Origin of the sequence: Limnospira indica PCC 8005, assembly GCF_000973065.1 — a bacterium.
In the GTDB taxonomy this organism is placed as follows: Bacteria; Cyanobacteriota; Cyanobacteriia; order Cyanobacteriales; family Microcoleaceae; genus Limnospira; species Limnospira fusiformis.
On the sequence record NZ_FO818640.1, the window covers coordinates 1380281 to 1437951 of the forward strand.

Annotated in this window: 38 protein-coding genes, 2 tRNA genes and 13 pseudogenes (2 of these 53 running past the window's edge); 25 read left to right on the forward strand and 28 right to left on the reverse strand. The window is 44.0% G+C overall.

Annotated elements, in window-relative coordinates:
* Positions 1-175, reverse strand: a pseudogene (gene psbD, locus XZ46_RS06190) (photosystem II D2 protein (photosystem q(a) protein)) (it extends 891 nt beyond the left edge of the window).
* 341 nt (positions 176-516) lie between these two features.
* On the opposite strand from psbD, the gene XZ46_RS06195 reads away from it, so the two are divergent.
* The 4 genes and pseudogenes from XZ46_RS06195 (at position 517) to XZ46_RS06210 (ending at position 2283) form a co-directional block, all read left to right on the forward strand.
* Positions 517-783, forward strand: a complete 267-nt coding sequence (locus tag XZ46_RS06195; RefSeq protein ID WP_006620992.1) for a UPF0367 protein family — start codon at positions 517-519, stop codon at positions 781-783.
* Positions 780-1480, forward strand: a pseudogene (locus XZ46_RS06200) (ABC transporter ATP-binding protein). Before XZ46_RS06195 ends, XZ46_RS06200 begins: the two are co-directional and overlap by 4 nt.
* 104 nt (positions 1481-1584) lie before the next feature.
* Positions 1585-2133 carry an NYN domain-containing protein gene (locus tag XZ46_RS06205; RefSeq protein ID WP_006620990.1) on the forward strand — a complete coding sequence of 183 codons (549 nt, stop codon included), beginning with the start codon at positions 1585-1587 and terminating at the stop codon, positions 2131-2133.
* Between the two features lie 78 nt (positions 2134-2211).
* Positions 2212-2283, forward strand: a tRNA-Asn gene (locus tag XZ46_RS06210).
* A gap of 20 nt (positions 2284-2303) precedes the next feature.
* Here the strand turns inward: XZ46_RS06210 and XZ46_RS35255 are convergent.
* Positions 2304-2459 carry a hypothetical protein gene (locus XZ46_RS35255; RefSeq protein WP_006620989.1) on the reverse strand — a complete coding sequence of 52 codons (156 nt, stop codon included), beginning with the start codon at positions 2457-2459 and terminating at the stop codon, positions 2304-2306.
* A gap of 16 nt (positions 2460-2475) precedes the next feature.
* Here XZ46_RS35255 and ffh point away from each other — a divergent pair, with 16 nt between their 5' ends.
* The 3 genes from ffh (at position 2476) to XZ46_RS37770 (ending at position 4464) form a co-directional block, all read left to right on the forward strand.
* A complete protein-coding gene (gene ffh / locus XZ46_RS06215) occupies positions 2476-3891 on the forward strand; it encodes a signal recognition particle protein (RefSeq protein ID WP_006620988.1) in 1416 nt (471 codons plus the stop codon).
* A gap of 137 nt (positions 3892-4028) precedes the next feature.
* Positions 4029-4322: a 30S ribosomal protein S16 gene (gene rpsP, locus XZ46_RS06220; RefSeq protein WP_008055729.1), complete on the forward strand. Its 294-nt coding sequence runs from the start codon at positions 4029-4031 to the stop codon at positions 4320-4322.
* 10 nt (positions 4323-4332) lie between these two features.
* Positions 4333-4464: a KH domain-containing protein gene (locus XZ46_RS37770; RefSeq protein ID WP_322786893.1), complete on the forward strand. Its 132-nt coding sequence runs from the start codon at positions 4333-4335 to the stop codon at positions 4462-4464.
* Between the two features lie 526 nt (positions 4465-4990).
* On the opposite strand, the pseudogene XZ46_RS36320 reads toward XZ46_RS37770, so the two are convergent.
* Positions 4991-5172, reverse strand: a pseudogene (locus XZ46_RS36320) (hypothetical protein).
* Here XZ46_RS36320 and XZ46_RS06225 point away from each other — a divergent pair.
* Together XZ46_RS06225 and XZ46_RS06230 are read left to right on the forward strand one after the other, a co-directional pair.
* Positions 5149-6102: a PhoH family protein gene (locus XZ46_RS06225; protein WP_006620985.1), complete on the forward strand. Its 954-nt coding sequence runs from the start codon at positions 5149-5151 to the stop codon at positions 6100-6102. The pseudogene XZ46_RS36320 and the gene XZ46_RS06225 overlap by 24 nt on opposite strands.
* Positions 6103-6139: 37 nt before the next feature.
* Positions 6140-6526, forward strand: a complete 387-nt coding sequence (locus XZ46_RS06230; protein WP_008055723.1) for a ChuX/HutX family heme-like substrate-binding protein — start codon at positions 6140-6142, stop codon at positions 6524-6526.
* A gap of 124 nt (positions 6527-6650) precedes the next feature.
* Here XZ46_RS06230 and XZ46_RS06235 read toward each other — a convergent pair whose 3' ends face one another.
* A complete protein-coding gene (locus XZ46_RS06235; RefSeq protein WP_008055722.1) occupies positions 6651-7181 on the reverse strand; it encodes a hypothetical protein in 531 nt (176 codons plus the stop codon).
* 70 nt (positions 7182-7251) lie between these two features.
* Positions 7252-8214 (reverse strand): GDP-mannose 4,6-dehydratase, encoded by a 963-nt coding sequence (locus XZ46_RS06240; RefSeq protein WP_008055721.1) that lies wholly within the window; start codon positions 8212-8214, stop codon positions 7252-7254.
* Positions 8215-10092: 1878 nt separating this feature from the next.
* Between XZ46_RS06240 and XZ46_RS31850 the strand changes: the two are divergent.
* A pseudogene (locus XZ46_RS31850) lies at positions 10093-10972 on the forward strand (IS630 family transposase).
* A 427-nt stretch (positions 10973-11399) separates the two neighbouring features.
* Here XZ46_RS31850 and hmpF read toward each other — a convergent pair.
* The 4 genes and pseudogenes from hmpF to XZ46_RS06275 all read right to left on the reverse strand — a co-directional run bounded on the left by hmpF (position 11400) and on the right by XZ46_RS06275 (position 17588).
* Positions 11400-13151 (reverse strand): pilus motility taxis protein HmpF, encoded by a 1752-nt coding sequence (gene hmpF, locus XZ46_RS06250; RefSeq protein WP_006620975.1) that lies wholly within the window; start codon positions 13149-13151, stop codon positions 11400-11402.
* 516 nt (positions 13152-13667) lie between these two features.
* Positions 13668-14867: pseudogene (locus XZ46_RS37775) on the reverse strand (group II intron reverse transcriptase); the annotation flags it as partial.
* 931 nt (positions 14868-15798) lie between these two features.
* Positions 15799-16675, reverse strand: a protein-coding gene (locus tag XZ46_RS31860; protein WP_157883426.1) for an IS630-like element ISAtsp1 family transposase whose coding sequence is annotated in 2 segments (ribosomal slippage) — positions 15799-16344 and positions 16346-16675 — 876 coding nt in all. Because the reading frame shifts where the segments join, the coding sequence is not laid out codon by codon here.
* 225 nt (positions 16676-16900) lie between these two features.
* Positions 16901-17588: pseudogene (locus XZ46_RS06275) on the reverse strand (IS1 family transposase).
* Between XZ46_RS06275 and XZ46_RS34985 the strand changes: the two are divergent.
* Entirely contained in the window at positions 17490-17705 is a 216-nt protein-coding gene (locus XZ46_RS34985) for a hypothetical protein (protein WP_162198534.1), read from the forward strand. The pseudogene XZ46_RS06275 and the gene XZ46_RS34985 sit on opposite strands and share 99 nt — an antisense overlap.
* Here the strand turns inward: XZ46_RS34985 and XZ46_RS37780 are convergent.
* From XZ46_RS37780 to XZ46_RS31875, 3 genes and pseudogenes are all read right to left on the reverse strand, one after another.
* A pseudogene (locus XZ46_RS37780) lies at positions 17623-17802 on the reverse strand (HNH endonuclease); the annotation flags it as partial. The gene XZ46_RS34985 and the pseudogene XZ46_RS37780 sit on opposite strands and share 83 nt — an antisense overlap.
* A 907-nt stretch (positions 17803-18709) precedes the next feature.
* On the reverse strand, positions 18710-18955 hold the full coding sequence (locus XZ46_RS06285; RefSeq protein WP_048894957.1) for a reverse transcriptase N-terminal domain-containing protein: 246 nt from the start codon (positions 18953-18955) through the stop codon (positions 18710-18712).
* A gap of 23 nt (positions 18956-18978) precedes the next feature.
* A pseudogene (locus tag XZ46_RS31875) lies at positions 18979-19864 on the reverse strand (IS630 family transposase).
* Positions 19865-19922: 58 nt separating this feature from the next.
* Between XZ46_RS31875 and XZ46_RS38225 the strand changes: the two are divergent.
* From XZ46_RS38225 to XZ46_RS06315, 5 genes and pseudogenes are all read left to right on the forward strand, one after another.
* Positions 19923-20102: pseudogene (locus tag XZ46_RS38225) on the forward strand (hypothetical protein); the annotation flags it as partial.
* An 873-nt stretch (positions 20103-20975) separates the two neighbouring features.
* Positions 20976-21543: pseudogene (locus XZ46_RS06300) on the forward strand (reverse transcriptase N-terminal domain-containing protein); the annotation flags it as partial.
* A gap of 888 nt (positions 21544-22431) precedes the next feature.
* A pseudogene (locus XZ46_RS36335) lies at positions 22432-23679 on the forward strand (group II intron reverse transcriptase); the annotation flags it as partial.
* Between the two features lie 88 nt (positions 23680-23767).
* The gene (locus tag XZ46_RS06310) at positions 23768-24754 is read left to right on the forward strand and encodes a transaldolase (RefSeq protein ID WP_006670669.1); all 987 of its coding nucleotides are present in this window, start codon (positions 23768-23770) and stop codon (positions 24752-24754) included.
* Positions 24755-24994: 240 nt separating this feature from the next.
* The gene (locus XZ46_RS06315) at positions 24995-25363 is read left to right on the forward strand and encodes a cyclic nucleotide-binding domain-containing protein (protein WP_006616710.1); all 369 of its coding nucleotides are present in this window, start codon (positions 24995-24997) and stop codon (positions 25361-25363) included.
* Between the two features lie 11 nt (positions 25364-25374).
* On the opposite strand, the gene XZ46_RS06320 is transcribed toward XZ46_RS06315, so the two are convergent.
* Positions 25375-26529, reverse strand: a complete 1155-nt coding sequence (locus XZ46_RS06320; protein ID WP_006620963.1) for an ATP-dependent 6-phosphofructokinase — start codon at positions 26527-26529, stop codon at positions 25375-25377.
* A 727-nt stretch (positions 26530-27256) separates the two neighbouring features.
* Here XZ46_RS06320 and gap point away from each other — a divergent pair.
* The 3 genes from gap to hypB all read left to right on the forward strand — a co-directional run bounded on the left by gap (position 27257) and on the right by hypB (position 29618).
* Positions 27257-28279, forward strand: a complete 1023-nt coding sequence (gap, locus tag XZ46_RS06325) for a type I glyceraldehyde-3-phosphate dehydrogenase (protein ID WP_006620962.1) — start codon at positions 27257-27259, stop codon at positions 28277-28279.
* Between the two features lie 122 nt (positions 28280-28401).
* Positions 28402-28743 carry a hydrogenase maturation nickel metallochaperone HypA gene (gene hypA / locus XZ46_RS06330; RefSeq protein WP_006620961.1) on the forward strand — a complete coding sequence of 114 codons (342 nt, stop codon included), beginning with the start codon at positions 28402-28404 and terminating at the stop codon, positions 28741-28743.
* Between the two features lie 218 nt (positions 28744-28961).
* Entirely contained in the window at positions 28962-29618 is a 657-nt protein-coding gene (gene hypB / locus XZ46_RS06335) for a hydrogenase nickel incorporation protein HypB (RefSeq protein ID WP_488193806.1), read from the forward strand.
* Here the strand turns inward: hypB and XZ46_RS33940 are convergent.
* Complete coding sequence (locus XZ46_RS33940; RefSeq protein WP_006670668.1) at positions 29598-29744, reverse strand: hypothetical protein; 147 nt, start codon at positions 29742-29744, stop codon at positions 29598-29600. The two genes, hypB and XZ46_RS33940, sit on opposite strands and share 21 nt — an antisense overlap.
* Positions 29745-29821: 77 nt before the next feature.
* Here XZ46_RS33940 and XZ46_RS37785 point away from each other — a divergent pair.
* Both XZ46_RS37785 and XZ46_RS31905 read left to right on the forward strand, forming a co-directional pair.
* Positions 29822-31075, forward strand: a pseudogene (locus XZ46_RS37785) (site-specific integrase); the annotation flags it as partial.
* A gap of 47 nt (positions 31076-31122) precedes the next feature.
* Positions 31123-31999, forward strand: a protein-coding gene (locus tag XZ46_RS31905; protein WP_157883427.1) for an IS630 family transposase whose coding sequence is annotated in 2 segments (ribosomal slippage) — positions 31123-31452 and positions 31454-31999 — 876 coding nt in all. Because the reading frame shifts where the segments join, the coding sequence is not laid out codon by codon here.
* A 19-nt stretch (positions 32000-32018) separates the two neighbouring features.
* Here XZ46_RS31905 and XZ46_RS06360 read toward each other — a convergent pair.
* The 3 genes and pseudogenes from XZ46_RS06360 to XZ46_RS06370 form a co-directional block, all read right to left on the reverse strand.
* A pseudogene (locus tag XZ46_RS06360) lies at positions 32019-32726 on the reverse strand (ISNCY-like element ISAtsp9 family transposase); the annotation flags it as partial.
* A 314-nt stretch (positions 32727-33040) separates the two neighbouring features.
* Positions 33041-33113 (reverse strand) — tRNA-His (locus tag XZ46_RS06365).
* Between the two features lie 173 nt (positions 33114-33286).
* Positions 33287-34162 (reverse strand): IS630 family transposase, encoded by an 876-nt coding sequence (locus tag XZ46_RS06370; protein ID WP_048894961.1) that lies wholly within the window; start codon positions 34160-34162, stop codon positions 33287-33289.
* Positions 34163-34462: 300 nt separating this feature from the next.
* Between XZ46_RS06370 and XZ46_RS06380 the strand changes: the two genes are divergently transcribed.
* Positions 34463-34684, forward strand: coding sequence for a hypothetical protein (locus tag XZ46_RS06380; RefSeq protein WP_006668133.1), 222 nt, complete (start codon positions 34463-34465; stop codon positions 34682-34684).
* A 40-nt stretch (positions 34685-34724) separates the two neighbouring features.
* Here XZ46_RS06380 and XZ46_RS06385 read toward each other — a convergent pair whose 3' ends face one another.
* Together XZ46_RS06385 and purB are read right to left on the reverse strand one after the other, a co-directional pair.
* Positions 34725-35423 (reverse strand): M15 family metallopeptidase, encoded by a 699-nt coding sequence (locus tag XZ46_RS06385; RefSeq protein ID WP_006668132.1) that lies wholly within the window; start codon positions 35421-35423, stop codon positions 34725-34727.
* Between the two features lie 118 nt (positions 35424-35541).
* Positions 35542-36837 (reverse strand): adenylosuccinate lyase, encoded by a 1296-nt coding sequence (purB, locus tag XZ46_RS06390; RefSeq protein WP_006620952.1) that lies wholly within the window; start codon positions 36835-36837, stop codon positions 35542-35544.
* Between the two features lie 394 nt (positions 36838-37231).
* Here purB and XZ46_RS06395 point away from each other — a divergent pair, with 394 nt between their 5' ends.
* Positions 37232-39049 (forward strand): mechanosensitive ion channel family protein, encoded by a 1818-nt coding sequence (locus XZ46_RS06395; protein ID WP_008049188.1) that lies wholly within the window; start codon positions 37232-37234, stop codon positions 39047-39049.
* A gap of 224 nt (positions 39050-39273) precedes the next feature.
* Positions 39274-40110: a RusA family crossover junction endodeoxyribonuclease gene (locus XZ46_RS06400; protein WP_008049189.1), complete on the forward strand. Its 837-nt coding sequence runs from the start codon at positions 39274-39276 to the stop codon at positions 40108-40110.
* A gap of 37 nt (positions 40111-40147) precedes the next feature.
* On the opposite strand, the gene XZ46_RS06405 is transcribed toward XZ46_RS06400, so the two are convergent.
* The 9 genes from XZ46_RS06405 to XZ46_RS06445 all read right to left on the reverse strand — a co-directional run bounded on the left by XZ46_RS06405 (position 40148) and on the right by XZ46_RS06445 (position 56598).
* A complete protein-coding gene (locus XZ46_RS06405) occupies positions 40148-41380 on the reverse strand; it encodes a glycosyltransferase family 4 protein (RefSeq protein WP_006668130.1) in 1233 nt (410 codons plus the stop codon).
* 91 nt (positions 41381-41471) lie between these two features.
* Positions 41472-43577, reverse strand: a complete 2106-nt coding sequence (locus XZ46_RS06410) for a hypothetical protein (protein ID WP_006668129.1) — start codon at positions 43575-43577, stop codon at positions 41472-41474.
* 62 nt (positions 43578-43639) lie between these two features.
* Positions 43640-45784: a tetratricopeptide repeat-containing sulfotransferase family protein gene (locus tag XZ46_RS06415; RefSeq protein ID WP_048894962.1), complete on the reverse strand. Its 2145-nt coding sequence runs from the start codon at positions 45782-45784 to the stop codon at positions 43640-43642.
* A gap of 107 nt (positions 45785-45891) precedes the next feature.
* Positions 45892-47718, reverse strand: a complete 1827-nt coding sequence (locus tag XZ46_RS06420) for a tetratricopeptide repeat-containing sulfotransferase family protein (RefSeq protein ID WP_008049192.1) — start codon at positions 47716-47718, stop codon at positions 45892-45894.
* A gap of 16 nt (positions 47719-47734) precedes the next feature.
* A complete protein-coding gene (locus XZ46_RS06425) occupies positions 47735-49765 on the reverse strand; it encodes a tetratricopeptide repeat protein (protein WP_008049193.1) in 2031 nt (676 codons plus the stop codon).
* 96 nt (positions 49766-49861) lie between these two features.
* Positions 49862-51676, reverse strand: a complete 1815-nt coding sequence (locus XZ46_RS06430) for a tetratricopeptide repeat protein (protein ID WP_162198555.1) — start codon at positions 51674-51676, stop codon at positions 49862-49864.
* A gap of 39 nt (positions 51677-51715) precedes the next feature.
* Positions 51716-54367: a tetratricopeptide repeat protein gene (locus XZ46_RS06435; RefSeq protein ID WP_008049195.1), complete on the reverse strand. Its 2652-nt coding sequence runs from the start codon at positions 54365-54367 to the stop codon at positions 51716-51718.
* Between the two features lie 77 nt (positions 54368-54444).
* Positions 54445-56241, reverse strand: coding sequence for a tetratricopeptide repeat-containing sulfotransferase family protein (locus XZ46_RS06440; protein ID WP_008049196.1), 1797 nt, complete (start codon positions 56239-56241; stop codon positions 54445-54447).
* A gap of 117 nt (positions 56242-56358) precedes the next feature.
* Positions 56359-56598, reverse strand: a complete 240-nt coding sequence (locus XZ46_RS06445) for a hypothetical protein (RefSeq protein WP_008049197.1) — start codon at positions 56596-56598, stop codon at positions 56359-56361.
* A 110-nt stretch (positions 56599-56708) separates the two neighbouring features.
* Here XZ46_RS06445 and XZ46_RS06450 point away from each other — a divergent pair, with 110 nt between their 5' ends.
* Positions 56709-57671, forward strand: the 5' end (the start) of a protein-coding gene (locus tag XZ46_RS06450; RefSeq protein ID WP_008049198.1) for a glycosyltransferase. The gene runs 2511 nt beyond the window's last position; only the first 963 of its 3474 coding nucleotides appear in the window; it begins with the start codon at positions 56709-56711; its stop codon lies off the right edge, out of view.

The window sequence follows — 57671 nt, forward strand, 5'->3', positions numbered from 1 at the left end:
ACCAAGAGGTAACAAAGGTAGTTCCGGTGAGCCATCCGCCGATAGATAGATAGGCACAGGGGAAAAGCAGGATACCAGACCATCCTACGAATACAAAGCGATCACGCTTCAGCCAGTCATCGAGGACATCAAACCATCCTCTGGTGACTTGAGGGCGTTCGACTGCTATTGTCATAAACCCAAATCTCCGAATAAATTATGATTTCCAGTAAATCAGCCAACTGCACTCTATTTTAAAATCTAGCTTCCCGTTCTTAACAGAAAGTTAGGGATATGATCGATGCCGTTAACTTTTCTTTACCTATCTTAACAGTATAAACATAAATTCTCAGATTGGCAAGTCTCAGAATAAAATTAATCGCGAGGGTCCTAGTGGGGGTCAGCCGGAAGCCCCAGAAGTGATGCGATCGCCTCAGAGATTGGGATTTAAGGGCTGCGATGTTAACCAGACAGTGCCGATATCTGACATACTGGTGAGAGTCGGTGTTAAACTTAACCTTTTTTTAAGACTTTTCTATGTTCACCATTGACATCATCGTGAAATATGTCCCGGTTCCCCTATCGGTACAAAGAAAGACCCAAGAGGACGCTATGGGGGTCTATAACCAGGTACTAGACATGATGCGTTCGGACCATGGGCAACTGTTGGAGTTAACCTGCGAGAAAATGACCGATAAAAAAGTAGCTGTCCTCAGCAGCGAAATTTCGGCTGTGCAGATTTCCGAAAAATCGGGGACCACAGCTACAGGTAGATCTCCGGGATTTGTAGCCTTAACAGAATGAGCCAATCTGCCCAACCCCAAACACCCCTACCGGCTATTGAAGTCAAAAACCTGAACTTTCAATGGTCGGGAGGTGCTAGACTAGAGTCCTGACTTCTTGTTCCCTAGCCGTCCCCGCCGGGGAATTTTGGATGTTACTTGGTACGAATGGCAGCGGGAAATCAACTCTGTTGCGGCTACTAACTGGACTGCTGGAGTCCCAGTCCGGTGAGATTAACATTAAGGGACGGGTGGGGTTTGTCTTCCAAAATCCTGATCACCAATTGGTTATGCCTACTGTGGGGGCAGATGTGGCCTTTGGTTTGGTGGAAGATCGCCTCCCCCTAGTGGAAGTTAGGCGACGGGTTGAGGATGCTTTGGCGGCGGTGAAATTGCTGGAATTGCAGCGCCGCCCTATTTATGCCCTCAGCGGAGGACAAAAACAACGGATTGCGATCGCCGGTGCGATCGCTAGACATTGTGAAGTCCTACTTTTCGATGAACCCACCGCCCTACTAGACCCAGACAGTCAGCGAGACCTGGTTATTCAAGTTCGCCATTTAGTCAAAAATCGCGGCATTACCGCCCTCTGGGTGACACACCGCCTCGATGAACTTGACTACAGCGATGGTGCTTTTTTGTTGGAAAACGGCCGTGTGGTGGCTCAGGGAAACCCTGAACCCCTGAAACGGCGATTGATGCAAAATCATCAAACCTAGATTTTGGACCTTGATTTTTTCATCCTACCTAACGAAAAAAATGCCATTATTGAAACTAAGCAAAAATTGTCCACTGTTCAATATGAGCTTTGCAGTAATAAATCATGTCACGCCCTTTAACCAATGCCGTCCTGTTTGTAGACGGTTATAACATCATCGGAATCTGGCCCCGTTTACAACAAAAGCGCGACGGGGAAAGCATGGAGTCAGCCCGGCGACATCTGATCGAAACTCTGATTAACTACAGTGCTTTTGAAGGTCTCGATGCTCGCATTGTCTTCGATGCTCACTATCAGAATACTCCCGGTGTCAGTGAAAAGATCAGTCGTAATCTGTTGATTCACTATACAGGTTATGGTCAAACTGCTGACACTTATATAGAAAAAATGTGTGCCTCCCTGTGTCATAAGTTGCGACTATCACGGCGACGGTTGCTGGTGGCTACCTCAGACCGCGCACAACAGTTAACTGTGATGGGCTACGGTGCAGAATGGATGTCTGCAATGCAGTTATCCGAAGCGGTTGAGGCTTCTAATCGACAGCGCCAACGTCGCCACCAAACTCCTAAGCGATCGAGGAGTCGCTTTCTTGACAGTTCCCTAGATCCTGAGTCTCAAAGGCGTTTGGATCAGTTGCGGATGGGGCTAAAATAAATTTGAGCAAAATGCTTGACAAAATTTTACCACTGGGTTACTATAGTTAACTGTGGCTAAGACAACCACAACCCACTTTCCTCGGTAGCTCAGTGGTAGAGCGGTCGGCTGTTAACCGATTGGTCGTAGGTTCGAATCCTACCCGGGGAGTTTTTGCCAAAAATACGGCATTAAATGCGATCGCCCGCCATAGCCTTAACCGGATATCCTGCCCAATTACTCGCCTGATTGGAGGTGCGTTCGGGGAGGGAGACATTTTTCGTTAGGTTGCTGTGGTAAAATGCGATCGCCCCATGGCCAAAATTATAGCAGCCAGAACCTTTCACTAAAGCATTATTATTTATGTTCGATGCCCTTTCTGAACGTTTAGAGTCCGCCTGGAAAAAACTCCGGGGTCAGGACAAAATTACAGAATCCAATATCCAGGAAGCTCTGAAAGAAGTTCGTCGCGCCCTATTGGAAGCCGACGTTAACCTGATGGTAGTTAAAGATTTTATCAAAGAGGTTGGCGTTCAAGCCCAGGGTTCGCAAGTAGTATCCGGCGTGAAACCCGGTCAACAGTTTATCAAAATTGTTCACGATGAGTTAGTGAAAGTCATGGGGGAAAGCAATGTTCCCCTGGCTGAAGCCCAACAACCACCAACCATCGTGTTAATGGCAGGTTTGCAGGGTACAGGTAAAACTACAGCTTCCGCTAAGTTAGCCTTGCACCTACAAAAAGAGAATCGCAGCAGCCTGTTAGTAGCTACGGACGTTTACCGACCAGCAGCTATTGACCAGTTAATGACTCTGGGGAAACAGATAAATGTTCCCGTATTCGAGTTAGGGAAAGATGCCGACCCGGTAGAAATTGCTCGCCAGGGTATTGAGTACGGCAAAGCCCAGGGTATTGATACAATTATCATTGATACGGCTGGTCGGTTACAAATTGACCAGAATATGATGGCGGAACTGGCTCAAATAAAGGAGACGGTTCAACCTCACGAGACCTTGTTAGTAGTTGATGCCATGACGGGTCAGGAAGCAGCTACCCTGACTCAGACCTTTAATGACCGAATTGGCATTACTGGTGCTATCCTCACTAAAATGGACGGGGATAGTCGCGGCGGCGCGGCTCTGTCAATTCGGCGAGTTTCCGGCGCTCCGATTAAGTTTGTCGGGGTCGGGGAAAAGGTAGAAGCCCTACAACCTTTTTACCCGGAACGTATGGCATCCAGAATTTTGGGTATGGGTGACATCCTCACATTGGTGGAAAAGGCTCAGGAAGAGTTTGATATCGCCGATGCTGAGAAGATGCAGGAGAAGATTTTAGAGGCTAAGTTTGACTTCACGGATTTTCTCAAGCAGACCCGGTTGATGAAAAATATGGGGTCTTTGGGGGGGTTGGTTAAACTCATTCCGGGGATGAATAAAATCTCTCAGGAGCAGTTGGACGCGGGGGAAAGCCAGCTTAAACGCTCGGAGGCTATGATTAATTCTATGACTATTGAGGAGCGGAAGAATCCTGAGTTGCTGTCAAATTCGCCCTCAAGACGTAAGCGGGTGGCTAAAGGGGCTGGATATGCGGAAAAGGATGTGATGCGTTTGGTGAGCGATTTTCAGCGGATGCGGAGCTTGATGCAACAAATGGGTAAGGGTCAGTTTCCGGGTATGGGAATGCCGGGTATGGGAATGCCGGGTATGGGAATGCCGGGTATGGCTGGCGGCAAGAAGAAGAAAAAGAAAGCCAAAAAGAAAAAGGGTTTCGGTCAGCTTTAACTGTGGGAGTTGACTTTTGTCGGGTTCTGGGAATGCTATAATACTAAGTTACCCCATTGAGAGGCGGATTTGCTGGTCAGTCTGTCCTAGACTGCTACAATAGCTTAAAATTCATAAGGAGAGTTGATTAAAACCAAATGATCAAACTGAGATTGAAACGTTACGGTAAGAAACGAGAAGCTAGTTATCGGATTGTGGCGATGGATAGTCTGTCGCGTCGTGAAGGTCGTCCTCTGGAAGAGTTGGGTTTTTATAACCCCAGAACGGATGAAACTAGATTGGATACCCCGGCTATTATTCGACGGCTGAAACAAGGGGCTCAACCTACTAGAACTGTGCGTAACATCCTGCAAAAAGCCAATGTATTTGAACAACTCAAGTCCGGAGTCATCGCTGAACCCAGTATCCCAGAACCTGTCAGCCAATCCTAATTATGGGGAGTTGGTACGATTCTTAATTAGCCCGTTTTTGGGGTCGCCAGAGGCGCTGCGGGTTGATTGTGAGCGATCGCCAGCTCACCGCAAAATTTGGGTGAGATTGGCTTTTGAGGCGGAAGATAAGGGCCGTGTTTAGTTTATGGTCGTTCGGGACATAATATCCAGGCGATTCGTAATGTTCTATCTGCGATCGCTAGAGTGGCGGGGGAATCGGTGTATTTAGATATTTACGAAGACAGTCCTACCCCAGGTCGTCCGCCTCGGGCTTCAGCAAACCGTCCGTCTCCGAAACGTACCAGCCGCCCAACTCGTCCATCTACCCCTAGGGGACCAATTCATAGAGACGGATAGTTTTCTGTTGCTAAGGAAAGCGACGCAAGGAACGCCTGTCTGTCGCTTTCCTGATTGATTGTCCTGTATTTGTCTGGTGTATAGATGATGTTTGGTCAGCACCCCCGGCTGAAGCACAGGGGCTTCGTGCCCCCCTTTCAGGTAGCTGACCAGCTATAGCCTTAACTGGCTACGTTCAGAGCAAGAGTTAAAGTTCCTACCCTGGAATGCGTGCTAGTTCCAGGCCCTAGAACCGAATCGTTAAACATCTCTAAGGGGTTAAGGACGTGCGATTTGGATAGTACCGACTCTGAACATTGGCGAAGCAAACATTACCCCGCAAGGGAGTCGGAGCCAACCATAGCTCCATGGAGGGGCAACCATACCCCTCCACCCCGCAAGGGGGTGCTGGCGGCTAAAGCTGCTTGAGTCGGTTTTCCTCTCCGCGATAAATCACGGAGCTTCCAACCCTCCCAGGAGTTTTACGTGAATGACTGAGCGACTGACGATTCAGTTACCTACTATCGAAAGTGCGATCGCTTTAGGGGGTTATCAAGAAGATAATCTCAAAACCCTGTCTAAACAAACTGGAACTCAGATAGTTTTGCGGGGTCAAGATTTGCTGATTAGTGGTACGACTAAACAGGTGGAATTGTGCCGAGTTTTGATAGAATCCCTCAAACCTTTTTGGGAAAATGGTAAAACTATCACAGACCCCGATATTCTAACCGCACGTCATGCTATTAATACCCACCAAGAAGCTAATCTGCGGGAACTTCAGCAGGATGTTTTAGCGAGAACTCGCCGAGGTCAGGATATACGCGCTAAAACTTTCCGTCAGCGACAATATATCCAAGCTATCCGCACCCATGATTTAACTTTTTGCATTGGACCAGCGGGAACTGGTAAAACTTATCTAGCAGCAATTATCGCGCTTCAGGCGTTACTTTCTGACCAATACGAAAGGTTAATTCTTACCCGTCCAGCGGTGGAAGCGGGGGAACGTCTAGGCTTCCTTCCGGGAGATTTGCAGCAAAAGGTTAATCCCTATTTGCGACCTCTTTATGATGCGATTTATGAGTTGGTAGACCCAGAAAAAGCAGCTAATTTGATGGAAAGGGGAGTGATTGAAGTTGCGCCTATTGCTTATATGCGGGGACGCACTCTCAATAATTCCTTTATCATCCTTGATGAGGCGCAAAATACGACTCCCGGACAAATGAAAATGGTGCTGACTCGTTTAGGGTCGCGATCGCGCATGGTGGTAACGGGTGATATTACCCAGACGGATCTACCACTAAATCAATCTTCGGGGTTGACAGTTGCCCTCAAGATTCTGCAAAATATTGAAGGGATAGCTTTCTGTGAGTTTTCTCAGGCGGATGTGGTGCGGAATCCTCTGGTTCAGCGCATTGTCGCCGCCTATGAACGACATGAAAAATAAATGACTATTACTGGATAGGTAATAGCTGAGAATAACTATGGCTGATTTAAAAGAGTTGTTAGAGTCTTGCGAAAGTTTGGGAACTTTGCGCTTAATTGTGACCAGTAGTGCTGCTGTTCTGGAAGTTAAGGGGAAAATTCAAAAGCTATTTTATGCAGAACTTCCGAAAGGAATGTATGCTAATATGCACAGCGATTTGTTTGAATTCCACCTAAATATTGACCAAATTAAAGCGGTTAAATTTGAGACGGGAGAAGCGAAGCGCGGGAATTTTACTACCTATGCGATTCGGTTTTTAGATGCTGAAAATCAACCAGCTTTAAGTGCTTTTTTACAATGGGGAAAACCCGGAGAATATGAACCAGGACAGGTAGAAGCCTGGGAGGGTTTGCGCGCCCAATATGGCGACCACATACAATTATAATTCTCCTGGGTTGGTGGGTTGAAAGGAAGTGGAACCCAACATAGGTTGATGTGGGTGGGGTTAATCAACCAACTGTCCGGGTTCCTAGGGGTTTCCCAGCGGCGGGATGACCATATAGCTGCGGTTATGGGTTAACTTCGTATTTGGCTAAGTCGGCTTTTACCTGTTCCAAAAATTGACGCGATCGCTCTAAATCCGCCCTAGCACGTTCCAGCTTTTCAGATGATATCACAGTTGGGGATTGGGAAACTTGAGCCGATTCAGGAGTTTGGAATCGCACCTGTCCGATAGTAACAATACTATCATCCCGCAAAATAGCCTGTACAGTGAGTTCATTTTCCCCAGAAAATTCCCCCAAATCAATAATTTCTTTAAAGCCACTAATACTGGCGCTTGGTGCGTCAGGGTAAACCCTGGCGACATCAGGACGAGAATCACTGACGGAAATAGTTTTAACAATCTTTTCCCCCTGTAGGATTTCCACAGCAATAGCGGGTAAAGTTTTACCCAATACCCAACCGGAAAATTCAATTTCCGCAGAGTTAAGTTTAGCTTCGGCTTGGGGTCTATCAATCATAAAACCCAGCAGGGACTCACATTCCTCTTTAGGGACTAAGACAACTTCCAGAATGTGAACTTCTTTGTTTTTAGCCATTAGTAAATAATTAATCAAAAATCAGAGTTGTCAGCATAGACTATGATATTATATCATATCTATGTAGGTATTATGGCGATCGCTCCTGTTGCGCTTGCACCATCATTTTGACTATATCAGGCATTTTAACCTGAGCCTCCCATCCTAACTTATGTTTAGCCTTAGCGGGGGAGGCGCGACCGACAGCGATATCTGTAGGACGGTAGAGGCTTTGGTCAGTTTCGACAAAATCTTCCCAGTTTAGACCGACACAATCAAAAGCAGTTTTGACAAAATCCTCAAGAGAGTAAGTTTCCCCGGTAGCGATCGCATAATCATCAGCTTGTGGCTGCTGAAGCATCAAATACATGGCCTCGACATACTCAGGAGCCCAACCCCAATCTCGCTGCACGGAGATTCTACCCAAATATAGTTTATCCTGATTTCCAGAGGCGATCGCACAGGCTCCATGAATAATTTTCTGAGTCACAAACCGGGAGGGTCTCAGGGGGGACTCATGGTTAAATAGTATTCCAGAACAAGCAAATAAACCATAGGCTTCGCGATAGTTAGCGACTTCCCAAAAGGCGGCGGACTTAGCGACCGCGTAGGGACTGCGAGGACGAAAGGGGGTATTTTCATCAGCAGGTTCGCCGTAGGTATCACCAAAACACTCACTAGACCCAGCATTATAGAGTTTAATAGGTGCGCCAGTAAATCGGATCGCTTCTAAGAGGTTGAGGGTTCCCCCAGCGATACTATCGAGGGTTTCCACAGGTTGGTCAAAGGATAGACCCACGGAACTCTGACCCGCCAAGTTATAGACTTCCTGTGGTTCAACCTGGGTCAAAACTTGAAGAACACTACGAAAGTCGGTGAGAGACATGGAATATAATTTCACTCGGTCATAAATTCCCAACCTTTTCAAGTTCCGAAATGATGACATCTGTGCATCACGGGAAGTACCATATACGGCATAGCCTTTATCTAACAGCAGTGAGGCTAAATAGGCTCCATCTTGTCCAGATATTCCACAAATTAGCGCTTTTTTCATATAGCAGGGTGGGTCAGACTACCAAATATAGATAATAACCGAATCATCATTATTCTAGTGCGTAGGGTGCGTCAGAGGGATAACATATCGGGTTAACGGCCAATTTGGTTCATCTGACGCACCACGGCACCACCCCCATATCGTGGTCAAGAAACCGGGTTTCTCAGGGGAAACGGTGGGGCGGGTTTACCACAACCTGGGTGGGGAATTGAGAATTGACGGCCGAGGCGCGCCCCTACAATTAATAATTAATAATTATCACCCTCGTAGGGTGCGTCAGAGGGATAACCTATCGGGTCAACGGCCAATTTGGTTCATCTGACGCACCACCCATATCGTGGTCAAGAAACCCGGTTTCTCAAAGAAACCGGGTTTCTCAGGGGAAACGGTGGGGCGGGTTTACCACAACCTGGGTGGGGAATTGAGAATTGACGGCCGAGGCGCGCCCCTACAATTAATAATTAATAATTATCACCCTCGTAGGGTGCGTCAGAGGGATAACCTATCGGGTCAACGGCCAATTTGGTTCATCTGACGCACCACCCATATCGTGGTCAAGAAACCCGGTTTCTCAAAGAAACCGGGTTTCTCAGGGGAAACGGTGGGGCGGGTTTACCAAAACCTGGGTGGGGAATTGATAATTGACGGCCGAGGCGCGCCCCTACAATTAATAATTAATAATTATCACCCTCGTAGGGTGCGTCAGAGGGATAACCTATCGGGTCAACGGCCAATTTGGTTCATCTGACGCACCACCCATATCGTGGTCAAGAAACCCGGTTTCTCAAAGAAACCGGGTTTCTCAGGGGAAACGGTGGGGCGGGTTTACCACAACCTGGGTGGGGAATTGAGAATTGACGGCCGAGGCGCGCCCCTACAATTAATAATTAATAATTAATAATTATCACCCTCGTAGGGTGCGTCAGAGGGATAACCTATCGGGTCAACGGCCAATTTGGTTCATCTGACGCACCACCCATATCGTGGTCAAGAAACCCGGTTTCTCAAAGAAACCGGGTTTCTCAGGGGAAACGGTGGGGCGGGTTTACCACAACCTGGGTGGGGAATTGAGAATTGACGGCCGAGGCGCGCCCCTACAATTAATAATTAATAATTATCACCCTCGTAGGGTGCGTCAGAGGGATAACCTATCGGGTCAACGGCCAATTTGGTTCATCTGACGCACCACCCATATCGTGGTCAAGAAACCCGGTTTCTTTGAGAAACCGGGTTTCTCAGGGGAAACGGTGGGGCGGGTTTACCACAACCTGGGTGGGGAATTGAGAATTGACGGCCGAGGCGCGCCCCTACAATTAATAATTAATAATTATCACCCTCGTAGGGTGCGTCAGAGGGATAACCTATCGGGTCAACGGCCAATTTGGTTCATCTGACGCACCACCCCCATATCGTGGTCAAGAAACCCGGTTTCTTTGAGAAACCGGGTTTCTCAGGGGAAACGGTGGGGCGGGTTTACCACAACCTGGGTGGGGAATTGAGAATTGACGGCCGAGGCGCGCCCCTACAATTAATAATTAATAATTATCACCCTCGTAGGGTGCGTCAGAGGGATAACCTATCGGGTCAACGGCCAATTTGGTTCATCTGACGCACCACCCATATCGTGGTCAAGAAACCCGGTTTCTTTGAGAAACCGGGTTTCTCAGGGGAAACGGTGGGGCGGGTTTACCAAAACCTGGGTGGGGAATTGATAATTGACGGCTGAGGCGCGCCCCTACAATGAATAATTAATAATTAATAATTATAGCACAAGACAGAAAAGTTAGGACGTATAATGGCAAGGATATCTACATATAGCACAAGACAGAACACTTAGGACGTATAATGGAGAGGACGAGATGACTAAGAAGACCCAAAATGCCAGCCCCCTATAGTTACGACCTCAGACAAAAAGTTATTGATGCCATTGAACTAGACGGTATGCCCAAAACAGAAGCCAGTCAAGTTTTCCATGTCAGCCGGAACACCATTAATCTCTGGCTGCAAAGAAAAGCACAGACCGGAGACTTCCTCCCTAAACCTCATCACCGACCTGGCAATAACCACAAAATTACCGACTGGCAAAAATTCAAGGCTTTTGCCCAAGAGCATGGCGACAAAACAGCAGCTCAAATGGCTGAACTTTGGGATGACGACATCTCTCCTCGCACCATATCCAGAGCCTTGAAGAAAATTGGCTGCACCAGAAAAAAACTTACGGCTACCAAGAACGTTGGAAGCAACAGCGAGAGGAGTTTATGGCTCAGATTGAACAGATGGAGCCACAAGAAGTGGTCTACCTCGATGAAGCCGGCATGAATAGTCAGGACTCGGATTACCCTTATGGTTACTGCGAGGAAGGAAAACGCTTCCATGCACTCAAATCAGGGAAGAGGCAGGGCAGGGTAAGTATGATAGCCGCATGGTGTCATCAACAACTCTTAGCTCCCTTTAGCTTTGAGGGTTGTTGTAATCGGACAGTGTTTGTTTGAGTTGTGGTTGGAGTTCATCTTAATTCCAACATTGAAGCCAGGTCAGACTCTAGTATTGGACAATGCAACGTTTCATAAAGGGGGACGGATTGCTGAACTGGTGGAGGCAGCTCAATGCCGTTTACTCTATCTTTCGCCTTATTCGCCAGACCTCAACAAGATAGAGAAATGTTGGTCGTGGCTGAAAGCCCGTATTCGCCACTGCACGTGAGCAGTTTGATTCTCTCCATGATGCCATGGATTCCGTTCTCCAAGCTGCGTCCTAACCACCTTGACTAATGCTATACGTCCTAACTTTTCTGTCTTGTGCTATAGCTCTGAACAAAGAAGGACAAAGCAGCGGTTGGTATCGCTGTGCCACTGACAATGTGGGCATCCACACCAGGAGCCGTGTGAGGTGAAAATCTCAAGCACGGTTTTGAATGGGAGGGGATGGAGGTGACTCCATTCTCGACCCCTACCCGATTTGTTACAGAGCGTGTTGACCTTGGGTTCCCTGCCTAATTTTGGTATCTTGGGATACAAAACTTAGGGACATATAAACAGTTATGGGGTCGGTCAGGAGTGCGTTCCTTGTATTCCGCCTAGGGGATGAAACCCCCACCAGGCGGCTATTTCAGGTATTTCAACCCTATTTCATGCCTGAAGGTTTCGCACTTATGACTTGACTTGTTTCTGGGTTTCATCCTCAGTTTAGGAAATCAGACCAGATATTAGTTGACTAAGTTCTCCTTGTGTTTGAGTTTGCTGTTGGCTGAGTTCCTGAATTTGATTAAATTGTGTTAACAACGATTCGATCTGCTCTTGTAAATTATTCCAGTTTTCCTCAAGGGATGGTAGTAATTCTTCATAGAGATTAGCGCGACCTTGAATTTCAGCTAACGTTTGTTTTTGTTTAATCCAACTCTGTTCTTGGGCTTCTAGTTGCTGACGTTTCTGTTCCTGTTCAGTTTCTTGTTGGGACAATTGCGCGTCCGTGTTAGAAATTTCAGTTTTTAATTGTTCCGTGCGATCGCGCAACTGCTCAAGTTCACTTCGGCTGGCTTGCTGCTGTTTTTCAATAGCAGCCAGAATTGACGGAAAGCCAAGAGCAACCCCCATATCAACAGTTCCGGCGCTACCTTGTCGTTGTAGCAAAACCGCTTGATACTGGTTCATGTGGTCTTCCCTTTCCCCCAAAGTCCGACGCTGTCCTTCTAGGGTTTTATTCAGCATTTGATAGGCATCTTGTTCATCGGCTAGATCCGATTCTTTCTGAGCGCGAACGCTCCCAGAAGCCCGATTAATTTCCTGTTGAAGTTCCTCAATTTCCTCTTGTTTGTATTTGAGTTCCTCTTCTTGTTCTTTAACCATGCGGAACCATCGATCCCATTCTTCCTGCAAGCGTTGAACTTCCGCCTGTAGTTGTTCAATGGGCATTTTCTGCAAGGGTGCCGTATCTACCTTAACTCCAGAAGTGGAACGACTAGCAACCGACTCAGAAAGACGTTGCAGTTGCTCTAACAGGGCCTGTCGGTATTCAATATTTTGTTCTAATCGCTGAATTTGTTGTTCATTGAATTCCAACAGATTTTGGCGGGAGTTCAGTTGTGCCCGATCATTTAACAACGTGATGTGGGACTGATGCCATTCTGACCACTGATGGCGCAGTGTAGTCACTTGGTCTACCTCCTGCTGCAACTCAGAAGCACGGTTGCGGTGTTCTTCCATTTGCTGACGGTAGGTTTGTCCTACAGAGATGCCATCATTGATCTGGTTTTGGGCTCGCTCTATCAATTCTCTGAGAGACTCGATAGAGTTACCACCTGAGAGTAGCTCCAGAAGTGCTTGCATTTCTTGGGCTTTTTCTGGGCTTAATCCTTTATGGGTTTCCAGTTCTGCCCGCTGTTCCTCAAGCGATCGCTTTTCTTCTTCAAGTTGCGATCGGCTACTCTCAACTTCGTGGCGAGCCTTGTCTATTTCAGCTCGCAGTTTCTCCTCTTGTTGTTTGCTCCTTTCCAGGCTCTGTCGTTGTTGTTCGAGCTTATCGAGTTCAGCTTCCAGATGATCCATCTGTTCTCGCCGAGATTCCATTTCCATTTCTCGGCGATTTAGTTCTTGTTCTCGGCGATTTAGTTCTTGAGTTTGGTAGGTGAGGGATTCTTTCCACTGTTCGATTTCTTCTTGTTGATTTTTGAATCTGTCTTGCAATCGGGAAAAATCTTCAAGAATTCTGACCAGTTTTTTGCCGTCCTCGATGCGCTGAACTTGTTTGCTGGCATTGAGTTCGACTAACACTAGAGCGCCATCCTTATAGCTGTTGGCATCCTCCGCCGGAACCAGATCGTCCCCCGGTACGGCGCTCCAATTGTTCTCGCCCCGCTGACAAACCAGCAACTTGAGTTCAGCCCGACCGCCACCTATAAAACCACTTTTCTGCTTTTGTACTTCCGCTAAATAAAGCACGGTGATTATCCTCTGATGCTGTTTAAGCTTTATTCCTAGGTTTAATCATATTCTGGTTTTCGATGTTAACAGTGGGTTGTTGACTGACCTTTAGTGAGGTACTCCCGACACTGATGCCAGATTATGGTGCGGGCTTCTCCCACAAGCTCGTGTATTACCACCGCTTATCGGGTTCGAGCCTTTTATAGTGAGTATTCCGCCTAGCCCCACTATCCAATATTTTCTCCAAATGTGACGATAGCAGTCCCCGCTGGTTATAATTACGCTTGAACATGGTAGCACACACCGCACCAATTCATCTGACCCGATCACAATGGAATGGGCTATCTGGAGCGCTGGAGTATCACAATATTTAAGTTTACCCTACTTTTGACCAAAGCTAATGGGATACAAGCCCCGCAGCAATTCTCATTTTGGCGAAAACCTGTTCAAGTCCCCGATTAGGGGTCGAGAATGGAGTCGCCTCCATCCCCTCCCATTCAGAACCGTGCGTGAAAGTTTCCCTTCACACGGCTCCTAGTTTGACTGCTCCATTGTTAAGGACACAGCGTTGGCCTTGTCAAGTGCCGTCTTATCGTCGCGGGTGTGGCGGTGTAATAGCTGAAGATTTTTGTATTCATCCTTTCCACCGAGGCTTCGAGGTACAATGTGGTCTACTTCAATTAGGTCTGATGGGGTAAAGTATTGCCCACACCAGGTACACTTGCCTTTTTGCTTTTTGAGTAGTTTTGCTACCCTAATTGGCGTGTCGATTGCTTGTCCTTTTCTGGTTGCCCAGTAAGTCCAGTTTCCGTCGTATGGTGTTGCATCAGGGCGTATTGTGGTATGTCTGACAATCGGAGTCCAATTATGTTTCCATAGTTGAAATCCATCTTTAGTCTTGAATAACCAAGATTCATGTCTTTCTTTCCCATTGCTAAGTTTAACCGTTCCTTGTTGGAAGTAGTTTCCTAGCTTCTCGTAGTTTGCCTTTCTGCATCTTGATACTGTCCATGCCCGTAACATTAACCAGACTGTTATGTTATCCAGTTTATTGAATGTCTCAGATGAGACTACCCCTGAGTAGTAGTTTGACCATCCCTTTATACTTGGGTTTAGTTTGCTTATCAGAGCTGATTGGGGTGCTGTTTTATGTTGTTTTATTACACCCTTAATTACTTCTGTATGAGCTTTAACTGCTTTATTGCTGGGTTTGATGTGGGTTTTGAACCTTTTTTGACTTTTCCCAGATTTATATTTTCCTACCGGATATTGCCTAACATTGAATCCTCAAAAATCAAACCCAGGTTCCTCAGTCTTGCCGTTGTACTCAATGGGATTGAGTGTGTAGCAAATTCGAGTCTTTTCAGGTTTTATTTCTAGTCCAACAGGTTTTAGCCACTCGGAAATAGCAGTTTTGCACTGTTCAATGATTTCTAGTGATGGGGATATCACAACAAAGTCATCAGCGTATCTTATAACAGTAGCTTGTGCTCTGTTTGCTTTCTTGGGATACATTGTTTTTATGAGCCTAACCATGCCATCCAGTGCGATGTTGGCGAGTATTGGACTTATTACCCCTCCTTGAGGTGTCCCTGATTCTGTATCCTCAAATACACCGTTGTCTAGCACCCCAGCTTTGAGCCATTGTTTCAGGTCTTTCTTGAGGTTGCTTGGACAATGAATTTTGGACAGTAGGTAATCATGGTTTATTCGGTCAAAGCATTTAGCTATGTCCGGTAGGGGTCGAGAGGGAAGTCGCCTTCCCCCACTCCCATTCAAAACCGTGCTTGATACTTTCGCATCGCACGGCTCCTGATGTAGATACCCCTTGGCAACGGGAACAGAGTTACCAACCCCTGCTTTTGTACTTCAACTTTTGGAGCTAAATACAACATCGTAGTGTTTAAACTCGCTTTCGCCGTTAAACTCCTGTTGATTGCAGTAACTATATCTACACCGTGACTAGTGGGCATATCCTATCCTAACCATTACAATTAGGCTTTGGCTTTCAGTCACATCCCTTCCCCTTAAAGGCATACGATTACACTTTCACTACTCAACAAGATGTACTTGTCGAGAGCCTAAAAGGGGTTTAAACGTTCCGTTTATACGGGCATTCCATCTTTAGATTTGTCCTATCCACCGGGGTACATTAAAGGTCTGTGCACAACTTTCGTTGCTTCTGGGTAGTATATACAAACCCCCACTTTTCCCCTTGTTCTTTTGAACGCAGCGTGTCAACCTATTTCGCTACTTTATATTGACGATGGTTCAAGCCGGACATTCGGTTTCCCTAATCATGGATGGTTGGCAGTGGTCTCGTTTCTGGTGTTGGGTTACACCTCGGAACCTTCCGTTCCCCGCTTCAATCTGACGGGTTGTGAATCCTGAAACTGGGGGTGGCTATCGCCGTTACTCTCAACGTCCTGATTTCTCAGTTTGTTTATGACCTTGAGTCCCCTGCCTTGCTTAGATTTCTCCAAGCGTCGGGACATATAAACAGTTATGGGATGGTCAGGAATATGAATTCCTTATATTCCACCAAGGAGTGAAAGTCCCATTAGGAGGTTATTTCGGGCATCGCAGCCCTATTTCACTCCTAAACGTTTCGCACGAATCCAGTATATAATAACCTCCTTTGTTTATATAGTATTAGTCAAGGTGGTTAGGACGCAGCTTTGAGAACGGAATCCATGGCATCATGGAGAGAATCAAACTGCTCAATGCAGTGGCGAATACGGGCTTTCAGCCACGACCAACATTTCTCTATCTTGTTGAGGTCTGGCGAATAAGGTGGTAGATAGAGTAAACGGCATTGAGCTGCCTCCACCAGTTCAGCAATCCGTCCCCCTTTATGAAACGTTGCATTGTCCAATACTAGAGTCTGACCTGGCTTCAATGTTGGAATTAAGATGAACTCCAACCACAACTCAAACACTGTCCGATGACAACAACCCTCAAAGCTAAAGGGAGCTAAGAGTTGTTGATGACACCATGCGGCTATCATACTTACCCTGCCCTGCCTCTTCCCTGATTTGAGTGCATGGAAGCGTTTTCCTTCCTCGCAGTAACCATAAGGGTAATCCGAGTCCTGACTATTCATGCCGGCTTCATCGAGGTAGACCACTTCTTGTGGCTCCATCTGTTCAATCTGAGCAATAAACTCCTCTCGCTGTTGCTCATCACGTTCTTGGTAGCCGTAAGTTTTTTTTTCTGGTGAAGCCAATTTTCTTCAAGGCTCTGGATATGGTGCGAGGAGAGATGTCGTCATCCCAAAGTTCAGCCATTTGAGCTGCTGTTTTGTCGCCATGCTCTTGGGCAAAAGCCTTGAATTTTTGCCAGTCGGTAATTTTGTGGTTATTGCCAGGTCGGTGATGAGGTTTAGGGAGGAAGTCTCCGGTCTGTGCTTTTCTTTGCAGCCAGAGATTAATGGTGTTCCTGCTGACATGGAAAACTTGACTGGCTTCTGTTTTGGGCATACCGTCTAGTTCAATGGCATCAATAACTTTTTGTCTGAGGTCGTAACTATAGGGGGCTGGCATTTTTGGTCTTCTTAGTCATCTCGTCCTCTCCATTATACGTCCTAAGTGTTCTGTCTTGTGCTATACTTTGGTAGATTCTGGATATTGCATCGTGGGCTGACCGTCCAGGACGGAACCCATAGCTTGTGCTTTCAAATCTCGATTCCCATTCAGGTTCGAGAGCCGACTTAACCAAGGCTTGCCTTGCTCTATCTTGGATTGTGGGTATTGCACAGTGAGGAATGATTAAGAGAACGGAGGAAGTTGTCCATGCTTCAAATAATAGATAAGTAAGCGAATTGATTTGTACAACATCTCAGTGGACTTGGAATCACACAAAGTTTTGCGATGTAGCCTGGCTAAATAGTGCCTCAGACGGCAGTTTTCTCCTTCTACTCTTGTCATAGCCGTTTTGCTGACTAGATGATTGCAATCCTCAATTAAGCAAGGATAAACTTTGTATCCGTCCGTAATATATAGAAAACCAGCCCAGCCCTGAATCATTTGCCATAATGTGGTAAAAGTCAGCAATGAGCGGTCGCCTATGACAAACTTCAGAATTCCAGGCAGTTTGGTATTCACAACTGTCCAGACCCAGATGGTTTTTTTTTGAACCCACAAAAGTCTGAAGCTCATCAATTTGAGCTATTTCAGGAATTTCATAGTTTGCCTCATCAATGTGGGTTTCTGCAACTCTAACCCAGTTAAGTATTGTGTTGTGAGAAATACCAGTGACTCTCTCAATGGCTCGAAATCCCATGCCATTGAGGGACATTTTCACACAAAGCTCTTTGACATCAGAACTGTAACCTCCAGGACAGGGATTTTCTCGAAATTGGCGACCACATTCACGGCACAGGTAACTCTGTTTTCCCTGACGATGACCATTTTTGACTACTTTATGGCTTTGGCAATAAGGACAATTTATCTTGATTTATTTGAGAATATCATTTTCTATGATGCAACACCTGGATTGTGGGTATTCCTAGAGGGCGTTTTTCATCCCTTCCAGGTTTTGGTATCCACACCCGTCGCAGTGGTTTTGTTTTGAGGTTTCCCTTAATGCTCTCAACAAGCTCAAACCTTGGCCTTGGAGAGATTACTCTTACTCCATCGACTCCAGCCGTTTTCTTGCCTTGATTATCTTGGGGGGCGGGTTTATTAAGCTGACTGTTGGGAAGCATGGCTGACCGTGGAACCCGCCCCTACAGCCGTACTGCTAAGAGTCGGGTTATGGTCGAAAGGGAAGTCACCTTCCCCAACTCCACTTCCAAACCGTACTTGAGACTTTCACCTCATACGGCTCCTAATGTAGATACCCTTTTTGTCACTAGGAACAGGGTTACGAACCCCCGCTTTATGATTCCAACTTTGGGAGCTTGGCATACAACTCGTAGTCTTTAAACTCGCTCTCGTCATATTACTCCTACTTGTCGCAGTCTCTATATCTACACCGTGACTAGTGGGCATATCCTAATCATTACAATTAGGCATTGGCTTTCAGTCACATCCTTTCCCCTCAATGGTATACGCTTACACTTTTCACTACTCCTTGTGAGTAATATTGCTCACTTTTTTGATAAGGAGAACCAATGAGGAGTTTAAACGTTCCGTTTATATGGGCATTCCATCTTTAGACTTGTCCTCTCCACCGGGGTACTTAAAAAGGTCTGTGTAGGTGTTTTATGCAAAACCCTACTTTTCCCCTTGCTCTTTTGAGCGCAGCGTGGCAACCTATTACGCTGCTAAATCATTACGATGGTTCAAGCCAGACATTCGGTTTCCCTAGTCATGGATGGTTGGCAGTGGTCGCATTTGGTAGTAGGTTCTACCTCACGCCTTCCGTTCCCCGCTTCAATCCCAGAATCGTGTATCCTGAAATTGGGGGTGGCTATCGCCTTTACTCTCTACTCCCTGATTTCTCAGTTTGTTTATGACCTTGAGTCCCCTGCCTTGCTCAGATTTCTCCAAGCGTCGGGACATATAAACAGTTATGGGATGGTCAGGATACGAGTCCCTTATATTCCACCAAGGGGTGGAAGTCCCACTAGGAGGCTATTTCGGGCATTGCATCCCTATTTCACTCCTAAACGTCTCGCACGCATAATATGATTTCACCAATAGACGTTGCCACCTTCTAGCCTTTGCATCCTGTCCCGATTTAGCTGCTTGAAATATACTCTTTTGGAGCTTGAAAACTTTCCGTTGAACCTTAGTCCATGGGATTACTTTCCATGCGTTGTTCGTAGTCTTGATTGGTTTTGGTTTCCCAAACCCTTTCTTTAAACTCGCTATCGCCATATATATAGCACTAGTCAATACGGTTAGGACGCAGCCTTGAGAACGGAATCCATGGCATCATGGAGAGAATCAAACTGCTCAATACCGTGGCGAATACGGGCTTTCAGCCACGACCAACATTTCTCTATCTTGTTGAGGTCTGGCGAATAAGGCGGAAGATAGAGTAAACGGCATTGAGCTGCCTCCACCAGTTCAGCAATCCGCCCCCCTTTATGAAACGTTGCATTGTCTAGCACTAGAGTCTGACCTGGCTTCAGTGTTGGAATTAAGATGAACTCCAACCACAACTCAACTCAAACACTGTCCGATTACAACAACCCTCAAAGCTAAAGGGGGCTAAGAGTTGTTGATCACACCATGGGGCCATATAGCTCACCCTGCCCTGCCTCTTCCCTGATTTGAGGGCATGGAAGCGTTTTCCTTCCTCGCAGTAACCATAAGGATAATCCGAGTCTTGACTATTCATGCCAGCTTCATCGAGGTAAACCAACCCTTCCGGCTCGGCTCCATCTGTTCAATCTGAGCAATAAACTCCTCTCGCTGTTGCTTCCAACGTTCTTGGTAGCCGTAAGTTTTTTTTCTGGTGAAGCCAATTTTCTTCAAGGCTCTGGATATGGTGCGAGGAGAGATGTCGTCATCCCAAAGTTCAGCCATTGGAGCGGAGGTTTGATCGCCATGCTCTTGGGCAAAAGCCTTGAATTTATGCCAGTCGGTAATTTTGTGGTTATTGCCAGGTGGGTGATTAGGTTTAGGGAGGAAGTCTCCGGTCTGTGCTTTTCTTTGCAGCCAGAGATTAATGGCGTTCCGGCTGACATGGAAAACTTGACTGGCTTCTGTTTTGGGCATACCGTCTAGTTCAATTGTATCAATAACTTTTTGTCTGAGGTCGTAACTGTAGGGGGCTGGCATTTTGGGTCTTCTGTAGATATCCTTGCCATTATACGTCCTAACTGTTCTGTTTTGTGCTATACCTCGAAGCCTCGGCGGAAAGGATGAATACAAGAATCTTCAGCTATTACACCGCCACACCCGCGATGATAAGACGGCACTTGATAACGCTAACGCTGTATCCTTCACAAGGGAGCAATCAAACCAGGAGCCGTGTGAAGGGAAACTTTCACGCACGGTTCTGAAAGGGAGGAGATAGAGGTGACTCTATTTTCGACCCCTAATAAATAGTGAATCATGTTCAGTAGTCAATGGATGTTTTAGGGGCTATTCATCAGGGTAGTAGCTAGAAGGCTAACTCACTTGACCAGAGGATGAGCAGCCATGAACAGTTATCAATCATGGCTGATTGCTATAATGGATGAAACTGTGCGAGACGTTCAGGCATGAAATAGGGTTGCAATACCCGAAATAACCGCCTGGTGGGGATTTCAACCCCTTGGTTGAATATAAGGAGCGCACTCCTGACCATCCCCATAACTGTTTATATGTCCCGACGATTTGTATCTTTATGATACCAAATCAAGGCAGGGAACCCAAGGTCAAAACGCAAAACCGGAAATCTTAACGATTCCTCAACAATTGCGTCAAGAGTAACGGCGATAGCCACCCCCAGTTTTGGGAATCACAACCCCAGGATTGAAGCGGGGAACGGAAGGCGTGAAGTAGAACCTACTACCAGATGCGACCACTGCCAACCATCCATGATTAGGGAAACCGAATGTCCGGCTTGAACCATCGTAACCATTAAGTAGCGAAATGGGTTGACACGCTACGTTCAAAAGAGCAAGGGGAAAAGAAGAGGTTTTGTTTCACCATCTTCATAGACCTTTAAAAGTACCCCGGTGGATAGGACAAATCTACAGATGGAATGCCCATATAAACGGAACGTTGTAACCCCTTTTAGGCTCTGATAATCTGGTCGAGAAAGTCAGTAGTGAAAAGTGTAGTGTAAGCGTAAGCCTATTAGGGGGTGAGATGTGACCAGAAGCCAATGCCCGACTGTAATGCTAGGGATATGTTAACGGGTCACGGTTTGATTGTACAAGAATAGAGTCTAGTAGGAGTTACTATGACGAAAGCGAGTTTAAAGAAAGGATTTGAGAAATCAAAACCAATCAAGACGTGCGTTTGTATCGAAAGCTATTCCATGGGCGAAAGTTCAGAGAAAAGTTTTCAAGCTCCAAAAGAGGATATTTCAAGCAGCTAAATCGGGACAGGACGCAAAGGCACGAAGGTTGCAACGTCTACTGGTGAAGTCACATTATGCCCGACTCTTAGCAGTGCGACGAGTGACTCAAGACAATCAAGGCAAGAAAACAGCCGGTGTTGATGGAATGAGAGCAATCTCTCCAAGGCAAAGGTTTGAAATTGTTAAGAACATCAAGGGAAACCTCAAAGCAAAACCACTGCGACGGGTGTGGATTCCAAAACCTGGAAGGGATGAAAAACGCCCCCTGGGAATACCTGCTATCCAAGACAGAGCAAGGCAAGCCTTGGTTAAATCGGCTCTCGAACCTGAATGGGAATCGAGATTTGAAAGCACAAGCTATGGGTTTCGTCCCGGACGGTCAGCCCACGACGCAATATCCAGAATCTTTCAAAGTATAAACAAAGGAGGTTATTATATTCTGGATTCGTGCGAAACGTTTAGGAGTGAAATAGGGCTGCGATGCGATGCCCGAAATAACCTCCTAATGGGACTTTCACCCCTTGGTGGAATATAAGGAATTCATATTCCTGACCATCCCATAACTGTTTATATGTCCCGACGCTTGGAGAAATCTAAGCAAGGCAGGGGACTCAAGGTCATAAACAAACTGAGAAATCAGGACGTTGAGAGTAACGGCGATAGCCACCCCCCCCCCAGTTTCAGGATTCACAACCCGTCAGATTGAAGCGGGGAACGGAAGGTTCCGAGGTGTAACCCAACCCAACACCAGAAACGAGACCACTGCCAACCATCCATGATTAGGGAAACCGAATGTCCGGCTTGAACCATCGTCAATATAAAGTAGCGAAATAGGTTGACACGCTGCGTTCAAAAGAACAAGGGGAAAAGTGGGGGTTTGTATATACTACCCAGAAGCAACGAAAGTTGTGCACAGACCTTTAATGTACCCCGGTGGATAGGACAAATCTAAAGATGGAATGCCCGTATAAACGGAACGTTTAAACCCCTTTTAGGCTCTCGACAAGTACATCTTGTTGAGTAGTGAAAGTGTAATCGTATGCCTTTAAGGGGAAGGGATGTGACTGAAAGCCAAAGCCTAATTGTAATGGTTAGGATATGCCCACTAGTCACGGTGTAGATATAGTTACTGCAATCAACAGGAGTTTAACAGCGAAAGCGAGTTTAAACACTGCGATGTTGTATTTAGCTCCAAAAGTTGAAGTACAAAAGCAGGGGTTGGTAACTCTGTTCCCGTTGCCAAGGGGTATCTACATCAGGAGCCGTGTGATGCGAAAGTATCAAGCACGGTTTTGAATGGGAGTGGGGGAAGGCGACTTCCCTCTCGACCCCTACAGATATAGCGAAATGTTTTGACCGAATAAACCATGATTATCTACTATCCAAAATTCATTGTCCGAGCAGCCTGAAGAAAGACCTGAAACAATGACTCAAAGCAGGTGTGCTAGATAACGGCGCATTTGAAGATACAGAAACAGGGACACCTCAAGGAGGGGTAATAAGTCCACTCCTAGCTAACATTGCACTGGATGGCATGGTTAGGTTAATTGAGAAACTGTATCCGAAAAGTACCAATGGTAAACCTTATGCCACGGTAATAAGATACGCCGATGATTTTGTGGTCATATCCAAAGACTTAGGAATCATTGAACAGTGCAAAACTGCTATTTCCGAATGGTTAAAACCTGTTGGACTAGAAATAAAACCTGAAAAAACTCGAATTTGCCACACACTCAATCCTATTGAGTACAATGGTAAAACAGAAAAACCAGGGTTCGACTTTCTTGGATTCAATATCAGGCAATACCCGGCAGGAAAATATAAATCTGGGAAACTTGGGGGAAGAAGAAAAGGAGGCTTCTTATTTAATAAAACCCCCCACAAACTATTAGGATTCAAAACTCACATAAAACCCAGCAACAAAGCAGTTAAAGCCCATACACAAACGATTAAAGGTGTAATAAAACAACTTAAAACAGCACCTCAATCAGCCCTGATTAGCAAGCTAAACCCGGTAATACGGGGATGGTCAAACTACTACTCAGGGGTAGTCTCATCAGAGACCTTCGTTAAGCTAGACCACACAGCGTGGCTAATGTTAAGGGCATGGACAGTATCAAGATGCGGAAAGGCAAACCACGAAAAGCTAGGAAACTACTTCCACAAAGGAACGGTTAAACTTAGCAATGGGAAAGAAAGACATGAATCTTGGTTATTCCAGACCGAAGATGGATTCCAACTATGGAAACATAATTGGACTCCGATTGTTAGACACACCCTAATACGCCCTGACGCAACACCATACGACGGAAACTGGACTTACTGGGCAACCAGAAAAGGACAAGCAATCGACACGCCCAACAGGGTAGCAAAACTACTCAAAAAACAAAAAGGTAGATGTACCTGGTGTGGACAGTATTTCGCACCATCGGATATAGTTGAAGTAGACCACATTGTACCTTGAAGCTCAGGCGGAAAGGATGAATACAAAAACCTTCAACTATTACATCGCCATTGTCACGATGATAAAACGGCACTAGATAACGCCAACGCTGTATCCTTAACAATGGAACAATCAGACTAGGAGCCGTGTGAAGGGAAACTTTCACGCACTGTTTTGAATGGGAGGGGGTAGAGGCGACTCTACTCTCGACCCCTAATAGGAGCTAAAAATGTCCAACACTTTGTTAAAACAACTGCGAGATTTTACTATTGTTGTTGCTGATACTGGGGATATCAAAGCTATTCACAACTTTACCCCCCAAGATGCCACTACTAACCCATCTTTGATTACAGCAGCAGCAGGGATGCCAGAATATCAAGGTATTGTTGATGATACCCTGAAACAAGCTCGCGCTGAACTAGGAACCGAAGCGACTCCGAAAGATGTAGCTACCCGAGCCACGGACCGTTTAGCCGTGGCTTTTGGGTTACAAATTCTGGAAATTATTCCGGGTCGCGTCTCGACAGAAGTTGATGCTCGTTTATCTTATGATACTGAAGGCACGCTCGCTACAGCTCGTTATCTGATTTCTGAATATGAATCCCACGGTGTTTCACGCGATCGCATTTTGATTAAAATTGCCTCAACTTGGGAAGGAATTCGCGCCGCCGAAATCTTGGAAAAAGAGGGAATTCACTGTAATCTTACCCTATTATTTGGATTTCATCAAGCTGTAGCCTGTGCTGAAGCTGGAGTGACGTTAATTTCTCCTTTTGTAGGTCGCATTTTAGACTGGTATAAAAAGAAGACCGGACGGGAAAATTATGCCCCTCATGAAGACCCTGGGGTGCAATCTGTTACCCAAATTTATAACTACTACAAAAAATTCGGCTATCCCACGGAAGTGATGGGAGCGAGTTTCCGTAATATTGGCGAAATCACTGAACTGGCTGGCTGTGATTTACTCACAATTTCTCCGAGTCTTCTTGAAGAACTTGATACTAAAACGGGAGATTTACCCCGCAAACTCGACCCCGAATTAGCTAAATCATCGGACATAGAAAAAATCTCAATGGATGGGTCAACCTTTGCTAAAATGCACAAGGAAGATCCGATGGCTTCCGAAAAATTAGAGGAAGGAATCAAGGGGTTTTCTAAGGCTTTAGAATCCTTGGAAGACCTACTCGCCGAACGATTAACTATCCTCGAAAGTTAGGAAACTTTAACCCATGCGGATTAAGAGTTATGACCTGTTGAGGACCCCGATGGAGATGGATTTATCACCCGTAAAGAATGGGCGGGAACCGATCCTGTTTCTCAGGATTTAGATGACAATAAGGATGGTCGGACTACTCCCCCTATCTTACTCCCTCTCCCAGAAGGAGAGGGAGTAAGATAGGGAGTTTTATTACCTGTTTCTCATTGTCCATTGTCAATTGTCAATTATCCATTAGCTATGTTAGAACCTGCACAAACTGTCCAAATTTTTGAAAACCTGCCGGAGCAGATTTTATCGGCCGGAGAGGTAATTTTTGAAGAAGGAGAACCCGGCGATTTAATGTACGGTATTCTTGAGGGGGAAGTAGATTTTGTGGTGAAGGGAAAAGTAATTGAAACCCTGAAAAAGGGGGATGTGTTTGGGGAAGGAGCCCTAGTTCATCCAGAGAAAACTCGCGCCTCTACAGCCATAGCGAAAACTGGCTGTAAACTGGCAACAATGGATGAACGGCGATTTTTATTCGCCATTCAACAGACCCCCCTATTTGCTTTACTGGTAATGAGAAGTTTCTCTAATCGCCTCCGTAATTTAAAGCGATCGCTTTAATTTCTCAGATATCAGTTCAGTATAGTTTCTGGGGTTTCAATATTGACATTATCCTGATGACCATTTTGGCTGGTGGAACAGGTACTGTGTATTTCTGATTCTTCTCCCAGATAGACACCAAGAGCCCTGGCTGTTTCTATCCAAAATCCATTAGGGTCAAGTAGGCGGGGGCTATTCTGAAATACCTTTTCGAGGGAGACGGTGACAACTTGGTGGTTGCTCCAAGCCACCATTTTGCCATAGTCCTCAGCCGCAATCACATCAACAGCAGTTTTACCAAAAGCGGTAGCCAGCAAGCGATCTTGAGAGGAAGGCGCACCACCCCGCTGGACATGACCAAGGACTGTAGCTCGCGATTCTACCCCTAGTGTAGTTTCAATTTCCGTAGCCACATATTCACCTATACCGCGTAATCGCACTTCTCCCAAAGCATCTTTATAAGACCGGGACTCTCCGCTGGTAGTTTTAGCACCTTCAGCGACGACGACGATCGCAAATTTGCGCTCCCATAAATTCCGTAACTGCTGTATGCGTTTACACAAACCAGAGACAGAATAGCGAATTTCTGGAATCAAGATAGCATCTGCGCCGCCAACAATTCCAGAATGTAGAGCTAAGTGTCCGGTGGTGCGACCCATAACTTCGACAACCATCACCCGATCATGGCTCGCAGCCGTACAGCTAAGGCGATCGAGGGAATCTAAAATTGTACTCACAGCGGAATTAAAACCCACCGAGAGTTCCGTACAAGCGACATCATTATCAATAGTCTTGGGAACCCCTACCAGGTTCATATTGCCCTTTTTCGCCAATTTGTGCAAAATGGCAAGGCTACCGTCTCCACCAATAGCGATCAGAGCATCCAATTCCAAGTCATGGTAGCCAGAAATTACCTCATCAGCTTGAGCCTCGGTATCTCCCTTATTAATGGACCCCAGAATAGTCCCACCCATACTCAGTAACGGGTCAATCCCATGGCGTTCTAATCCATAGCGGTTCAACACAACACTTTTACGCTCAATTAGGCCCTGGGTGGCATAGGGAATGCCCCGTACTTCCCAATTATATTCACAAGTAGCATAATTCACGACCGCGCGAATTACTGCATTCAGACCGGGACAGTCTCCTCCACTGGTCAAAATCCCGATACGCTTACGTTTAGTCATAATATGTAAGCCTCCAAAAGTTAGGAACTTCAATTCTTGCCGATCGCCTTCTCCCGGACAGTTCCAGGTTTTCCATCCCAATCTAGTTTTGGTTTTTGGCCAAATTGGTCGTCAACTTATGCAACCTGTCTTTAGGGATATGGGCAATCTTCCCGTTAAACTGGGCTATCTTGGTTAGTCTGGGCTTTAGTTCTTCGAGCCCATTGAGCCGTTGTTACCGTCACACTTCAAATCCTACAGCCAATCACACCAAAGGATGTATAATTTTGGTTTTTTTTAGTTTTTCTTAACCTGGGTTTAAACCCCGTTACTCAAATTTTACAACTAGATCATATCAGCCGATCGCCACTTATCTAGGAGTTGACAAAATCCCATAATTGTGCATAAATGATATCGGCAAATTTGAGGAAATCCTGACATCAGACCACTAATTTAATATTAATTTAAGATTCTTGGGATGCCCCGAAATTTGAGAAAAGCATATAGCTGTGGTAAGGTGGCTATGGTAATCTCCCCCTAGGGCTATCGCATACTTGTTTAACAATTAATAATTGTTTAAGCTGCATTACCAATCTGCTCTCTGTGGTAGAATACCAGCAGTTGAACTCTGTCCCTTGCTATTTTCTCGGCTAGAAAATTATTTCTAGCCCCAAAATTTTGCTGTTAAAACCAAGTTTTTGACAGTATTTAAACAGTGGTGTTATCCCAACGGAGGATTATCTGAATCATGACAATTAAAGTAGGTATTAACGGATTTGGTCGCATCGGACGCTTAGTCATGCGCTATGGTAGCAAACACCCTGACATTCAGTTTGTCGGCATTAATGATCTAGTCCCGGCTGATGCCTTAGCATACCTGTTAAAATACGACTCTACCCACAAACGTTTTGACGGTCAAGTAGAATCCCAAGATGAAGCCATTGTGGTTAATGGACAAACCATTCGCTGTACATCTATCAAAGATCCCACCCAACTACCATGGAAGGAACTAGGAGTAGATTATGTAGTAGAATCTACTGGCTTATTTACCAACTATGATGGCGCTTATAAGCACATCGAAGCAGGTGCTAAACGGGTAGTTATTTCCGCACCCACCAAAGACCCAGAAAAAGTCAAAACCTTAGTGGTTGGGGTTAACCATCAAGACTTCGATCCAGCTTCTCACCCCATTGTTTCCAATGCTAGTTGTACCACCAACTGTTTAGCGCCGATTTCTAAAGTTATTCAAGACAACTTTGGGTTAGCAGAAGGTCTAATGACCACAGTTCACTCTTTGACGGCGACTCAACCAACGGTAGACGGTCCTAGTCGCAAAGACTGGCGTGGTGGACGTGGTGCGACTCAAAACATCATCCCGGCTTCCACCGGAGCGGCTAAAGCTGTTACCCTAGTATTACCAGAACTAAAAGGCCGTTTAACTGGTATGGCTTTCCGGGTTCCCACTCCTAACGTCTCAGCGGTAGACCTAACTTTCCGCACAGAAAAAGCCACGACCTATGACGAGATTTGTGCAGCGATGAAATCGGCTTCCGAAGGTGCGATGAAAGGCATTTTAGGATACACAGATGAAGATGTAGTTTCTTCGGACTTTATTACGGACGGTCATTCTAGCATTTTTGATGCGGGAGCGGGAATCGAACTGAACTCTAATTTCTTTAAAATAGTATCTTGGTACGATAACGAATGGGGTTATTCCTGTCGCGTAATTGACCTAATGCTATCTATGGCTAAGGCTGACGGTTTACTGTAGTTACCATAGCGATTCTGGTTGGGAGACCCTACGCGATCACATCTTAGGGAAACCCGGTTTTGACAAAAATCGGGTTTCTGGTTTCCTAAAAACAAGTCTCATCTACATCGGAGTAAACGGCGATGCACGAAGTTGGTATTATGGAACAAACTTTAGCGATCGCCTTACAAAAAGCTAAAGAACAGGGCGCTAATCAGATTCACCGTATTAAAATGACAGTAGGCGCTGATTCTGGAGTAGCCGTAGAAGCCCTAGAATTTGCTTTTGATGTCGTGGTTGCTGGAACGATCGCCGCCAAAGCCAAATTCGAGATCGACTATCTCCCGGTTCGCTGTTACTGTCACCACTGTAATCAGGAATTTGAACCCAAAACCTGGTTTTATGAATGTCCCCAGTGTGGCGAACCCAGTCTTGACATTCGCCAAGGAAGAGAATTAGAACTGACATCCTTAGAGGTTTCGTAGTTATGTGTACCAATTGCGGTTGCGCCGTTACACCGGGAAACATCCACATTCACAGTCACGCAACAGATCACGATCACGATCATGGTCACGATCACGATCATGATCACCATCACCACCATGGTCACGATCACGATCATGATCACCATCACCACCATGGTCACGATCATCACCACCACCATGATCATAACCATGATCATCAGCACAGCGAACATCAAACAGTGGATGTTCACACAGCCATCCTTTCCAAAAATGACCGACTCGCGGAAAGAAATCGAGGCTTCTTTTTAGCGAAAAAACTGTTTGCGATCAATGTGCTGTCTTCTCCCGGTTCAGGAAAAACAGCATTACTGGAACGCACTTTATCAGATATGGGTTCCCGTCTCAATAGTGCGGTAATTGTGGGAGACCTGGAAACTGATAATGATGCTCAAAGGTTGCGACGAACCGGAATGCAGGTAGTGCAAATTACGACGGGAAGCGTCTGTCACCTGGAAGCGGAAATGATCTCCCAGGCTTTAAGTAAAATCAACCTGGATAATCTGCAATTATTATTTATCGAAAATGTGGGGAACCTAGTTTGTCCCGCCGCCTACGACCTGGGGGAAAATTTGCGGGTAGCTGTGTTGTCGGTGACGGAAGGAGAAGATAAACCCCTAAAATATCCGACTCTGTTCAAAACTGCCAATATAGCCATCATCAATAAAATCGACATTGCGGAAGCGGTAGGGTTCGATCGCGAAACTGCGATTAACAATATCCGCCGCATTGCACCACAAGCTGAGATTTTGGAGGTATCTGCTCGTACTGGGGAAGGTATGGAAGCCTGGTATGATTACCTGGAGAAGGCTTGTTCGTTAGAAGCGATCGCCATCTAAAATCAGGGATGGGGAGTCTGGAGACTTCCAACGAAGGACTCCACCATAGGTCGTCCCGTGAGTAGTAGTCACACAAAAAACCAGGGGGAATTCAGCCCCAGGGCGAACGATGGGATTCGAAGTCATCAGGATAGCTATAACCCCTATTCTACCGCCATTCTAATGCACTCAAAAGCGATCGCACATTTAGGAGTTAGTGCAAAATGAGTGCAAGTACAAACAGTACACATAGTGGTACATATCAAGGCTTTGAGGATATTCTTGAGTTTTTCAACCTATCCCGCAAACAATGTCCCAAAGGTGTCAGGATTAAGCGTAACCGGGGGACAATTCAGCTAGACATCACTACTGACCCGGAGACGGGAGGGCGTAAGCAGCGAGGATGTAATTGTCAGTTCACTTCTGAGGGTATCCGTAAGGCCGTTGATAAGGCTTGGTTAGTTCATAAATCCCTTGACGGACAATTTCAGTCGGTGTCTGAATGGCTGGACTGGTACAAGGCTACTATCCTTGATGAAAACAAAACCCCTTTGGAAAACGACTTAATCACCTATCGCCAAGTGTTTAAAGAGATGGAAGATGATTACTTTAATGGGGTACACAAGAACACTAAACGGAAGCGCTCTCGCGATATATCAAGTGACCAAAGTTCATTTAAACGCTGTTTTCTTACTGTGTTTAACAAAGTCACAGACTGGGATGTTTATGTGAGCTGGGATGGTATCAAAGAAGCACTGTATAGCCCATTACAGGACGGTAATAGTCCGGTAGGTCACAAAGACTTCAAAAATCGTTACTATCGATTAAGACAAGTAGCAGAACGTGCTGGCTGCAAAAAAGCACTAGAGAAATGAGAAAAGATTGACCCCGCCCAGACAGTGTTTACTAAGTCCCAAAGTATAGATTTAGATACCTTGCTAGGTTTGCTAAATAAGGAACGCAACACTGATTATCGTTCTGTCACAGAAAATCAAGTACGTGATGGCTGGTGTTGGGTGTCGGCAATGTGTGCTTTATACGGGTTGAGACCATCAGAGGTCGCGGCAGTACAAAACCTAAACAAGGTAGTCAAGATTGACGGTATCACTTTCCCGGCCATATCTGACCCTAACAACCTTGAGTTAGTGTTGGTTATTGGTGAGTTTACTTACTTTGGTAGTAGCACCAAAACAGGTCAACGGTTGGCTATCCCAATGTCAAAAGACAAGGCTTTGATTGACCGTCTTGGGATTCATAACGTTTGTTTGCCTATTACAACATCTAAAGACCCTAATGGTTTTAATAATAACCACAGGTTATGGCTTAAACGTCACGATTGGGGCTTTACTCAAGCATTAGCTTTCCGACATCTAGCCAACCAATTAGGTGAGATGAATGGGATACCGCAGGAAATCAGAGCACGTTCATTTGGTCACAGTGTTGCGGTCAATGACAGCAAATATAGCACAAGACAGAATACTTAGGACGTATAATGGAGAGGACGAGATGACTAAGAAGACCCAAAATGCCAGCCCCCTATAGTTACGACCTCAGACAAAAAGTTATTGATGCCATTGAACTAGACGGTATGCCCAAAACAGAAGCCAGTCAAGTTTTCCATGTCAGCCGGAACACCATTAATCTCTGGCTGCAAAGAAAAGCACAGACCGGAGACTTCCTCCCTAAACCTAATCACCCACCTGGCAATAACCACAAAATTACCGACTGGCAGAAATTCAAGGCTTTTGCCCAAGAGCATGGCCACAAAACCTCCGCTCAAATGGCTGAACTTTGGGATGACGACATCTCTCCTCGCACCATATCCAGAGCCTTGAAGAAAATTGGCTTCACCAGAAAAAAAAACTTACGGCTACCAAGAACGTTGGAAGCAACAGCGAGAGGAGTTTATGGCTCAGATTGAACATATGGAGCCACAAGAAGTGGTCTACCTCGATGAAGCCGGCATGAATAGTCAGGACTCGGATTACCCTTATGGTTACTGCGAGGAAGGAAAACGCTTCCATGCACTCAAATCAGGGAAGAGGCAGGGCAGGGTAAGTATGATAGCCGCATGGTGTCATCAACAACTCTTAGCTCCCTTTAGCTTTGAGGGTTGTTGTAATCGGACAGTGTTTGAGTTGTGGTTGGAGTTCATCTTAATTCCAACATTGAAGCCAGGTCAGACTCTAGTATTGGACAATGCAACGTTTCATAAAGGGGGGCGGATTGCTGAACTGGTGGAGGCAGCTCAATGCCGTTTACTCTATCTACCACCTTATTCGCCAGACCTCAACAAGATAGAGAAATGTTGGTCGTGGCTGAAAGCCCGTATTCGCCACTGCATTGAGCAGTTTGATTCTCTCCATGATGCCATGGATTCCGTTCTCCAAGCTGCGTCCTAACCACCTTGACTAATGCTATAGTATGAGACTCGGGGCGACAGACCACGATGAAGTTAAGTTGCTGCTCCAGAAACTGCTGGCACAACGGTTGATGGCAATAGAGATCATCTCCTAAAACCGTGACCTTCACAGCCCATTAGCGTTGCCCTTGACTTGATAGCCAGCGTTTCGCGGCAGCATTTTCACAGTCTTGCTTGTCATGACCATCTTGGGGCACGATCAATTCAGGAACCAAGGGAATCACACCAGTCTTTCCCGGACAGACGATGACTGGGGTGACAACGCTATGGAAGTAATGGGTTTCTCCTGACTTCAGGGTGCGCTTCGAGCATTGGGGGCAGTGAATTTTGTAGGAACTGAAGTATTCAGTGCCATCCAACGCTACTAATAGACTGCCCCCAAGTGAACGGAAGCCTTCTAACTGCCCCTGGACTTCCAATACTTGTAAGATATCCTCAAAGACCGGAAAGATGTGGTCTGGTGACACTGAGTCCAACAAATCCCGGATGTGGTTGTCCGAGGGAATTTGATGAATCCCAAACCAGCTTTGAGCATTGCTCTTGCCTTTGTTGCCTTCCATGGTGCGTTGATAGGCAAGGAATGATGGGGTTTGAGTGAAGAACACACTAAACGCGCTTAGAGCTGCGTCTTCCATCCCATAGTGGCTATTCTTACCAGTACGCTTGTCCGGTAACGAGGACAAACGCTGGCGAAAAGAACTGACGATTGTGTCAAACAACTTATGTTTTTCCAACGGCTCTGACCATATTGGCTCTTGGATGTCCTTACACTACCCCATTTTCCGTCCTTGAGTCGCTTTTTTCTAAAATGAGAATTGCTGGGGGGAGGAATGGATATTTGACAGATTGATTAAGTTGTGCTTATTGATTAACCCGTCAATAATTAAGTTTTGTTGCTAAGGGATATGCACTAATCGTCCCGTGTGCTAAGACTGAATGGAGTGCATATTAAGTGTAACGGTACGACTATCGGGTTAAGTAAATCCCGCTATTGCAGCTAGGATAAGGTGATAGACTTCAGGGCGAACGATGGGATTCGAACCCACGAGTGGAGGAACCACAATCCTCTGCCTTAACCACTTGGCTACGCCCGCCATACGATTAGTAATCGTAGCACAGACATCAAATAAAAAGCAATAACCTGAGCGAAATTTTTTTTTCGGCTAGCGGAGACAGGGAAAAGCCGGGTTAACCCAATCATGAGCAGGTATCGAGTCCCTAATGGACAGATGAGTTAACCCATCAGATATAGCACTAGTCAATACGGTTAGGACGCAGCATTGAGAACAGAATCCATGGCATCATGGAGAGAATCAAACTGCTCAATACAATGGCGAATGCGGGCTTTCAACCACGACCAACATTTCTCTATCTTGTTGAGCTCTGGCGAACAAGGCGGAAGATAGAGTAAACGGCATTGAGCTGCCTCCACCAGTTCAGCAATCCGCCCCCCTTTATGAAACGTTGCATTGTCCAATACTAGAGTCTGACCTGGCTTCAATGTTGGAATTAAGATGAACTCCAACCACAACTCAAACACTGTCCGATTACAACAACCCTCAAAGCTAAAGGGAGCTAAGAGTTGTTGATGACACCATGCGGCTATCATACTTACCCTGCCCTGCCTCTTCCCTGATTTGAGTGCATGGAAGCGTTTTCCTTCCTCGCAGTAACCATAAGGGTAATCCGAGTCCTGACTATTCATGGCGGCTTCATCGAGGTAGACCACTTCTTGTGGCTCCATCTGTTCAATCTGAGCCATAAACTCCTCTCGCTGTTGCTTCCAACGTTCTTGGTAGCCGTAAGTTTTTTTTCTGGTGAAGCCAATTTTCTTCAAGGCTCTGGATATGGTGCGAGGAGAGATGTCGTCATCCCAAAGTTCAGCCATTTGAGCGGAGGTTTTGTGGCCATGCTCTTGGGCAAAAGCCTTGAATTTCTGCCAGTCGGTAATTTTGTGGTTATTGCCAGGTCGGTGATGAGGTTTAGGGAGGAAGTCTCCGGTCTGTGCTTTTCTTTGCAGCCAGAGATTAATGGTGTTCCGGCTGACATGGAAAACTTGACTGGCTTCTGTTTTGGGCATACCGTCTAGTTCAATTGCATCAATAACTTTTTGTCTGAGGTCGTAACTATAGGGGGCTGGCATTTTTGGTCTTCTTAGTCATCTCGTCCTCTCCATTATACGTCCTAACTTTCCTGTCTTGTGCTATAGATGTGTTATTGGGAAAAAGCCCCGCTGATTTGTTGGTCAAGCGGGGCTTTTTACTGTTGAAAGTTTGAATGTAGAATAGAAATAGTCCGGTCGCTGACCCGATGCTAGGGAACTCTACCATCGCAGCCAGGTAAAGCTCTGTAAAGAGTTTGGCGTTATTCACGGGATCTTCATATTTTCCCATTAGGCTTGATGTTGTAGCCCAAACCCTGCATCCCCCTGGAGGTAGAAATTATGCCATCAGTGTATCTAGCACTACTTATATTAACATTTGGCTCTCTTTTGGTGTATATGCAAACATCCGAAGATATTCCCTTTGTTTTGGCAGGATTAACCGGAATTGTTTGTTTTATATGGGGTTTCGCCTTTGCACACTGGAGCCTACAAATCTTAATTGTTTTGGGTCTATTAAAACTATATAAACTCCACATTCCTGATAGTCTCACTTCCCGGTAATGGACAAAATACCCCTGAACTATCAGGGGTATTTTTACTTTTAAGGTACTCGGTCAAGACTGACATTAAGTAAACCATACCTTTCCCAGCCTTGAGCATCAAAATGCCACCATTCAGTCATTAAGGGTTCAAAGCCATATTGTTTCATTTTCAACTCTAATAAGTTGCTATTGCGACGGACTTGGGGTTCATTGCCTGTGTAATCTCTCCAGGCTTTCTCGGTAAAATCATCGTAATCTGTAGGCATTTCCAGAGGTTGACCAGTTCTCAAATCTACTAGAGTCAAATCAACCGCCGCGCCGCGATTGTGACGGGAACCCCGCGCCGGATTACCTACATAACGGGAATCTGGGAGAATTTGCCACATTTGCCAAGTCACAGACCAAGGGCGATAACAATCATAAACCATTAACCCTAATCCCATGGTTTCTAGGTCTTTTTGTACATCGGAAAGTCTCTGGGCGAAGGGACGACGGAGTAGGCATCGAGACACAGGGTAAAGGGTTCGGTTGACAAAATTATTGGGGGTTGCATAGCGAATATCTAAGCGAATATTGCGATTGACAGATTGAATATCTACCAGTCGATTAGCTGCTGAAACTTGGCTATAATCTGTAATGAGGTTAGGGGGAGGTGTTTGAGCGATTAAAGGCAGGCTGTAAGCTGGTTCTGCCCACAAGTTACATGACCAAAATACCAGAACAAATGTAATGATAACTAACGCAGTTTTTCTTAGCATATTACCTCTTTATTGTCAAGATTTTTGGCAGTTCAATTTAGATAAATTTCATCGGCAGGGAATTATTAACTAAGTATTGACTATTGATACTGAGAGTAAATTCCCTGAGCCAGAGGATTTAGATGCTTAATCTTTGATAGATGTCATCTAAATGTTTAAGGTGATGTTCAGCCTGAAAACAGGATTCAATTTCATCTGGGGATAGGTAAGACTGGATAGCAGAGTCTTGGGTAATTAATTGATGAAAATCCCCGTCGGGAGTATTCCAAGCCTGATGAGCGCAGGATTGAACAATGCGATAAGCGTCCTCCCGACTCATGCCTTTTTCCACTAGGGTAAGTAAGACGCGCTGGCTGAAGACTACGCCACCATAGAGGTTCATATTCCGCTTCATGTTGTCAGGATAAACCAGAAGATTTTTCACCAAATCTGTGATTTCTACTAACATGAAATGGGTAATAATGGAAGCATCGGGTAAAATCATGCGTTCGACAGAACTATGGGAAATATCCCGTTCATGCCATAGGGCTACATTTTCTAAGGCGGCGATCGCATGACCACGCACAATGCGGGCTAGTCCGGTGAGGCGTTCGCTACGGATAGGGTTGCGTTTGTGAGGCATAGCAGATGAGCCTTTTTGACCCCGTGCGAAAAATTCCTCTACTTCTAAAACGTCTGTACGTTGCAGATTGCGGATTTCTACGGCAAATCTCTCAATGGAAGCAGCCAGCAAGGCGAGGGTTTGCACATATTCAGCATGAATATCTCGGGAAATTACCTGAGTTGAGGCGGTGTCGGGTTGCAGTCCCAGTTTTTGACAGGCGATCGCCTCTACCCTCGGATCAACATTAGCATAGGTTCCCACCGCCCCGGAAATCTTACCTACAGCGATTTGTTGTCGCAGACGTACCAGACGTTCCCGGTTGCGACAGACTTCGGCTAACCATCCGGCTAGTTTAAAGCCAAAGGTGATGGGTTCGGCGTGAATACCATGCGATCGACCAATCATCACGGTATTTCGATGCTGTTGCGCCTGATAGCGAATGGCTTGGGCTAGGGTCTCTACCTGTTCGAGAAGTAAATCCGTACTAGCTACCAGTTGCAAAGCTAGGGCTGTGTCTAAAACGTCGGAACTGGTTAACCCTAGGTGAATGTAGCGTCCAGCATCCCCAACATATTCGTTAACATTGGTAAGAAAGGCAATCACATCATGGCGCACTTGGGCTTCAATTTCTAGGACGCGCGCTAGGTCAAAATTGGCTTTGGCTTGAATTTCCTCCACGGCTGACTCTGGAATATAGCCGAGTTCGGCTTGGGCTTCACAGGCGGCAATTTCCACCTGTAGCCACGTTTTTAGCTTATAGTTGTCTGTCCACAGCGAACCCATTTCGGGTAAGGTATAGCGTTCAATCATTGGGATTGTCAGAACTCTGTTGATTTTTAAGGCTAGTGTCTAAAATTCTCTACTGGCTAGGGTTTAGCAGGTTTTGGCTTAATCGGGAAGTTTGAACACCCGACGATCGCAAAATCACAGCTCCTCGACCAATATTTCATTTTGACATACCACCGTGCCTAAGATTACTAGATTCCCGGTCTGTCAACACCGATCAATCTGGGGATGTATCATGGGTGCATTTGGGAGACCCCCAGATCACCAGCCAGCCCACCCCCAGGACCACTAATCAGCTATGCCTTTTGAGATATTCCTTTCAGCCTGTTGTCAGCTTAGGGGCTTAACATAAAATTAGCAAGCGCTATAATATCAGAGTTTTGTCTTGTCCTGACTCTCTTGAGGTGCTATCGGCTATATGATGAAAGGAAAATTTTATAGGTTTCATCGAGTAATTAAATGTTTTGCGATCGGTTTATTAGCCGTGGGGATGTTCGCCCCTTGGGGAACTGCAGCGATCGCACAATTGCCACCCCTTCCCACATTTCAGGATATCACGAGAGTCAGTAACCCTCGGATTCGAGCTAGAGCCTGTGCTAACTTATTTTGTGCCCCGGTTAGACTCGATAATCGCAGCATCCTTGAAGTCACTTCTCAACCGACTATCTCCCCAGATCATCCTCAAGATTTTGACGTTCAGCAGAGAGTTCAACGCATTGAAAAAATTTTGATGTCCATTGTGGCGGCGGTAGAAAATCCCGACACCCTCCGAATTGAAGTGGGTATCCGCAATGATGAAACTGTCGTGTATGCTCCTGAACAACCGCAAATACAGGATCAGGTGATCATCACAATTACTGATTTTGACTCCCTTCATCAAGGACAATCTAAAAAAGCGATCGCTAAACAGTGGCGAGATACCATCTATCAAGAATTGTACCGTTCCATCTCAGAACGCCGCGCCTTTCAACAGTATTTCTGGAATCGCAAACTTCCCTTTACCCTCCTATTTTTGGGGATAATCATCCTGAGTAGCTGGATATTATGGCAAGTCCAGAAAATCATTGACCGAGAAAATCAACGCATCCAAAATTTATCTCAAACCGCCACAGATATTATTGAAGCTGACCCCAACTCTGACCCTAAAATCATACCTAAATCCCGGTTTAAATTTGGATTTAATCAGATTTGGAGTCGTTTACCCAATCTTTCTCCTAATCAAAAAAAGCAAGTTATTCAATTCCTCCGGCAGGTAACTCAGTGGGGACAAATTTTTATTTGGTTAGGGGGATTAGCCTATCTTTTATATTACTATCCAGCCACCCGCGCCATAGGTGTAGCCCTAGGGGGAGTTCCCCTCTCTTTATTGGTTTATTATCTCATTGTCATTGCCTCCATTAAAATCAGCCATTTGTCTATTGAATATTCCTTGCAAGAATGGGTTAACCAATCTCTGTTTAAATATCCCAATTCGCAGCAAAGATTTCTGTCACGACAAATCACATATATGGCAGCCCTGAAAGGTTTGGCATCATTTACCAGTTACTTTGTTGGCATTTTGTTGACCCTTAATACCATTCTCAGTTCAGTTTTTAATATTCAGATGAATGAAATATTAACCGGGGTCGGTGTCATTGGTTTTGCCTTAACTTACATCTTTCAGAGTACCATTAAAGATGTCTTAAATGGCTGTTTAATTTTGTGGAGTGACCAATATGCCGTCGGTGATGTAATTGCCGTAGAAGATAAAAGTGGTTTGGTCGAGTATATAAATCTTTATATCACCCAAATTCGCAATCTTGATGGCAATTTAATCACCATTCCTAATGGCAGTATTTCCATTGTAGAAAATATGACCAAAAATTGGTCGCGAGTTAATTTTACTATTGAGGTAGCCTATGATTCCGATATCCGCAAAGCCATGGAGGTTATGAAACAAGTCGGAGAAGAAATGCTACAGGAACCCCATTGGCGGAATTTGATTTTAGAATTACCCCAAGTTTTGGGGGTTGATGCCGTGAGTCATCGGGGAATGTTGGTCCGCATTTGGATTACTACTCAACCTGTGAAACAGTGGGAAGTCGGTCGAGAGTTTCGGTGTCGGGTCAAAGAAGCCTTCGACCGTGAAGGGATTAAAATTGGCATTCCTCAGCAAACTTTGTGGCATCAAGGCTATCATCATTTATTAGACCAAAATGGTAATCATGGCGGTGAGTTTTCCTCTTCTGTCAATTGACACCGACAATTTGACCGCCAATTATCCTGCTGAAGTAAGATGCAGGAGGCTAGATTAGAACTAACAGTTCCCAAACAGCCTGTTATTTATATGGGGTAGGAAATGCTCGGCGTGGTAGCTGTAGCGTGAATCCGTTAAACTACTGATACTGACCTGGGTATGGGGTACTGAGAACCCCCTAGTAGAGGAAAATTGATAACTAATGAGGTGGACTTGAGATTATTGTGTTAACTGAACTGAAACCGAAAATTTCTGAATTAGAAAATCTGGCGCGTGCCATTAGCTACGAACATCAGCGGTGTCTAGGAAGTCCCCAGACGGCGTTAGTTCCGGCTTACCATGCGGGAGTTTTATTGCTACAAGCACAAACCAAATTGACCTCGACTGACTGGGAAGGTTGGCTAGAGTCGATTGATATTTCTGCCCAAAGTGCTGACACTTATATGCAGATTGCTCGCACTTGGCCAGGATTTCTGGGGGTGGAAATAGGCATCGAGGCGGCTTGTATTGGGGAATATGCACCACAACCCAAACCTTTGGAATCAGAAGCCCAGAAGGAAGTAGAACCCCCCATAGAGGAAGTAGAACCCCCCATAGAGGAGGTCAAGGACTATGATACCCCTATTGATGTAGAATTTACCCCGGTTCCCCCAGAGGAGGAAATACCGCCCAAGACGGAATTGATTAGCTTTGTAATTGAGGGTGCTGTAGTTCCGAAGGCGCGTCCCCGGGTTACCAGTAATGGGACTTATTTACCTCCTCGATATCGGGAGTGGCGGAACCGGGCGGAAGTTGAATTGTATCGCCAGATATCAGAACGGAATTTAACAAATAAATTTCCCCTCAGACGGGCGGCGGTGACTATCCGTTTGTTTGGTAATCATCGGACCAATTCTGATATTGATAATTTGGCTGGTGCTTGTTTAGATGCTTTGACGTTGCAAGGGGCGGGGGTTTTGATGGATGACCGCTTGAGTTGTTTACCTAAACTGAGGGTAGAGTTTTTTCCAGATATCCCTAAAACTGGAGTATGGATAGACATTGAACCTCTTAGTTATTAACAGTTAATTAGCGGTTAATTATATAGATAACTTTTGACTAATTTAAATGCAGTTTAACCGCTATTTTAGCATCTTGTACTACGTCAATATATAACCTTTCTATATGGGTGATATTCTCATCTAAAGTATATTTTTCTAGGACTCTATTTCGGGCTTTTTTACCTAAAACAGTTGCCATTTCAGGGTGGTCTCTAAACACAGGTAATAAGGTTTGTAGTTGACTGCTAACGCCTTGGGTTTTTAAGACGACACCCGCGCCATTTTCTAAGACTTCACCATCAGCACCAGCATCGGTGGCTATGCAGGCGACACCACAGGCCATAGCTTCCAGTAGAGATAAGGATAGTCCTTCGACTAAGGAGGGTAAAATAAACACATCGGAGCCGCGTAAAATTTCGATGCGCTTATCTTCATCGCCGATAAAACCTGCCCAAATTATGCCGTCTTCTAAGCCATACAAGCCTTGCAGATAAGGGGCTAAGGGTCCATCTCCTACTAATAATAGGCGGCAGTTTTCACCCATGCGGGCTTTTTTCCAGCCTTTTAACATGGCTTCGACATTTTTTTCGGTGGCGATGCGTCCTTGATAGACGAAAATCCGATCGCTTTGAAGTTGAGATTTGAGGCGAGAGGTTCCGGGAGAATATTTTTGGACATCCACGCCATTAGGAATAATGGCTACTTTGTGTTCAGCGACTCCGAGTTTAACCAGTAAATCTTTCTGAATTTGAGAAAAGACAATTACCCGGTGATAATTAGCCAGGAAGGGAGCATAAATCTGGTACATCAGATGCTGAGTCCCAGAAGTCAGGTTGCGGAGTTTGCGATCGAAAGGGGGGTGAAAGGTGGCTACTAAGGGTAAGTTTAATTCTTCGCAAATTTCTGGGAGGAGGAAATCAAGGGGAGACAGGGTTAAGGAGGCATGAACCAGATCAGGCTTTAATGCTTGCAGAGACCGCATCAGTACCTTACTAGATTTGAGGGTAGGGATGGTGTAGATCTGAGACTTATAGAGACAGGGAAGTGGCACTTCTTTGGTTCTCTGAGTGTCACCGAGAGAATCGCTACTAAACTGGAAATCTTGGGCTGTAATTTTCCAGTGTCCATTTTCTGGGGGCCACTGTTCTCGACGTTCGGGGTGGGTGGTTTCTTGGGCAAAATGGATAAAGCTAACCTGATATCCCCGGTCAAGCAGCATATTGGTTACTTCCCGAGAGTAGGTAACGTTACCGCAAAATGGTGATTTTTTTCCAAGCCAAGCAATGTGCATTCAGATATGTTTGTATAAGGGTGATGGTCTTTTCGGATGACTTTATCATGGAGTTATAACCGTTGGCATCCTTCCCGGGGAAAATCGCAGATCAAAATTTACCGAGTCCTCCCCAAATCATGCCGGAAAATATGCCCCAGGCTGAACCAATCCCTGCGGAAACGATAATGGCTCCTAACAATAGGGGGATGCTGTTGTCTGGGGGGCTGGTTTGCAGCAATTGAGGAAATAGGGTAGATGCGATCGCTCCTAAAAAAGCGCCGGTAATAACTCCCAGGAAATTACCCCAAACCATACCCACCCACGCTCCCCGTCGTCCGGCTAGTCGTATAGCAGTGGGGAGGGGTGGTGCGCCGCCAATGGTGCCAAAGGTAGCACCAGATAGAATCCCCCCCAACGCACCCAATCCGGCGGCGACAATGGCTGTGACACAAATGCGAGAGATGATCTCTGGGGTGGAGTTACCAGGCTGGTCTAATTCCATGGCGAGGACGGCGATCGCTCCTAAAAGACTACCGATGGCTGTACCCAAAAAGGCTCCCCATATAGCACCTAGAATCATGCCATTTTTACCGTGTACACGGCCCTTGGGAACCGATAGAGGGGGTTTAAAGAGGTTCCAGATGGTACCCCACACCATACCCATAAACGCGCCCCACATAATCGCCTGACCAATGAGGGCATCTTGTTCTAAAGCGCCGAAAACGACTCCAGCTATGGCGGCGGCGATGAAGGTTCCACATAGACCACCAATGATGACGGGGATTTTGCTAGGTCCGGTAATGGGTTCGGGTATGAATAACCCGGCGGTGGCACCGAAAAAACAGCCCCAAATGCTACCGACGATCATGGCTCCGAGTATGCCGCTGGTGGGTCCAAAGAGGGCGAAAATTATGGCGACGATCGCTGATAAACAGGTAACTCCCCAAACACCCCCAACTATTGCGCCTTCGGTAATATGCCAAATTGCTAACCATGTGCGCGGTGATCTGATAATGGCGGGAGGTTGGGGACGTTTGAGGACCCGTCTGGGGCTTTTGGTGGTGGGGGTGATGACTCGCGATGGTTGTTGGGGACGGGTAACTCTAGGGTTGAGGGTGAGACGATGGCGCTTTTTGATTTTTAGTGGTTCTAGGTGTTGACCGGAACGCACAGCCTCTCGGGACGGAAAGGGATCGCGTCCTCCTAGTTGGCGGGTGCGATCGCACCAAGGACAGGATTTGAGATGGTTACTGTATCGGTGTTGTCGATTCTTAGTACAGGTGGTTAGGTCGGATTCTGCTTGCTTGAGCGCCTGTGTCCAAGCTATGGCTGGGGGGCGTTTTTCGGGGTAGTTGTGGCCGTCTTCAAAACAGCGGATAAATAGTTCCTGTAGGCTGGGGTGAAGGGTTTTGAAGGAGGGGGCTAAGGGCATCGGTTGGTAGGGGACTGGTTTTTTCCCATAGACGAAATGACCGGCTTTGATCCGCGCTTCTATGGCTGGGGGGTCGCCACTGCCTTGATATACCCCAGAAAAGGGGTGTGTTCCTTCCATTAGTAGTTGAAATATCAGCACTGCTAAACCAAAGCGATCGTGTTCTGCTGTGCGATCGATATCTCGGAAAGTCTGATTTTGCAATTCTGGCGGCGTAAATTCCGCTTTTCCTACCGGACAGCGAAACGTCAGGTCAGTATAGGGGTCGCGCACTTGGAAGGAGTCTGTATCTACTAGGGTGACAATGGCGGTATCGCTGACTAAAATATTGGATTCGTTGACATCTCCTACTACATAGCCTCCGCTGTGAATGTCGTTAAAAGCGGCAGCTAGGTTGCGCGCAGTACGGTGTAGGTAGAGATAGTTAAATAGGGGTTTCTGTTCCCGGCGGGTTTTGGGGGTGTAAAATGTGTGGATGGGTGCAGCCGCCGTGACTCGCGGCATTAGATACCCAACAATGTGGGGGCGGTTATCGACAGTCCGCAACAGGTCGATCGGCCAAGCGATTAAGGTCATCCCCGGCATTACGTCTAAATTGGCAGGGGGGGCGTTGTACATTAGGGTTAGTTTGTCTGCGTCTTCGTCCGTCGGGTTATGGTAGATTTTGGCTACTAGGGTGGGGTCGTTGGCAACAACGTAGATGCGACCCTCACCACCACTCCCAATGGGGTTTCTGGTGTCGAGGGTGATGATTTTTCCATTAAACTGGCGCTGCAACCGCATTATGCTTAGGAAATTGGGATAGGGCTGATATTATCCTCAAGGATAGCGCTTTCGGACGGTTATCAATGCCAATTTAATTGTCGTCCTAAAAATTCCTCTAGTTTCTGATTATGGGGTTGGAAGAATTCCCGGATTTGCTGGAAAACTGGATCTTGGCGATCGACTTCATATTCTCCAGCGTTGAAGGGGTGATATTTATGGAGTTGGTGGGGGGAGAGTTCCAAAAATTCTAAGACCTGATTTAAAATGGCTTGGGGATGTTCGTAAAAGTCTTCGCTACGAATAATCAAAAACTGCTCCCGGGGAAATACTGACATCCAATTTTCCAGAAAATCGATATATATGCCTCTGGCTAGGTATTGCTTTTCCTCTTGTAGGCTGGGAGAATTAAATTTGATATTGTCCAGGTTAGACATGATTTCTAATTCCGTGGTAAAAGCCTCTTGCCAAGACCTCTTTTCCCACATTAATCTCTGCCAATGATAATAATGTGAAAAACTCCTGATTATCGGATTTCTCAATAATACAATCAGTTTCATGCGCGGAAATACTTCCCAGACGCGGCGGGGAACTTCTGGGGTTTCTAAATAGTGAGGGGTGGCTTCTCCCGTGATAAATTCGGCTGAGGTCGCTAGGTGGGGAAAATGGGAAAGATACCAGTCTAAACCTCGATAAAATAGCATAGTCCAAAAGTAAACTTCTTTTTTGATGCAGGGTAATACTTGCGGATGTTTACTTAAATAGTTGTACAGGGAAGTAGTGCCGCCTTTTTGAGTGCCAATAATTAAAAAATTCGGGTGCATGGGATGGTGATCATCCCAATATTGACTAGCAATTTCTGGGCGATTTTTTAACAGTTTTTTGTGGCTGGCATTTCGATAATGGGTGATGGCTTCTTGGATATTTCCTTGACGACTTAAAGCCTCTCCCAGGTTCATAGAAACTACATGAAAATCGGCAAAGTCTTGGAGTTTCTGGCGATAGATTTCAATGACGACATCAAGTTGATTGTGTTCGGATAATAAATTCCACAGATTCCAATATGACCAATAAAAATGAGGCCGAATATTTACGGCTTTGATATAGGCTTCTATAGCCTTAATTGGTTTTCCTTGGCGCAGAAATATCTGGGCTAATTGCAGACAAGCATCAAAGCATTCTGGGTCGATTTCTAGGGCTTTTTGGTAATTTTTAATCGCCTGATTCCATTTATTGAATCTTACGGCTACCTCGGCTAGTTTTTGGTAAATTATCGCGGAGTTATCTGGATGATTATTTAGGAGTTCTTTATAGTTACTAAAAATTTCCTGCCATGATTCGAGGTGGTTCAAAAGTTCTAAGAGTTTTAAGTAAGGCCATGTTAATTTGGGTTGGATGGTTATGCCTTTTTGATAGGCGGCGATCGCTTGTTTTATATCTCCTTGTTTTTGGCAGATTTCCCCCAGCTTAAAATGTGTCCAATCTATGTCTGGCTTCAGTTTAAGGCATTCTTGATAGGCGGCGATCGCATCCTGGTAATTTTTCTGTTCTGTGAAAACATCCCCCAAACGACTATAGACATAATACAAATCTGGGTCAATTTCCAGAGCCTGTTTATAGGCGTTTATCGCTGATTCCCATTGTTCACAATTGACGAAAGTTTCCCCTAAATTATAGGAAATTTCTGCCACGTTTGGATAAATTGCCATCGCCTTAGCATAAATGGCGATCGCTTGGGGAAATTTTCCCTGATTATCCAGTGCTTTGGCAACCTCCAGATATTCAGGAAGGTTAACATTTTGTGGTTCAATATTGATAGCTTTTAACCAACAGTAGTTGGCTTTATCCTGCTGATTAATTTGCCCAAATACTTTGGCTAAGTTGCGATAAACACCGCCAAAATCCGGTTTAATTTCGATAGCCTTTTCATAGCAGTTAATCGCAGATTGCCAATCATTTTTTTGAGCAAAAAGGCTGCCAAGATTCGCGTAAACTTCGGCAAAATTTGGCTCAATTTCTAAGGCTTTTTTATAGGATGCTTCCGCCTGATCAAACTCCCCTTGTAGCTGTTCAACAGTGCCGATAATTTTGTATGCTGGAGCCAAGTTAGGATGATATTCTAAGGCAGTTTTACAGGAAGCGATTGCCTCAGAAAATTGCTGTTGGGCTAGATATGTGTTAGCCTGCTGATATAGCTGTAATGCTAGTATTTCTTCGGAGGATGGCATTATCAATTTAAATCTTTTTCAAACTTCTAGGATGCTGAAAACATCCACTGATGGCTAATATATATAGCACAAAAATTGCCAAATGTCAATCATTGTCCATCATTAATTTAATCCCAATCAAACTCTAAATTTAAAAAATCCTGTAATCTTTGATTATGAGGATAAAAGTAATCTCGGAGTTGACTATAAACTGAAGGTTCGATTTGGGGATAACGTCCTGAGTTATAGGAACAATAGTTAGATAGTTCATAGCTAGGTAATCCCAAAAAATCCAAAACCCGATTAAAAACTTGGGACGGATTTTGATAAAAATCTTCACTGCGGATAATTAAAAACTGTTCCCTGGGAAAAATCGACATCCATTTTTCCAGAAATGGTAGATATAATCCTCGCCAGAGATATCCGGGATATTGACTTAGTTTCCTCTCCGATTCTAAATTACTTGTAATTAGGTTTAACTCCGATTTCATCACTATTTCTAAGGGTCTATATTCGCGCATTAATCTTACCCAATGGTGATATTGAGATATGGCTCGCGTGATGGGATTACGCAGTAAGAAAATTAATTTGATATCAGGAAATACCTCAAATATACGCTCAGGAACTTTGGCGGATTCCAAATAATTTGGCGTGGCTTCCCCAGTGATAATATTAGGCTCGACAAGACTGGGAGGAAAGTGGGATAAGTACCAATCTAAACCTCTGTCGAAATGCTTATCCCAAAAATGAGTTTCTTTTTTGATACAACCTACAATTTGAGGATGTTCTTCTAAATAACGATACAGAGATGTAGTGCCACCTTTTTGAGCGCCAATAATGATAAAATTAGGTGGGATAGGAGACGATTTATCTCCAGATTTCGCCATAATTTCAGGATGCGATCGCCGCATTTTTTGAGCAGCAGCATCCCGATATGCTACCATAGCCTCCGGGAACTTGTTTTGATGGCTGAGAAGTTCCCCCAAATTCAATTTAACTTGTTCAGAATCATAAAAACGGTCAATGGCTGCTACTAAAATTTCCCTAGCTTGGTCTAGCTGTTCATATTCAGCCAAAATATTCCATAAGTGCCAATAAGACCAAGAAAAATCAGGTTTAATTTCAATGGCTTTAAGAAAGGCATTCATAGCATCTTGAATTTGACCTTGTTGCCGCAAAATTTGACCCAAACTACGATAGGTTTCAAAGCAATTATAATCTACGGTTAAATGTTGAGAATAAACTTTAATGAGTTCGTCCCATTGGTGATGCTCAATTAAGATTTTTTCTAAGCTACGATAGGTCATGGTAGACTGGGGATTAACTTTCAGAGCTTTTTGATAAGACAAAATTGCCTGTTTCGGTCTTTTTAATGCCTTCAAAACTTCCCCTAAGTTATGATAGGCTTCAGAGGTATCAGGATATAATTTAATGGCTTGCCGATAACAGGCGATCGCCTTAGTGAATTCGCGGCACTTGAGCAGCATATTTCCTAACTTTATATAATCATCTGCACTCCCTTTCTCTGGTTCTAATTTCAGAGCTTTATATTGACATTTAATAAAATTATCGGTATCCTCTAACTCAGTCCATACCTTCGCCAAATTTCGATAAGCTCCGGCTAAATTAGGGTTAATTTTTAATGCTTTTTTATAGGCTGTAATAGCAGGTTTCCACCGGCTTTGCTTGGCATATAAACTACCTAAATTTGAGTAAACTTCCGCAAAATTAGGGTTAATTGTTAATGCTTTTTTATAGGATTTTTCTGCCTCGGATAATTGACCTTGGCATTGCCAAGCTATCCCCAAAGTTTTATAGGCGATCGCTAAATCAGGGTAGAGTTGTAAGGCTTCTTCACAAGCTCTTATCGCCGCCTCCCAGTCGCGATTATTAATGTACATAATAGCTTGCTGGTGAAGTTGTAATGCTAACAATTTCGGAGGTAGAGATACCATAAATAATTCAGTGAGATTAATAGTAGGCTTGATTGGGTCCGGAAATTTCTGATAACAACATTTCTAATTCACCTGGCTGGAAACCATCTCCGGTTTTCACTAAAAATAATTGATACCCCTCATCTATAATATCCACCCAATCTTTCACCTTTTCTAAAAATAGATTAATTCCCCGTTTAGCTTCTTGCTCATCGTTATCTTCTTCGGAAACATTATAATCATCAAAAATAGCCATTCCTCCCACCTTTAAAAGTCGCCATGAGAGCAAAGCATCTCGGAAGGCTACCGTCGCCAAATGACAACCATCAATATAAATTAGGTCATAGTAATCAGCCGCCAGAGAATTCAGAATATTTTGAGAATATCCGACTATTTTAATCACGCGATCGCCTGCATTAGTTTGAGCAATATTGCTATTAAATTCCGGTTGAAAATATGGGTCAATACAAGTAATTTTTGCAGTCGGATGAGTCAGGATATAATCAAGCAGCCAACAGGCTGACATCCCCTGAAAACTGCCAACTTCTAAGGCTTGAAAGTCGGGAATACCCGCCAGATGATGTAAATTGTTTTCCCAGGTGGGGATATTACTACTAAACCAGTCTCGGGTAAATCGATAATTACGTTGTTCGCTAACATCCCATCCCCGCAGTTTTAAGGCGGTGCGGTGATAACTAGCAGCTTCATCTAGGCGGTTATGTTCAGATAATAAATTACCCAGTTCTGTATAAGGTTTAGGGGAGGTAGAGTCTTTCTGGGTGGCAAGTTGTAGGGTGCTAATTTTTTCCTCAAACTCCTGGTATTGTTGACAAATATTCTGATATTTTTCCAGGATTTCAGCGTTCTTTGGTTGACATTCACAGGCGAGTTTATGAAAGGCGATCGCTCCTTCAAACTGATAATTTTTAGCTAACATTTCTCCTAATTGTAAATAGGGTTCCGGGTTTGGTTGGCTCAAACCTAAATTTTGCCAATTGTGATCCGGTGGATGATTAATCATTTCCGATAACCACTGACTAGCCTGATCTACGTCTGCTTGACTCTGTTCCCGGATCGCATAACCCAATTGACGATATAAACTATTACTAACTCCCGGCTTGTCTTCAGGAACTTTTTGTAAGGCTTGTAAATATATAGGAATGGCTTCCGAAAAACGTCGGTTTCTGCTTAAAGCATCCCCCAAATTTTCATGAGCCCAGTAGGAGTTTGGGTTTAATTCAACTGCTCGAAAACAAATAGCGATCGCTTCTTGAACTTTACCAACCTCTAACAAAGATCGCCCTAATGGGAGATGAGACCAAGGAGTTAGTGGGTTAATTTCCATGGCTTTTTTATAAACAGAAATCGCTTTTTCTGGTTCCTGTAAGCGAAACCAAGAATTTCCTAATTTATGATAAGCGAGTTCATTTTTGGGGTTAATTTTAATAGCTGTTTGATAGGCGGTGATCGCGGGTTGCCAATTTCCCTGTTGAGCCAACATATTCCCTAGGTCTACATGAATGCGATCGCATTGAGGATTAAGTTCAGCACCACGCTGATAAGCCGTTTCTGCTGCTGACCATTTTTCTAAGCCACTCAGTGCATTTCCCAATAAATAATAGGCTTTAAATGAGTCGGGTTGTTTAGCGATCGCTTGCTGACAATAACTGATAGCATCTTCATATTTTCCAAACATAATTAATAATTGAGCCAGGTTACGATATAACCCCACCAAATCAGGATTAAGACGCAAAGCGACATCATAGGCTTGCACTGCATCTTGCCACAATTTATGTTCGGCATACAGACTTCCCAAATTGCCGTAAACTTCAGCAAAATCTGGTTTAATTTCTAATGCGTTTGTATAGGCAATTAAGGCTTGCTCAAAGTTACCTTGCTTCTGGTAAGCCAGTCCCAAAGTTTTATAACCATCTGGCCAATATGGTTGTCTTTCCAAGGCGAAATTACAGCAGGCGATCGCTTCCTCTAATTTACCTTCGGTGAGATATTCAATTCCTTGTTGGTAGGGGTTAACTGCTAACAATTCCATATTTTCTAGTACATCCATATTATTTATTAGTGATTTAAAAATCAGTAAAGCACACCATACTATTATATTTTTGTTTACGCATTATACCATATTTACTAAATTTTGGTGGTATTTCTAAAAAAATCCAGCTAATTTTAATGTTTGCAACACTGAATCAAGATTAACATTAAAATTTTGTACATGAGCTGCTGTAGGGGTCAGATCTTCTGGAGCTTTTGCGATTAAATAATAATAATCTAAATGACAAATAGAACTTAGTTTCCAGTAATAATCTATAATGCTACCTGGTGCAAATATTTCAATTACTTTAGTTCCGGGAAGACAAAAAACCAAATTTGTCAAACTGGCACCATGTGGAGATATGACCATTTCTGCTTTTGTAAAATAAGCTGCTTGTTCTATGACAGACATACCCTCTAAAGTCAACACTTTAAACCCAAATTTTTCCAAAAAACAAATAAGTTTAGCTTCGTTTAAAATTTTTCTATACTGGGACTTATTTCGAGTAATATAGATATGACTTATTGGTTGTATAGATTGACTAAAAGCCTCAAATTTTTGTGAATTTAATATCAAGTTTTTTAACATCTTACAAGACCATCCATTGGTAATCAGTGGACGTGGACTTACAGAAGGCACAATGAGACAATCAGCTTTAATATAATTAATTGAATTATCAATAACTCTATCCATAGGAATTTTTAGCAATTCAAGAGTTTCTTGTTCATATTTTTTTCCATGTCCTGAAATAAATATACCATCCAAATTATCAAAGGTAATACCTGCTTCTAACAAGAGCATTAACCTAGCCACAATTTCAAACATCCAATGAAAATAGTTGTAAGTATACTGAACAGATAAGATGGCAATTCTACCAGAAACTTTTATAGGTTTAGGCAAATAATTGGAAGTCAAAATAATTTCAGGAGTTCCGGTAGATAAATCATTAATAATTTTTTGGTCTTCAGTAATAATTGCACTTGTGCAACTACTTCCCCAAGCTGTACTATTTTGTACTTGAGCAACAAAAGCATCTGGAAATTTAACTTTTTTATTCACAAAATAACTTAAACTTTCATTATCAGTTGTTTTGGGTTGTAAAAGATTGACTACTTGAGATGAGTATACAAGTTTTTTTTTGAATCTATTATCATCAACAGAAATGGTATAATTTCGCTGTAATTTGCTATATTTAAACATTACCGAAGGAGGAATTTTATATCCCATCCTGCATAGTTTAGAAAAATTTATCTTTCCTAATTTCTCAAAAATTATACCTATTTTATCATAAGCCTGATAATAGTCAGGGTCAATTTCCAGAGACTTAATAAAAATGCTAATAGCTTCATCCCATTTATGCTGGCTGCTCAAAATATTACCAATGCGTTCATAGTACCAAGGACAAGGCTTGATTTCAATGGCTTTTTGATAAGCGTTTATTGCTTCAGATAATCTATTGAGTTGACGTAATGAATCCCCTAATTTTTGATAAAACCAATCATTATGATTATTTAATAAAATCGCTTTTTTGTAAGAATTGGCTGCCGGCTCCCATTTATGTAATCCCATAAAAGCATCACCTAATAGATAGTAATTCCAGGCATTATTGGCTGTATCAATTATAGTCAATTTTTCAAATATATTGACTGCATTTTTCCAATCATTCAAAGTTAAAAATACCTGTCCTAAATTATAATAGGCTTCAGTTAAATTGGGAGACAGTCTGATAGCAGTTTTCAGGATAATAATTGCGTCATTATAAAGTTGCTTTTTAATATAAATTTTGCCTAAAATCATGTATATTTCAGCATAACCAGGCTGCATTTCTAAGGCGAAATTACAGCAGGCGATCGCTTCCTCTAATTTACCTTCTTTGAGATTTTCAATTGCTTGGTTATGGTATATAACGGCACGGTTTGGGGTATTCATCGATAAACTCATCGGCAATTTTTTCACTCAAACAATTAATTAAATTATATCAGCAATTTCCATAGTTTTTAATAAACTCTTGATATCTATATAAAAATTTTGATTTCTATCTATCTCATCATCTATGGTATTTGGGCATTCTGGATTAAATTCGCCCACTAAGTAATAATAATCTAATTGACAAATTTCGCTCATAGTCCAGTAACAGGGAAATGAGCTTGCGGGAGGAAATAACTCAATTACTTTAGTTCCAGGCTCACAGAAAACTAAGTTAGTTAACCCAGCACCATGAGGAGAAATTACCACTTCCGCATGATGTAAACACAATGCTTGTTGTTTCACCGACATATTTTCAAGATAGACCACTTGAAAACCTAATGGTTTGAGGATATCCATTAACTCCTGTTCATTGATAACTTTGCGAATATAAGCATTAGCTCTACTAATATAAATTTTACTAGAGTAATTGCATCGATTATCCTCTGCCATAAATGGATGTTTTAAAACTAAATCTTTGACAAAATTACAAGCCCATTTTGGTGTAGACAAGGTGCGAGATGGGACTATCAAAACCTCAGCTTGAATGTGACGAAAACAGCCAAACATTTTTTGATGTTCGGGAATGTCAAACATAGCTAAAGTTTCATCCTCATATTTGTGACCAAACTTATTAACCACAATTTTATCAATGGGTACTCCGCTGGCTAAAACCAGATGTAACCTAGGTATTACCTCGACCATCCAATGAAAGTAGTTTTGTCCACAATAAGCAGATACAAAAGCAATATTTCCTTTTAAGTGTATGGTCTCTGGTAAATTATGAGCAGCTAAAGCAATTCCTGAGTTGTCGGAAGATAAATCTTTAAGAACTTGATTATTGTCTGTTATTATTGTATGCAAAAAACCAGTATTTAATCCTGTAGATTGTGGAAAAAATTTCACTGTTCCGGCTGGTTGCTGAATTCGATAAGTTTTAAAATCTAAAGAACTATTAGAAACTGTATTTGGCTGTTTAAAATTAACTGAAGTAGATGGATATATCTCGATAGTTTGAACATGACTACAATTGCTACTATTGACTAACCACTTGTCTGGACTTGGTAAATTACAAAATTGAGAAAGCAGATCATTAGGTAATTCTAAATGCTTGCATCTTTGAGCATCTTCATGTCTTCCTAAGTTTTGTAAGTTCAGCCTAATTTGATTGTAGGCTTGATAATATTCTGGGTCATTTTTAAGTAATTTAAAACATAATTCCAGCGCCTCTTCCCACTTTTTTTGAGACATAAATACATTAATAATTGCTTCATAATACCAAGGTAAATTTTTGATGCTAATAGCTTTTCTATAAGCCTCAATTGCTTGGTCAAAATTACCCAATTTGTGTAAGCAATTCCCCAAGCCACAATAAAAACAGTCCTGATTACTATTGATAGATATCGCTTTTTGATAATTTTTTAAGGCGGTTAACCAATCTTTATTTTGATAATAAGCATCTGCTAGGAATCCATAAAACCATTCGCAATCAGGATTTTGAGTAACCAGAATTTGATACTGAGATATCGCCTGTTCATAACGATTTTGGCTGACTAAAATTTTACCCCAATTAACTCGATTATTAGGAGATTCTAAAAAACTTGGGTTTTGTTCAATGATGGCCTCGTAAATAACGAAAGCAGCATCCCAACATTCCTGAGCAACTAAAGTTTCTGCCAGGGAATAATAGTTTTTGATAAAATCAGGCTGTTGTGATAAAATCAAGGGGTATAATTTCACCAAATCTGGCCAGCGTTTTAACTCAAATAATGCCTTAGATAAGCCTAAATAAAACTCCAGAAAGTCTGACTTTAATTGAATGGCTTTTTGGTAAGCATCTGCTACATCTTCCCACTGCTGGAGTTGGGTGGCAGCTTTGGCTAATTGATAATAAGACCAACAAAAATCTGGGTTGATAGCGATCGCCTTCCGAAATGCCTCTACCGCCAAAGCCGGTTTATTTAACACCTGAAAAGCCTCTCCTAAATGGTGATGAGACCAACTAAAATCTGGTTGGATAGCGATCGCCTTCTCAAAAGCCGACACCGCCTCGGCTGGCTGATTTAATTGCATCAGACCTAACCCCAATTTATGGTGCGCTAAAAATAACTGAGGATGGTAAGCGATCGCCTTTTGAAATGCTGACACCGCCTCTGACCATTTCCCGGATTCAGCTAAGGTATTTCCTATCTGTAATTCCTCTTGTCCTCGCTGTTTTAAAATTGCATCTAATTTCAGTCCCTTTTGCCAATAGCTTTGAGCTTCTTCCGGTCGTCCTATCTTGGTTAACACTCTGGCTAAATTGCGATATAATCCCCGAAAATTAGGGTCAATACTGATGGCTTGCTTTAAGGTTACTTCCGCTTCTTCCCACCTTTCCTGTTGCGCGTAAAGACTGCCAAGATTTCCATAAGCAGCCACCAAATTAGGGTCGAGATTGATAGCTTTTTTATAGGCGTTTTCTGCGGCTTCTAGGCGGTTACTTTTTTGTAAAGCCAACCCCAAAGTTTTATAAGCCATAACCCATTCTGGCTGCTGTTGGATAACTTGTTGACAGTTAGCGATCGCCTCATCAAATTTCCCTTCTTCTAAATAGGCGATCGCCTGTTGATGAAGACTCACTAATTCCCCCGGAAGTTGAAAATCACGCTCCATATTATTCACTCACCCCTATACTCACCCTAATTATATACTAATTTTGCCAATTATTTACATCGATTAAAAATCAGCCATTAACCGCTATTCCAGCCAAATTTTACCTCTAATAAGTCCTCTAATGCTTGATTGTAAGGTTCGTAAAATTCTCCCAACTTATAGCGCCATAGTTCAGCAACATCAGGATAAAATCGAGAGTTGTATTTGGGATATGTTTCTAATGAATAATCGGCTAAACCCAAAAACTGATGTACTCTCCTTAAAGTATTGTCTGGACTATTATATAAATCCTCGCTTTTGAGAATCAGAAAATTATCTTTGGGGAAGATAGATAACCAATGTTTCAAAAATTCCACATATATACCACGTGCCAAATAACTATGGGGACAGTCCCAAATCTGACGATTACCCTGTTTAAATCGGTTTATTTCTGAGGCGATCGCTGTTGATAAATCTCGCGATTCCCAACCAATATTAACCCAATGATAGTAATGAGAAATCGCCCTATCTATGGGATTTCTTAGCATTACAATTAATTTCATGTCAGGATAACAGTTAAACAGACGTTCCGCTACAGACTGACAGTCCAAATAACTAGGTGTCGCTTCCCCAGTCATCACCCTATCGGCTTGAGGTATAGTACAAAAATGGCTCAAATACCAGTCTATACCTCGGTCAAACTTCCGAGACCAAAACTCAATTTCTTTGATAACAGATAAAGCCGTTTGTGGATGCTTTTCCAGATAATAATATAGGGAAGTAGTCCCCCCTTTTTGAGTGCCAATAATGATAAATTTAGGGGATAATTGAGGGTTGGTTAACTCCTGGTTAAACTTAATAGCTGTGGCTTGAACGTTACAATTTATCGCTGCTTCTAGGTTGCCTTGTTGGGCAAAAACTTCTCCTAAATTAATATATAATTCGCAGGATTTGGGATTTTTAACAATGGCTTTTTGATATAAATCCACCACTTCCCCTAAGCGTCCTTCCGCTTTAAGCAATGTCCACAAGTCCTTATATAACCAAGGAGGTAAATTCGGCTTTAATTCCATAGACCGTAAATAAGCCTCAATAGCCTGATGCCATTTCCCCACTTTAAATAAAGCATTGCCTAAGCGATAATAAGCATCATAACTATCAGGATGCTGTTTAACAATCTGATTGTGGATATTTAACTGATGTTCAAGTTCCCGTTGGCGTTCCCAAGCCTGATTAAGTTTGGGTAAAATCTCTGGATTTTTGGGCTCAATAGCCAACACTTTGTGATATAATATAATGGCTGCTAACCAATAATCTTTGCTGGCTAAATTGTCGGCTAATTTTTGATAAATTGTGATATCCTGAAAGGATGGCAAAATAGTTAAGTGTTCGATGATATTATCAAGATTTCCCTGACAGTATCCCGCCAAAGCATTACCCAACTTTTCATCAAGGTCTGGTAAATTATCATCAAGCTGAAAAGCTGTTAAATAGGCATCAATAGACTTTTCCCATTCACCGATATAACTGTAAGCATTACCTAAATTATAATAACACCAGGGAAAATTAGTATCAAGAGAAATTGCTTTTTGATATACTTCAATAGCTGCCGACCAATCACCCTGTTTAATCAGAGTATTTCCTAAATTATTATAAGACCAAAAAAAGCCGGAATTAACAGCGATCGCCTTTTGGTAAGCCGACCTAGCATCATCCCACCTTTCCAGTTGAGAGAAAGCATCCCCTAATTTATGGTGAGACCAGGAGAAACGAGGGTTTAGCTGGATCGCCTTTTGGTAAAAAGCGATCGCCTTCTCCAGCTTTCCCTCAGCCAAATAGTTTTCTGCCTTTTCGTGTAAACTCAAAGCCTCTGCTTCCGGGTTAGGTACAGACATCAACTCATTTTCAAAAATAACTAATTGCTAAACCAAACTCGATCAACTTTATGCCTTAGTTGTATAGGCCATCCTCACCCAGCACCATCAACTCTAAACACCCAAATTATGAGGCACTTAGAATAGATCCCGGTTCACAAAATATATGAAACCATAAATAGCCCCAGCTATGACTGGCCCAGCTATCAATAACCCCGCAAAAATCATAGAAATTGATGTACTATAATACACAAAACCCCCATAAGGAATCAGAAATCCCAAAGCCGCAAGAATGATTTTAGTAGGAGTCCACTTAATATCCTTTTTCAGGGTAGTATTGAGCAATTTTTTGTCTTTAATGTATGTTCTTTTGCCCATGCTATTATTTCCTCCATTTTGACGATACTGAGATTAAGTCAATCTGAGTCTAACCATACCCCAATCCCTTAGAGACCATCAACTTCTGTTTTTTTGATCAAGGACCAATCATGTCAGCAACTACTCGCCAACCCAGAGTCAGTGTCATCATTCCCGCTTACAATGCCGATCGCTACATTGCCGAAGCCATCAACAGCATTTTCAGCCAGAGTTATCAGGACTATGAAATTATTGTAGTCGATGACGGCTCTACCGACAGCACCCCAGAAATTCTCCAATCCTACGGGTCACGTATCCACAGTATATCCCAAACTAATGGTGGCATAGCAGCAGCCAGAAATCTCGGTATAGCAGCCGCTAAGGGAGAATTAATCGCCCTATTAGACCATGATGATATTTTCCTCGCGGACAAATTGCCAGCCCAGGTCGCCTGCTTCGACTCTCACCCTGGGGTAGGACTGGTCAACAGTGGTTGGCAAATTATTAGTGCCGACGGTACACCCCAATCAAATATTGAACCCTGGCATAAAGTCCCAACTCTCACCCTAGAAACCTGGTTGACTGATACTCCCATTTTACCCAGTGCGATGATGTTCCGGCGAGAATGGTGGGAAAAGGCGGGAGGCTTTAACTCGCGGTTTGACGGTGCGGACGACGTAGACTTTGTGCTGCGACTAGCCAAAATGGGATGTGAGGCTACCTGGTTAAAACAGATGACCGTGGGTTATCGCCAACACGATCGCGCCATGTCTATTGCCGATCCTACCAAACAGTTAGAGGCTTTTAATGCCGTCCTAGAAAACTTTTTCCAACAACCAGACCTGGACGACTCTATCCGCCAACTAGAGAGGCAGACCCGTTATGAATCATTAACCTGGATGGCTTGGCGATTTTATTATACTGGTCATCCGACCAAAATGGCAGAATTTATCAGGCGATCGCTTTCCTATACCCCCTACACCCTTCCTATCACCGTTTCTGACTGGATACATCGCTTTATGGGTTATTGTACTGGCTACGGTGAATTAATGGATACCCACAGCTTTAGACAACAACCAGAATGGCAACAACTC

Coding starts and splice junctions, on each gene's coding strand:
- XZ46_RS06285 (WP_048894957.1), bottom strand. CDS start 18,955: ATGGCGATAGCGAGTTTAAAGAAAGGGTTTGGGAAACCAAAACCAATC.
- gap (WP_006620962.1), top strand. CDS start 27,257: ATGACAATTAAAGTAGGTATTAACGGATTTGGTCGCATCGGACGCTTA.
- XZ46_RS06430 (WP_162198555.1), bottom strand. CDS start 51,676: ATGAATACCCCAAACCGTGCCGTTATATACCATAACCAAGCAATTGAA.
- XZ46_RS06445 (WP_008049197.1), bottom strand. CDS start 56,598: ATGGGCAAAAGAACATACATTAAAGACAAAAAATTGCTCAATACTACC.
- XZ46_RS06380 (WP_006668133.1), top strand. CDS start 34,463: ATGCCATCAGTGTATCTAGCACTACTTATATTAACATTTGGCTCTCTT.
- XZ46_RS06310 (WP_006670669.1), top strand. CDS start 23,768: ATGTCCAACACTTTGTTAAAACAACTGCGAGATTTTACTATTGTTGTT.
- hypA (WP_006620961.1), top strand. CDS start 28,402: ATGCACGAAGTTGGTATTATGGAACAAACTTTAGCGATCGCCTTACAA.
- XZ46_RS06415 (WP_048894962.1), bottom strand. CDS start 45,784: ATGCCATCCTCCGAAGAAATACTAGCATTACAGCTATATCAGCAGGCT.
- XZ46_RS06320 (WP_006620963.1), bottom strand. CDS start 26,529: ATGACTAAACGTAAGCGTATCGGGATTTTGACCAGTGGAGGAGACTGT.
- XZ46_RS06225 (WP_006620985.1), top strand. CDS start 5,149: ATGACTGAGCGACTGACGATTCAGTTACCTACTATCGAAAGTGCGATC.
- XZ46_RS06435 (WP_008049195.1), bottom strand. CDS start 54,367: ATGGAGCGTGATTTTCAACTTCCGGGGGAATTAGTGAGTCTTCATCAA.
- purB (WP_006620952.1), bottom strand. CDS start 36,837: ATGATTGAACGCTATACCTTACCCGAAATGGGTTCGCTGTGGACAGAC.
- XZ46_RS06420 (WP_008049192.1), bottom strand. CDS start 47,718: ATGGTATCTCTACCTCCGAAATTGTTAGCATTACAACTTCACCAGCAA.
- rpsP (WP_008055729.1), top strand. CDS start 4,029: ATGATCAAACTGAGATTGAAACGTTACGGTAAGAAACGAGAAGCTAGT.
- XZ46_RS33940 (WP_006670668.1), bottom strand. CDS start 29,744: ATGACTTCGAATCCCATCGTTCGCCCTGGGGCTGAATTCCCCCTGGTT.
- XZ46_RS06370 (WP_048894961.1), bottom strand. CDS start 34,162: ATGCCAGCCCCCTATAGTTACGACCTCAGACAAAAAGTTATTGATGCA.
- ffh (WP_006620988.1), top strand. CDS start 2,476: ATGTTCGATGCCCTTTCTGAACGTTTAGAGTCCGCCTGGAAAAAACTC.
- XZ46_RS06410 (WP_006668129.1), bottom strand. CDS start 43,577: ATGCGGTTGCAGCGCCAGTTTAATGGAAAAATCATCACCCTCGACACC.
- XZ46_RS06235 (WP_008055722.1), bottom strand. CDS start 7,181: ATGGCTAAAAACAAAGAAGTTCACATTCTGGAAGTTGTCTTAGTCCCT.
- XZ46_RS06195 (WP_006620992.1), top strand. CDS start 517: ATGTTCACCATTGACATCATCGTGAAATATGTCCCGGTTCCCCTATCG.
- XZ46_RS06240 (WP_008055721.1), bottom strand. CDS start 8,214: ATGAAAAAAGCGCTAATTTGTGGAATATCTGGACAAGATGGAGCCTAT.
- XZ46_RS06425 (WP_008049193.1), bottom strand. CDS start 49,765: ATGGATGTACTAGAAAATATGGAATTGTTAGCAGTTAACCCCTACCAA.
- XZ46_RS06315 (WP_006616710.1), top strand. CDS start 24,995: ATGTTAGAACCTGCACAAACTGTCCAAATTTTTGAAAACCTGCCGGAG.
- XZ46_RS06230 (WP_008055723.1), top strand. CDS start 6,140: ATGGCTGATTTAAAAGAGTTGTTAGAGTCTTGCGAAAGTTTGGGAACT.
- XZ46_RS06205 (WP_006620990.1), top strand. CDS start 1,585: ATGTCACGCCCTTTAACCAATGCCGTCCTGTTTGTAGACGGTTATAAC.
- XZ46_RS06440 (WP_008049196.1), bottom strand. CDS start 56,241: ATGTCTGTACCTAACCCGGAAGCAGAGGCTTTGAGTTTACACGAAAAG.
- XZ46_RS06405 (WP_006668130.1), bottom strand. CDS start 41,380: ATGCACATTGCTTGGCTTGGAAAAAAATCACCATTTTGCGGTAACGTT.
- XZ46_RS06395 (WP_008049188.1), top strand. CDS start 37,232: ATGATGAAAGGAAAATTTTATAGGTTTCATCGAGTAATTAAATGTTTT.
- XZ46_RS06385 (WP_006668132.1), bottom strand. CDS start 35,423: ATGCTAAGAAAAACTGCGTTAGTTATCATTACATTTGTTCTGGTATTT.